This is a genomic window from Phaeodactylibacter sp. (assembly GCF_040219495.1).
Taxonomy (GTDB): Bacteria; Bacteroidota; Bacteroidia; order Chitinophagales; family Saprospiraceae; genus Phaeodactylibacter.
On the sequence record NZ_JAVJSK010000045.1, the window covers coordinates 1 to 46,674 of the forward strand.

The 46,674-nt window shown below is 53.4% G+C and carries 34 protein-coding genes; 15 read left to right on the plus strand and 19 right to left on the minus strand.

Going from position 1 to position 46,674, the window contains the following annotated elements:
* Nucleotides 1-305: 305 nt before the first annotated feature.
* The 5 genes from RIC19_RS06200 to RIC19_RS06220 form a co-directional block, all read right to left on the minus strand.
* A complete protein-coding gene (locus RIC19_RS06200; RefSeq protein WP_350177428.1) occupies nt 306-728 on the minus strand; it encodes a type II toxin-antitoxin system VapC family toxin in 423 nt (140 codons plus the stop codon).
* Nucleotides 725-982 (minus strand): DUF6364 family protein, encoded by a 258-nt coding sequence (locus tag RIC19_RS06205; RefSeq protein ID WP_350177429.1) that lies wholly within the window; start codon nt 980-982, stop codon nt 725-727. The genes RIC19_RS06200 and RIC19_RS06205 overlap by 4 nt, the downstream gene beginning before the upstream one ends.
* A 101-nt stretch (nt 983-1,083) precedes the next feature.
* The gene (locus RIC19_RS06210) at nt 1,084-1,479 is read right to left on the minus strand and encodes a VOC family protein (protein WP_350177430.1); all 396 of its coding nucleotides are present in this window, start codon (nt 1,477-1,479) and stop codon (nt 1,084-1,086) included.
* Between the two features lie 152 nt (nt 1,480-1,631).
* Nucleotides 1,632-3,287, minus strand: coding sequence for a DUF1501 domain-containing protein (locus tag RIC19_RS06215; RefSeq protein ID WP_350177431.1), 1,656 nt, complete (start codon nt 3,285-3,287; stop codon nt 1,632-1,634).
* A gap of 10 nt (nt 3,288-3,297) precedes the next feature.
* Nucleotides 3,298-4,749 (minus strand): DUF1800 domain-containing protein, encoded by a 1,452-nt coding sequence (locus RIC19_RS06220; RefSeq protein ID WP_350177432.1) that lies wholly within the window; start codon nt 4,747-4,749, stop codon nt 3,298-3,300.
* An 86-nt stretch (nt 4,750-4,835) separates the two neighbouring features.
* On the opposite strand from RIC19_RS06220, the gene RIC19_RS06225 reads away from it, so the two are divergent.
* Nucleotides 4,836-8,072 carry a T9SS type A sorting domain-containing protein gene (locus RIC19_RS06225; RefSeq protein ID WP_350177433.1) on the plus strand — a complete coding sequence of 1,079 codons (3,237 nt, stop codon included), beginning with the start codon at nt 4,836-4,838 and terminating at the stop codon, nt 8,070-8,072.
* A 7-nt stretch (nt 8,073-8,079) separates the two neighbouring features.
* Here RIC19_RS06225 and RIC19_RS06230 read toward each other — a convergent pair whose 3' ends face one another.
* The 4 genes from RIC19_RS06230 to rfbB all read right to left on the minus strand — a co-directional run bounded on the left by RIC19_RS06230 (nt 8,080) and on the right by rfbB (nt 14,523).
* Complete coding sequence (locus RIC19_RS06230) at nt 8,080-11,874, minus strand: FG-GAP-like repeat-containing protein (RefSeq protein ID WP_350177434.1); 3,795 nt, start codon at nt 11,872-11,874, stop codon at nt 8,080-8,082.
* A 146-nt stretch (nt 11,875-12,020) separates the two neighbouring features.
* The gene (locus RIC19_RS06235) at nt 12,021-12,719 is read right to left on the minus strand and encodes an RluA family pseudouridine synthase (protein WP_350177435.1); all 699 of its coding nucleotides are present in this window, start codon (nt 12,717-12,719) and stop codon (nt 12,021-12,023) included.
* Between the two features lie 37 nt (nt 12,720-12,756).
* On the minus strand, nt 12,757-13,458 hold the full coding sequence (locus RIC19_RS06240) for a DUF502 domain-containing protein (RefSeq protein WP_350177436.1): 702 nt from the start codon (nt 13,456-13,458) through the stop codon (nt 12,757-12,759).
* 3 nt (nt 13,459-13,461) lie between these two features.
* Nucleotides 13,462-14,523, minus strand: a complete 1,062-nt coding sequence (gene rfbB, locus RIC19_RS06245) for a dTDP-glucose 4,6-dehydratase (protein ID WP_350177437.1) — start codon at nt 14,521-14,523, stop codon at nt 13,462-13,464.
* A gap of 143 nt (nt 14,524-14,666) precedes the next feature.
* On the opposite strand from rfbB, the gene RIC19_RS06250 reads away from it, so the two are divergent.
* From RIC19_RS06250 to RIC19_RS06270, 5 genes are all read left to right on the plus strand, one after another.
* Entirely contained in the window at nt 14,667-15,425 is a 759-nt protein-coding gene (locus tag RIC19_RS06250; RefSeq protein WP_350177438.1) for a hypothetical protein, read from the plus strand.
* Entirely contained in the window at nt 15,425-16,675 is a 1,251-nt protein-coding gene (locus RIC19_RS06255) for a 3-deoxy-D-manno-octulosonic acid transferase (protein ID WP_350177439.1), read from the plus strand. Before RIC19_RS06250 ends, RIC19_RS06255 begins: the two co-directional genes overlap by 1 nt.
* Before the next feature lie 137 nt (nt 16,676-16,812).
* The gene (locus RIC19_RS06260; RefSeq protein WP_350177440.1) at nt 16,813-17,814 is read left to right on the plus strand and encodes a bifunctional heptose 7-phosphate kinase/heptose 1-phosphate adenyltransferase; all 1,002 of its coding nucleotides are present in this window, start codon (nt 16,813-16,815) and stop codon (nt 17,812-17,814) included.
* Between the two features lie 138 nt (nt 17,815-17,952).
* A complete protein-coding gene (locus tag RIC19_RS06265) occupies nt 17,953-20,442 on the plus strand; it encodes a T9SS type A sorting domain-containing protein (RefSeq protein WP_350177441.1) in 2,490 nt (829 codons plus the stop codon).
* 62 nt (nt 20,443-20,504) lie between these two features.
* Nucleotides 20,505-22,355, plus strand: coding sequence for a T9SS type A sorting domain-containing protein (locus tag RIC19_RS06270; protein ID WP_350177442.1), 1,851 nt, complete (start codon nt 20,505-20,507; stop codon nt 22,353-22,355).
* Nucleotides 22,356-22,442: 87 nt separating this feature from the next.
* On the opposite strand, the gene RIC19_RS06275 is transcribed toward RIC19_RS06270, so the two are convergent.
* The gene (locus RIC19_RS06275; RefSeq protein ID WP_350177443.1) at nt 22,443-23,615 is read right to left on the minus strand and encodes a cysteine desulfurase family protein; all 1,173 of its coding nucleotides are present in this window, start codon (nt 23,613-23,615) and stop codon (nt 22,443-22,445) included.
* 458 nt (nt 23,616-24,073) lie between these two features.
* Here RIC19_RS06275 and RIC19_RS06280 point away from each other — a divergent pair, with 458 nt between their 5' ends.
* Genes RIC19_RS06280 through RIC19_RS06290 form a run of 3 tightly spaced genes read left to right on the plus strand, consistent with a single transcriptional unit; the run spans nt 24,074 to nt 26,991 of the window.
* Entirely contained in the window at nt 24,074-24,415 is a 342-nt protein-coding gene (locus tag RIC19_RS06280; RefSeq protein WP_350177444.1) for a carboxymuconolactone decarboxylase family protein, read from the plus strand.
* 39 nt (nt 24,416-24,454) lie between these two features.
* Nucleotides 24,455-26,761, plus strand: coding sequence for an ATP-dependent helicase (locus RIC19_RS06285; RefSeq protein ID WP_350177445.1), 2,307 nt, complete (start codon nt 24,455-24,457; stop codon nt 26,759-26,761).
* Nucleotides 26,761-26,991: a hypothetical protein gene (locus RIC19_RS06290; protein ID WP_350177446.1), complete on the plus strand. Its 231-nt coding sequence runs from the start codon at nt 26,761-26,763 to the stop codon at nt 26,989-26,991. Before RIC19_RS06285 ends, RIC19_RS06290 begins: the two co-directional genes overlap by 1 nt.
* A gap of 19 nt (nt 26,992-27,010) precedes the next feature.
* Here the strand turns inward: RIC19_RS06290 and RIC19_RS06295 are convergent, their stop codons facing one another.
* From RIC19_RS06295 to RIC19_RS06320, 6 genes are all read right to left on the minus strand, one after another.
* Nucleotides 27,011-27,646, minus strand: a complete 636-nt coding sequence (locus RIC19_RS06295) for a TrmH family RNA methyltransferase (RefSeq protein ID WP_350177447.1) — start codon at nt 27,644-27,646, stop codon at nt 27,011-27,013.
* A gap of 1 nt (nt 27,647) precedes the next feature.
* Nucleotides 27,648-29,186, minus strand: coding sequence for an ABC transporter substrate-binding protein (locus tag RIC19_RS06300; protein WP_350177448.1), 1,539 nt, complete (start codon nt 29,184-29,186; stop codon nt 27,648-27,650).
* Nucleotides 29,143-30,696, minus strand: a complete 1,554-nt coding sequence (gene guaA / locus RIC19_RS06305; RefSeq protein ID WP_350177449.1) for a glutamine-hydrolyzing GMP synthase — start codon at nt 30,694-30,696, stop codon at nt 29,143-29,145. Before guaA ends, RIC19_RS06300 begins: the two co-directional genes overlap by 44 nt.
* Nucleotides 30,697-30,786: 90 nt before the next feature.
* Nucleotides 30,787-31,671, minus strand: a complete 885-nt coding sequence (gene nusB, locus RIC19_RS06310; protein WP_350177450.1) for a transcription antitermination factor NusB — start codon at nt 31,669-31,671, stop codon at nt 30,787-30,789.
* Nucleotides 31,672-31,883: 212 nt separating this feature from the next.
* Complete coding sequence (locus tag RIC19_RS06315) at nt 31,884-33,494, minus strand: DoxX family protein (protein ID WP_350177451.1); 1,611 nt, start codon at nt 33,492-33,494, stop codon at nt 31,884-31,886.
* The gene (locus RIC19_RS06320) at nt 33,491-34,042 is read right to left on the minus strand and encodes a DUF1599 domain-containing protein (RefSeq protein WP_350177452.1); all 552 of its coding nucleotides are present in this window, start codon (nt 34,040-34,042) and stop codon (nt 33,491-33,493) included. The genes RIC19_RS06315 and RIC19_RS06320 overlap by 4 nt, the downstream gene beginning before the upstream one ends.
* 141 nt (nt 34,043-34,183) lie before the next feature.
* Between RIC19_RS06320 and RIC19_RS06325 the strand changes: the two genes are divergently transcribed.
* The 5 genes from RIC19_RS06325 (at nt 34,184) to RIC19_RS06345 (ending at nt 43,348) form a co-directional block, all read left to right on the plus strand.
* Entirely contained in the window at nt 34,184-34,846 is a 663-nt protein-coding gene (locus RIC19_RS06325) for an IMPACT family protein (protein WP_350177453.1), read from the plus strand.
* Between the two features lie 103 nt (nt 34,847-34,949).
* Nucleotides 34,950-35,408, plus strand: a complete 459-nt coding sequence (locus tag RIC19_RS06330) for a very short patch repair endonuclease (protein ID WP_350177454.1) — start codon at nt 34,950-34,952, stop codon at nt 35,406-35,408.
* A gap of 118 nt (nt 35,409-35,526) precedes the next feature.
* A complete protein-coding gene (locus tag RIC19_RS06335; protein WP_350177455.1) occupies nt 35,527-38,502 on the plus strand; it encodes a S8 family serine peptidase in 2,976 nt (991 codons plus the stop codon).
* Nucleotides 38,503-38,659: 157 nt separating this feature from the next.
* Nucleotides 38,660-41,635, plus strand: coding sequence for a S8 family serine peptidase (locus tag RIC19_RS06340; protein ID WP_350177456.1), 2,976 nt, complete (start codon nt 38,660-38,662; stop codon nt 41,633-41,635).
* 51 nt (nt 41,636-41,686) lie between these two features.
* The gene (locus tag RIC19_RS06345) at nt 41,687-43,348 is read left to right on the plus strand and encodes a tetratricopeptide repeat protein (RefSeq protein WP_350177457.1); all 1,662 of its coding nucleotides are present in this window, start codon (nt 41,687-41,689) and stop codon (nt 43,346-43,348) included.
* On the opposite strand, the gene RIC19_RS06350 is transcribed toward RIC19_RS06345, so the two are convergent.
* From RIC19_RS06350 to RIC19_RS06360, 3 genes are all read right to left on the minus strand, one after another.
* Nucleotides 43,293-43,829: an NUDIX hydrolase gene (locus RIC19_RS06350; protein WP_350177458.1), complete on the minus strand. Its 537-nt coding sequence runs from the start codon at nt 43,827-43,829 to the stop codon at nt 43,293-43,295. The genes RIC19_RS06345 and RIC19_RS06350 overlap by 56 nt on opposite strands.
* Before the next feature lie 105 nt (nt 43,830-43,934).
* Nucleotides 43,935-44,546 (minus strand): SCO family protein, encoded by a 612-nt coding sequence (locus RIC19_RS06355; RefSeq protein ID WP_350177459.1) that lies wholly within the window; start codon nt 44,544-44,546, stop codon nt 43,935-43,937.
* A gap of 26 nt (nt 44,547-44,572) precedes the next feature.
* On the minus strand, nt 44,573-45,016 hold the full coding sequence (locus tag RIC19_RS06360; RefSeq protein WP_350177460.1) for a hypothetical protein: 444 nt from the start codon (nt 45,014-45,016) through the stop codon (nt 44,573-44,575).
* Between the two features lie 152 nt (nt 45,017-45,168).
* Here RIC19_RS06360 and pcaF point away from each other — a divergent pair, with 152 nt between their 5' ends.
* Nucleotides 45,169-46,383, plus strand: coding sequence for a 3-oxoadipyl-CoA thiolase (gene pcaF, locus RIC19_RS06365; protein ID WP_350177461.1), 1,215 nt, complete (start codon nt 45,169-45,171; stop codon nt 46,381-46,383).
* Nucleotides 46,384-46,674: the final 291 nt, after the last annotated feature.

The following is a 46,674-nucleotide window of genomic DNA, read 5'->3' on the forward strand; positions in this document are numbered from 1 at the left end:
CTTTACGGTGTTTTTTGGAAGTTCTACAGCCTTTTCTGTAACTTGCTCAAGAAGCGTAAATGTCGACATGTCTTTTGGTTTTCGTCGACTTTAAAGATAGTCGCTTTTACGCTTCTTTTCTAAAATGTCTAGTGGTGTGCTATTAACAGATGATCCGTAACCTTGATGTTTTAAATCATCATGACTAGTCTAACTACCGACAGCCTTTAAAAAAACTACTGCACGTTTTTCCCCGCAGTTCAAGCTGAGCTTCAATCCTTTGGAGGGGGTACATACCGCACCTACAGCGCGGGGGAACAGCAGCTTTACTTTGTCTTTTCAAATTCGGTGAGAAACTCTTTTGGTGTTTGAATGGACAAGTTACTTTTAGAATAATCTTTTACATTTCTGGTTATGATTGACTGTATTCCATGCTCTGCCGCACAAAAATTTTGAATGGCATCTTCAAAATCTTTAAATTCAGAATAAGCCGCTTTTTCTACTGTACTCTTGTGGACTGAAAGTGTCTCCACTAATTTCAACATTCCCTTAACTTTTTCCCTTGCTCTTGTTTTATTTTCTGTCCGGCTAATCAAATAGTGAAGGTTACTAAGACATAAGGAGGATATATTCAATTCCAATTGTTTTCGGTTGCCATATTCCATTAGTTTCATGGATTCCATCGCAAAAGGTTCACGTTTGGTTAAAAAATCCATTACCACATCCGTATCAAGGAATACCCTTTTCATTTCAAGTATTTTTTTGCCAATTCTTCCGCCAGTATTTCTTTATAATCCGTTGATTCCGGAATTGGCTTGACCGAACCCCACAGCGATTGGACAAGAGGGCTGATTTCAAAGTCACTATCCTCTGAGTTGTTTTGAACAAGGGACTTCAGGTATTCTTCAATAATGCCAGAAAGGCTCCTTCCATTCGATTTAGCATATTTTTTGGCAGCATCTATGACATCTTTATCTACCGTCAACGTTAATTTAGTATTCATTTTTACGTGTTTTCTTATTTGCAAAAATACGTGTTCTGTATCCGCTTTGCAAGTCTATTCTCTTTTTCGTGCCTGCTGCAAGACCAAGCCCGCCTTACCCTCTACAGTGTCTGTACCAGTTGAATGTAATTGCCGCAAGTATCATCCAGAATAGCAAATTTCACTGGCCCCATTTCCGTGGGCTTGATGCTAAATTCCACACCGAGGCCCTTCAGCCATTCATATTCAGCCTCCACGTCATCGACGTCGAATTGCGTCCAGGGAATCCCGGCATCCTTCAGGGCATTTTGATAGACTTTTGAGGGTTCAAAATGATTAGGCGCAGGTTCCAGCAGCAGCTCCGGGCCGTCCTGCCAATCTTTTGAGACCAACGTCAGCCACCTGTTGCCCCCACCTAAGGGCTCATCCTTCTTTTTGATGAAGCCTAATTTCTGGGTATAAAACTGCAGGGCTTTTTCCTGGTCCCGGACGGGGATGCTGATTAGGGTAACTTTCATGACTTAGGATTTTTAAAATGATGCTCTGCTACTGATTGTTTTCTATTTGAATAATTTTGACCAGACTTTTTGTTTTCTCAATTTTTAAAAATTGAGAAAACTCTAAATGAGTAAAAGCAAAAAATAAAACCAAACCTGGCAAATCCCGACCTTTACCAAGTGATAAGCCTTGTAAATGCCCGCCCACCGGCTTCCAGCCGATAGTAATAGCGGCCCGGGCTGAGGAAGAACTCAGAAGGTACAAAACGCAGCCGGTGACTGCCCGCTTCCTGATAGTGGTTCCAAAGAGTGCGGGCGGTGGTGCCGTTTTCGTAAAGCAGCACAATACGCACCGGACCGGGTTGCCGGACGGCATAGTGGATATCGAAAGCCAGCCCTCCATCCGGGGAAGGCTCGTGGCCCAGCAGCATCCCTACTTCGTTGGCACCGATTGGCGGGTCAGCAGGGGGCAGCAGGCCATCGAGTGGCTGTAGCCCTTCGCTGTCGAGGAGGTGCTCCGTGACTTCCGGGGGCGTGCACAGCCAGTTTTGCATGACGCTGGCGTAAACCGACCGAAAGTCCACCGAAAAGAGTGGATCGCCATACTGATCGGTATTGTCCAGATCAGGGGCTTCGCCCAGGAAATCGCTGCCCAGCCCATCACCAAAGAGCAGCATGGGCGCGCCCGTACCATGGTCTGTCCCGGCTGAGCCATTCTCATAAATGGTGCGGCCAAACTCGGAGAAACTCATGGTCAGGACATTCTCGCTATGCCCGGAAGCGGCCAGATCAGCATAAAAAGCCTCTACACTGCTGCCCACCCAGTCTAGCAAATTGGGGTGGAAATTCGCCTGATTGCTGTGGGTATCAAAGCCATCGATGCTTACCATAAAGACCTTGGTGCCCAGGCTGCCTTTGATCATGCGGGCGACGATCGCCATTTGTTCAGCGAGGTAGTTGTCAGGATAGCCCACCTGATTGCTGCCATCGTTGTACGCCCGCTGAATGGACTCCGAATAACGGAAGGCGCTGTTTGCCACCTGCCGCACGTACCGCAGTTCGCGCTCGAAAGGCTGATTGCCCAAATTGCCCGACTCGTAAAGCGTACCGGTTTGTGCAATCTGATAAAACTCCGCCGGATTGCTGATCGCCAGCGCATAATTAGCCGAATCACTGCGGAAGATCATATTAGGCTGCACCCCAATCTGCAGGGCAGGCGGGATAACCGGCGGTGCGCTTAGAAAAGCAGGCAGGTCCTGCTCCAGCCAGCGCCCCATCCAACCGGTATTGACCACCTCACTGCTATCGGAAGCGGAAGCCCAGATATCGGAGGAGCGGAAGTGGGAATAATTTTGTTGCGGATAGCTGACGTTGTGCACCACCTTCATGCGCCCATCTTCCCAGAAAGGCTGCAGCCCGAGTAGTTCGTTCGGCATGCCATAATCGTCGGACAGCGCCCAAAGTCCATTTTCGGGTACGGCAAGGGTAGGCCGGATGTTGTAATAGGTGTCATTGCCACGGAGGATGACCGTATTCAGCCCATCGTTGCCCCCTTTGAGACGCAGGAGGACCAGCACGCGGTCGCCGCAGTTCGTATTCGACAGTCCCGCCAGCATAGGCCCCGGTGCAAAGGCGCTCACCGGGTAACCACTCAGCGTCAGGGCACCGCCCAGCGCAGCCAGGCCGGTCATTTTCAGGAAATCCCGCCTGCCCCATTCCTGATGCATATTTTCGTGGGCTTCGCCATCCTGCAAACGGGTGCCTTTTTTGCGCTCCAGGTAGCGTTTGGCCTTGGGGTGGTAGGTATCGTGGTGATCGTGCTTTGCCATTATTCAGAGGTTAGTTGAGCTGCCATTCCGGGAGGCGGACCAGGTGAACAAATAGGTTGACAATCTGCCAGGGCACAGCACCGTAGTACAGGCTCCAGGTGCCGTCCTCAAAGTAATTGTCGGGCACATCGCCTTTGAAGTACAGCGTTGCCACTTCCAGCAGGCGGTCTTCGAGCGGGCGGTTCAAAAAGAAAGTCGCCAGCGACTGCGTGATGACCGCCGGATCGGTTTCCTCCAGCCCCACCCGCTCGATAGCCATATCGCGCAGGCGGTCGAGGAACGCCTGTGAACCGGTCATGCTGTACAGCACATTCTCACAACCTGACCACCGCGCGGTAAGCGTATTCTCCGTCAGCCAGCTGTGGTGCTCCGGCCAGCCCGCCACGTCCACCGGGTTGAAGACTTCCTGCCCGAGATTGCCTGCCAGAAAAGTGAGGTACCCAACGAGGTCTTCATTGTAATCTTCTTCCCAAATGCCGCCCGTCCTGCGAATGACGCCAACCAGGGCTTCCAGCGGGCTGCGCACCCGGGCATTGATGAAGCGCTGCTCGTAGAAATGCTCGCTTTGGAAAAGCTGCCGCAGCACGGGCATGATTTCCCAGTTGTTGTCCCGGAAAGTCTGCGCCATACCTTCCACAATGACCGGGTCGGGCTCTTCATAGACATAAAAGCGATAAAGCTTACTGCAGATGTAATTGGCCACCTCCTGCGAACGCAGCGTAAAAATAAGCTCATGCACATCGTCGTACCCCCAGTTGCCCGCATGCCCGAAGATGGTTTTGGAGGTATTGTCGTAAAGGTTAGGATCAAAATTAACGGTAGGGTCACAGGAATACATATTCACCCGCCAGCCGGTCAGGGCGCGGGCTACCTCTACGATATCGTTTTGGGTGTAGCCATTGCCCTCGCCCATCGTGAAGAGCTCCATGAGTTCGCGGGCGTAGTTTTCGTTGGGCTGCTCTGCGATATTTTGATTGCCATTGAGAAAGGTGAGCATGGCTGGGTTAACGCCCATTTCTTCCACGAAAGTGCGGAAATTGCCAAATGCCCGCCGGTGCAGCAAGTCGTAATAATGCCACATAAAGGAGTTGCAGGCATAATCATTCTCGCGGGTCACAAAGTGGTTGTGCCAGAACAATGCCAACTTGGACCGTACGCTCTCGGTAGCCATTTCCCGGATCCAGCGTCGAAAGAAGGCGCTCTTGACTTCAAAATAAGTCTGCATATCGTCATCCGGGTAATCATCGTAAGCCCAGTTGGCCCAGTAGGGGGCGTCGGGAGCAGGCAGGTTGGCGGCCCCATCGAGCAGTTGGTCGGCCAGCGCCTGAGGCGAAAGCGACAGCCCTGCAGTGACCGTGTTATGAGCGGCTCCGAAACCCAGGCGGGCATAAAGGTGCTGCACCCGTTGTTCGTTCCAGGGCTTTTCCGCACTCGGCTGATAGGGCGCTAATGAATCTGGCATAATGGCTGGTATTGAATCGCAATTCCTAAAATTAGCAAAAACCCAACGATTATTTTGTAACTTTCATGGAGCAAAGTATCTGAACCTTGAAGACATACATCTTACCTTTATTCCTATTGCTGCTTTCCACGGTAGCAACCACCGCTCAGGAGCTGCTTTTTGAAGAGGACTTCAATAGCTGCGGCCTGAGTAGCAACTGGACGGTCAACCTCACCGGCAACCCGGATGCGGCCTGGTCCGTTGGACTGCCCGAAAATGAAAACAGCGATGGCAGTACTATCGACGGTAGCTGCATGCTGATCATGGACGATGACGCGACGGGTGAGAATAGCCCCGCCTGGACGCTCCAACTGGAATCCCCGCCGTTCGATGCCACCGGCTGGTCGCGGGTAACCCTCTACGCCGATGTCCACTTCCGGAATTACGATGGGCTCGATGCTTTTGACCTCCTGGCTTTCGATGGTAATGAATGGCAATTGCTCCGCCGCTTTCAGGGCGTGGAAGGGCAGACCGGGACGCAGTTCTCGGAATTCCTACCGGTAGAATTAGACCTCACCTTCTATGCCCACGATGCCCTGCAAATTGCCGTCCGCTACGACGATGGGGGCACCTGGGGCTGGTGGGCCGGCATCGACAATATCCGGGTGGAAGGCACCGGCAGCGGCACCCCTGTCCTTCTGGAAACCTTCAACGAATGCGCCCTCCCCGATGGCTGGCTCAATGAAAACCTAAGTGGCCCGGCGGGATGGTCGTTCGGAATGGTGGACAACGAAAATGCCGGCGCCAACAACAGCATCAACGGCTCCTGCATGGCATTCTTTGATGACGATGGACTGGGCGAAGATGCCCCCTTTTCCAAAGCCCTTCTGCTAAGCCCGATCATTAACGGGCTGGAATTTTCGGAATACCGCCTCGAATTCGATGCCGTCATCCGGCAATACACGGACCTGGAAAGCCTTTCGGTGGGCCTAAGAGATGAAGCGACCGGCGAGACAGCCTGGGCACAAGCCTATCTCGAAGATCAGGGCGGTCCGCTGTTCGACAATTCCGTTCAGCTGGTGGTTGACCTGTCCGAATACCGTAGCCCACAGATGCGCCTCGCCTTCCTCTACGACGATGGCAACGGCTGGGGTTGGTGGGCCGCGCTGGACAATATCAAACTGATCGGCGAAGGCAGCACCAATGACCTTTGCGAGAACGCCATTACATTAGAACTTGACGCCCCCTGTACGCCCGGCAACAATCAGGGCAGCGTCTACACCGGACCCGATGCCTGTACCCCGCCCGGCATAGGCAGCCTTTGGTACCAATACCACGCAGCGGGCAGTCAGTGGGTACACCTGCGCACCTTTGCCGGGTACAACGATGCGGTCACCATCTTCACCGGCGATTGCACCTCCCCGGTACTGCTCACCTGCACCGACTATGATGCACATGGCTTTACCGGAGAAGACTTGTACTTTGAAGCCACAGCAGGCGCCACCTACTTTATCCGGGTACACGGTCAGCGCGCGGAGTTTGGAGTGCCCCGCGGCCCGCACTGCATCCAACTGGCCAACGATGGGCCGCCCCCGCCCCCACCGGCTAATAACGACTGCGCCAATGCCTTACCGCTGGAAGCCGATGGTGATTGTGTGGCCGGCAATAACTACCACGCCACCTTTGAAGGGCCGGTCCCAAGCAGAAACAACAAAGCACAGGCCGACATCTGGTTCCGCTTCACCCCGGAAGATGGAACGCCACTGCGCATCCAATCCCAAGCCGATTTTGCCGATGTGCTCACCGTCTACCGGGGCAGTTGCGTAGCGCTGGAAGAGGTCGCCTGCAATGAACTGGGGCAGGAACTCTTCCTCGAAGCCCCCGAAGCCGGCACGACCTATTACCTGCAGCTCAGCGGTTTCTTTGCCACCCTTGAAGGCACCTGCTGCGTAAAAATCGAAGCTGCCCCTCCCGAACCACCGGCAAATGTGCTCTGCGGCACCGCCCTCGATCTGGAGCTGGGCGATGACTGCACTACTGTAGAACCGGCCGGGGCAGGCTTTTCCGGACCTTTGTCCTCCTGCGCACTCGGGCAGTCCGATGCCGTTTGGTATGCCTTCACCGCACCGGGCACTGGCTCGGTGGCTTTTGACCTGGAAAGCGATTTTGTGGCTACGTTAAGCGTTTTCAGCGGCAGCTGTGGTAACCTCGAAGAAATTTACTGCGCCACGGCCCCCGATGCCTGCACCCATACCAACCGCCTCAGTGGGCTCACCCCTGGTCAGCAGTACTTCCTGCGCCTCGGAGTCAACAGCAGCCTCACAGGCTGGGCGGGAGCAGGTACGGCCTGCCTGCGGGTGGACGAAGCAAGCGGGGCACCTGATGCCGCCCCCCTATCCCTTTTCGCCAATCTGGAATGCTTTGGCAACGGGCGCGCCTTACTGCTACTGGAAGCCACCGGTGGCTCCGGCGGTTATACCTTTACCGGCGCTCCGGATGGCAGCCTGCTTGACGATGGTATCGCTTACTTCGCGGAAGTAACGGATGAGGCAGGGTGCAGCGCGGTGATCTCCGGTACGATCAACTGCCCCGCTACCTGCCCTCTGAATGTGGAAATTGAAATTTTGGAAGAAAACGACTGCCCCAACGACTTCAACGCTGTCCTGCAAGTGGCAGCATTGGGTGGTTCCGACAGCCTGCGTTATACCTGGCAAAACGGATATGACGGCCCTCTGCTCACTCAGGCTATGAACGGCAGCTACCGGGTGACGGTCACCGACCTGACCAACAATTGCACGGCCATAGCCGCTTACGAAATTGGGGAAATTGCACCAATTGCCGTGGGAGTCCTGGAACTCAGCCCGCCGTCCTCCGGAGGTATGGATGGCAGCATTTCGGTAACAGTTATCGGCGGCACCCCGCCTTATCTGTACGAGTGGTCATTGGATGGCGAATTTGTTTCCAATGCCGCCAATCCACAAAATCTAAGTGCCGGCGTTTACCAGTTGCACATTACAGATGCCAATGGCTGTACCTTCAGCTCTGAGGATATTGAGCTGGGCACGCCTTCGACCACCCTTTCGGAGCCTATGCATGCCCGCATCAACGTTTATCCCAACCCGAACCGCGGCCTCTTCTACGTAGATGCGGAGAATTTACCCGCTCCCGTCACTCACCTGGAGGTGTACACTGCTTCCGGGCAGTTGGTCCGGCGCGTGGAAATCGGCGACAACTGGCAACCGCCCTATGCCGTTGACCTTTCGGGCAGCAGCACGGGGCTGTACCTGCTCCGGGTGTTTACCGAAGCAGGCATAGCTCAAAGAAGGGTAATAGTGGGGCGGTAGATTTTGGTTACCGCACAATCGTCACCGGAAGTACCTCGCCAGACTCAGTGCGCATCCAGTACCGGCCTGCGGGTAAGGCATCGACATCCACGGAGGTCACCTTAGCCTCCAATGCTATAGTTTGAAGCCATTGCCCTGTGGCATTGTACAATTGCAAACGCTGTGGCAATAATTGACCGTAGGACCTAATCCAAATACGATCGCGGGCCGGATTGGGGAACAGGGAAATTTTATTGCCCAGGGAAAGGCCTGTTGATCCACTGCTGATCAGCACCACCTCCTCACAATAAGTATGTTCCCCCCAGTCATTAGCTGCCGTGAGGCAAACCGTGTAGGTGCCGGGTGCAGCATAGGTGTGCTCCGGGTGCTGCTCCGTACTGCCTTGCCCATCGCCGAAGTCCCAGGTCCAGCTAGTGGGGGTATTGGTGGAGATATCCGTAAAAACAGCCTGTAGTTCGGCCGTTTCGTAGGCGAAGGCGGTTGCAGGCGTGAAGTCGGGCAGTTCGGATACCATTACATTTTGAACGGTGTTGGTGATGATAGGCGGATTGAAGTCGAAGTAAATGCCAGCGGTATTTTCAACTAGGGTATTTTCGTCCAGCCCGGGCAGGATTTCGATTTCAAACTGCACAAAGCCGTGGCTTTCCGGTTCATTGGTGGTGCTGTCGGGCAGCAGGATGTCCCGGAAGTGAAATTCCAAACGGCCATCTTCGTACAGTATGGCCTCGTAGGGATGGCTGCTGCTGCCTGGCACAAAGGTGGCCCAGTCGAGGTCTTCCGATAGCTGATCGCGCAGAACCACATTGAAGGCGGTATCGGTACCCGTATTCTGAAAACGGATGGTGTACAGCAGGGGCTCCTCAAAAAGGGTATAGTTTTGAGTAAAAGGCGGTTGTTCCGAACGCGCCGGGTGCACCTGCTTGTCATTGGGGTCATACGCACAATTGATGATGGAAGTGAACCCAAAAGTCGCTGCGGGCAGGGGTTCACCTATGGCATTATAGGGCACTACGCCCACCTGAATATCCAGGGGCGAACCGATAAATTCCACTCCGGCAATGACCATGCTCAACGCTACGGAGCGGCTCTCTCCCGGCTGCAGGCCTTCAAAATCCCAGAACAGGGTATCGCCTGACGACTGAGCGGGCACGGGCGTAGCTTCCACCAATTCGGCCAGCTCATTGAGTACCAGGTAGGCCCGTCCATCGAAAGGCCAACAGCCGTCATTGGTGTAATTAAGCCAAAAGGGCACGGTAAAGCCGCAGCGGGTGGGCGCAGAAGCCAGCGTTATGCCTGCTTCGGGCTCCTCGGTATTCGGGCTTACGCCAAATTCCAGGCTGTCAATGGGCGTGCCGTCGAAGGTGATTTCGTAGCTCTCGGGGGTGGTAGTCAGGGTCCAGCATGCTTCGAGCTGGGGGCTGATGTTGTAGGTGCCTTCTGCCCCGTATACGGTAAACCGCCCTTCCTCATCTGTGAAGACCGCCAGTGCTTCAGGCTCTATCGTGATTGGAAAACGGTCGAGGAGGACCTCCTGTGTGTCGCGCTGCCCATTGGCATTGATATCAAAGAAAACCTGCCCGGAAACGCCCACGTCGTTGGCCAGATTATAAGAGACAATGATACGGTCGATACCGCCATTCGGAGGGGTCTCAGCACTACCGACAATATCCAGGTCGCCATCGCCATCCATATCCACTACTTCGAAGCCCCGAACGGCTATAGCTGTATTTGGGATCGGGACCGGAGATAAAAAATTGCCACTACCCTGCCCCTTCAGCCACTGCATTGGAAAATCCTGATAACCCGAAGTGACGATATCCTGAACGCCATCCCCATCGTAATCCGTCAGTGTGAACTTTTCCATAGCCGGGCCCCCAACGTAGATATCCTGCTGCGCCCCCAAATAGCCGCCCCCTGTACCTGGCCACCAGGCAATCCGGTCTTCTCCCCCAAAGCTGTTATCCGCAGAAACGATGATATCCATTAAGCCGTCCTCGTTCAAATCAGCGGCCTGTGCATAGAGCGCCGTTGTTATGTTCGTGGTCAGGGTATGAAGGTTGTAAAAATTCCCTCCTCCCAAATTAATCCGGTAATCGATCACCGGGTAATCGCCTTTGCAAACGACGATATCGGTAAGCCCATCGCCATTTAGGTCCGTAGGGAGGACATCCAGTACCCCTTCCACTTCTTCCCAAAGAAGGATGTAGTCTCCCCAACTACTGCCATTATTCGGCACCCAGCCTACGTAGCCGGTAGGCTGGCCATTGTGGCTCGGAGAGGCCCAGAGCATATCGAGGTCACCATCACCGTCCATGTCTGCCATTTGAAGGTCCCGCTTGAAAAAATAACCGCTCTCGAAAGGGGGTGTTTCGGTAAAGGTGCCATCCGTATTGTTGATGTAAACGCAATAGATGCTTTGGTTAGTCGCATTGTCCTGCACACTGCCTGCGAGGACATCCGGCCAGCCATCGTTGTTGTAATCAAAAACAGCAATACTGGCAGGTTCAAAATTATGCCTTCTGGCAATCAGCCTGGGCTGCGAATACCCCTGGCCCTCATTTCTAACCCAAACCAGGGCATCGCTGCCACCGGAGCCCACGGCAATATCCGGCCGGCCATCCTGGTCAAAATCAGCAACTACAGGGATGCCAACCTTGTATACCCCAAGTTCTACGAGTGCGGGCGGGGCAAACGCTCCATTGCCTTCAGAGGCCAGCCAAAGCAGGGCTTCCTTCGGAGGGGCCGAGCTGTTAATTCCATAAAGGATGTCCGGGAAACCATCTCCATTGAGGTCGGGCAGGTCTAGAAAGCGCTGATAAGCGGCATAATCCTGCAGCTTGATGTCTGGCCCGAAATGACCGGTACCATCGTTTTGGAGCCACCCTACTTCGCCGTAACGGTGGCAGGAAGCAAGGTCAAGATCGCCATCACCATCCATATCCGCAGTCTGCACATAGTAGCTACCGTAGGCGGGCAGCAGGGTATCAGGTGTGGAAAAGGTACCGCCGCCCAGATTGCGGAAAAGGGTCAGCCCGGCACCACCTTCGTCTTCAATGCGGTTGGAACAAACGATGTCTGGCAGGCCATCCCCATCAAAGTCTCCGGTAACGACCGAATTAGGGCCCAAATGAATATCATTGATAACCTGAAAATCAGCAAAAGTGCCATTGCCCAGGTTCTCATGCCAGCAGAGGCGATGGTCGGAATGAGCGGCGACCACAACGTCCTGATCACCATCCCCATCCAGGTCTTCTGCATGCACGCTATTGGCACTATTGTGATCAGCGCTAAGGAGCTGAGCATCGCCGAAGGTGCCGTCACCCTGCCCGGGCAGCCAGGATACACCCTGAGATTCTCCGACAAGGGCATCGGTTTGCCCGTCACCATTGAGGTCGGCAAGGTAAAGGTCTGTCACAAGCCCGGCGTCATAAATGATCGTGGGCGGCCCGAAGGTACCATCGCCATTATTAAAGTGAATGCCGAACCCTGCCTGGTAGGAAGCAAAAAGCAAGTCTTCGTCCCCGTCGTTATCCATATCGAAGCTGGTCAGGGAGCGGTAAAGCCGGTCCGTAAAGTCAATGGGGTTTTGATGGCCGAAGGTGCCATCCTCAAGCTGCGGGAGCCAAAACAGGCGCTTATCGGTAGCACAAATGACGTCGGTTCGGCCGTCCCCGTCTACATCTGAGCCAATACTGAATTGGACATTACCGACTTCATCAAAAAGGTCGATAGCCGGGGCATACTGAGCGTGCAGGCCCAGAGTCAGGAAAAGGCCTGCTACAATTAACTGGAGTTTATTCATCGCCTGTTTGGGTTTAGAGGGTGCTGTTGGGGGTGCGCTACATACTTCGCTTAGTGAGGGCATTTCCCCGGGCTGATACGGAAGGAAAAAAGCTTGAAAAGTGTTTATGCTTTTACGACGTCTGCTCAAAAGACAATCGTGATGGCCTACCGATCCTCCCATTGATTGGCAAACATCCTCCATACCGCATCGGTTTTGATTGGGTTGGCCGTAATCGTTACGGGTTCTTTGCGGACGGGGTGCACAAAAGACATAGACCGGCAGTGCAGGTGGATAGACCCATCGGGGTTGGGATTAGGCGCACCGTACTTCAAATCACCCCGGATCGGGCAGCCGATACGCGACAGTTGTACCCGGATTTGGTGCGGCCGGCCGGTCAGCGGATTGACTTTGATGAGATGATGATTGCCTACTTCGGCGATGAGCTCGTAATCGAGCTCTGATTTTTTAGCATCTTTATTGCGGGGGCGCACGGACGCATGCGCCACGTTGCGGGTACGGTCTTTGTCGATATAATGTACCAGGTGCCCCTCAAGGGGGTCAGGCCGGTCTTCCGTGATTGCCCAGTAAGTTTTCTGAATTTCCCGCTCTTTGAAGAGGGCATTCATTCGGGCCAGTGCTTTGCTGGTCCGGGCATAAATCACCACCCCGCTGACCGGGCGGTCAAGGCGGTGAACGGTGCCCAGAAAAACCGCCCCCGGCTTATTGTAACGGTCTGCGATATATTGCTTCACGAACTCGCTCATGGGCTTATCTTCCGTGATATCGCCCTGCACAAGAATCCCTGCCGGTTTATTGACAGCAATCAGGTGGTTATCCTCAAAAAGTACTTGTAATCCTTGCATATTGCCTTTCTAATTCTGGGACGAAGGTAAGGAACGATTAGTGAATAACTTCATCATTTTCTGTTTCCCCATCTATTGCACTACCAGCTTCAGGAAAATTGAATAGGCTGGAAGACCCTGCGCCCACACTTATGATAGACCGCATAGCATCCTCGGGGCGGGTGTTCACATATTTCACATCTTCCTTTTTCATGTGGAAGACAAAGCCGTTCGTTGGATTGGGGCCGGTGGGGACAAATACGGTCACATAGCCGTTCTCCAGCTCATCATCCGTAACAAAGCCTGTCATCAAAGTGCCACTGCCAAAAGGATCGGCGAGTACGACCTGAGAAAAAGGCACCTTTTTGCGCCCGATGAACTGCCGTACGGTTTCGCGAAGGACGTTGTAGAAGGGCAGGCTCATCAACCAGCGCTGTTCAAAGCTGGTAACCATTTTGCTCCCCGAACTTGTACGCACGACGAGCCCCAGAATAAAGAAAAGGGTCAGAACGATTGCCAGCGCCATGAAATCGAGGAACCACCCCGGCAACTCATCCGAAAAAGGCAATAAAGCCCGGACCGGGGAAGCCATGTTGGTCATGAAATTGACAAGTAACCGGACCAGGAAGAAAAACAGGGTCAGCGGTAGAATCACCACCAACCCCCCAATGAAAGTTGTTGCGAAAAATCGGCGCAGGCGTTTAAAAATCCGCATATAGCGGTGGGACCGCCTGCGTACCTTTTCGGAGGGTTCAATCATGCGTTATGCGTTCGTCTGATATTGTTGTTCATAATAAGCCTGATAGGCTCCGGAAGTCACCCGCTCCATCCAATCGGTATTTTCTAAGTACCATTGTGCGGTTTTGCGCAGGCCTTCTTCGGCCTGAATGCTGGGTGCCCAATTGAGCTCATTCATCAGCTTGGTGGCATCGATTGCGTAGCGGCGGTCGTGGCCCGGCCGGTCTTTCACAAAAGTGATCAAGGCACGGGATTCGCCCTGCTTGCGCCCCAGCAGGTCATCCATCAAATCGCAAAGCTGGTGCACCAGGTCAATGTTTTTCCACTCGTTATTGCCACCGATGTTGTACGTTTCGCCATTTTTGCCTTCATGGTAGATGAGGTCGATGGCGGCAGCATGATCTTCCACCCAAAGCCAGTCCCGGGTGTATTTACCATCACCGTAAACCGGTAGGGGCTTACCGTGGCGGATGTTGTTGATCATCAACGGCAACAACTTTTCCGGAAACTGATAGGGGCCATAATTGTTCGAACAGTTGGAAATCACAATTGGCAGTCCGTAGGTGTGGTAATAGGCCCGCACGAGGTGGTCAGAGCTGGCCTTGGAAGCCGAATAAGGCGAGCGCGGGTCATAAGCGGTCTCTTCGGTAAAGAAGCCGGTCTCGCCCAGCGTGCCATACACCTCATCGGTGGAAATATGATAAAAACGCTTACCTGAGAAATCGCCCCAGTGTTGTTTGGCCGCATTGAGCAGCACCATCGTACCCACGATATTGGTCTCAATAAAGCTCATAGGGTTTGCGATAGAGCGGTCTACGTGCGACTCTGCTGCAAGGTGAATCACGCCGTCAAAGTCATAGGAACCAAAAAGCTCCTGCATAGCGCTGGCATCCGTGATGTCGGCCTTGACAAAAGTATAATTTTCAGCCCCTTCAATATCTTTGAGGTTTTCGAGGTTGCCCGCGTAGGTCAGGCTATCGAGATTGACGATGTGGTAATCCGGATATTTGCTGACCATCAGCCGAACGAGGTGCGACCCAATAAACCCGGCACCACCGGTAATGAGGATTGTGGTTGACTTAGACATGTTCTTTGGTTTTGATTTGCGGTACAGTGGTTCGGTGTGTTTGTGGACGTTGGACGACAAAGTTAACGAATTCTAACGGCTGTTGCCAGTCCTGATGCGAGTGATTTTTCTACCTTTGCATGCAGATCAGAAACCCTCTACTTATGCGTACGTATTTTTGGCTCTTTTTGTTGCTGCCCTTCATGGCTACAGCACAGGAATATGGAGAATTTGACCTCAACCGGGGCAACGGTATCCTCTTCAACCTCAGCTACGCTTACCACTCCCCGGGCGGCGACCTGGGCAAACGCTTCGGCGACCACTTCAGTGTGGGCTCAGGTTTGGAGTTCATCACCGACAAGGGCAACTGGATTTTCGGGCTGGGCATGAATTATCACTTCGGTAATCAGGTAGGGGAAAACCCTTTATTCGGTTTGCAGAACGATCAGGGTGGCATCATCGGCAACAACCGTGGCTACGCGGACATACAACTGAGAATGCGGGGCTACTACATTGGCGGGCATGCGGGTAAGCTGATCCCCCTGGGTTTCGCTAATCCGCGTTCGGGGCTGCGGATAACCGTGAGCGCCGGGCTACTACAGCATAAGATCCGGATACAGGATGACCCCCTGAGTTTTGTGCCGCAGCTCGATGAGCAGTACAAAAAAGGCTACGACCGCCTCACCAACGGGCTGGCTTTCACCGAGTTCATTGGCTACCAGCTGCTGAGTACTAATAAACGGATCAACTTTTTTGCCGGGCTGGAATTCACCCAGGGTTTCACGATGAGCCGCCGGTCATTCGACTTTGCCACCCGTCAGCAAGACACCGCCGAGCGCCTGGACCTGAACTTCGGCTTCCGGGTAGGCTGGATCCTGCCCTTTTACGTGGGCGAACGGGCTTCTGAAGAAATCTACTACTAATGGCGTTGTACACCATTGGGATTTACCTCTATGGCTTTGCTTTACGCCTGGCTGCGCTGTTGCACCCCAAAGCCCAAAAATGGGTACAGGGCCGGCAAAACTGGGCAGACCATCATCGTCAGCTGCGGGCTGCTTTGCCCAAAGACCGGGATCTGTTCTGGTTCCATTGTGCCTCTCTGGGTGAGTTTGAACAGGGCCGGCCACTAATCGAAGCCCTCAAACAACGTACCAACCCGCCGCTCATACTCCTGACGTTCTACTCTCCTTCCGGGTATGAAGTCCGGCGCAATTACCCAGAAGCCGATGCGGTAACTTACCTTCCATTGGACACACCGGCACAAGCCCGGGTATTCCTGGAAATCTGGCAGCCGCAGCTCGCGGTATTTGTGAAGTACGAGTTCTGGTTCAATATGTTGCGGCAGTTGCAGCAAAAAGAAGTCCCTATTCTCCTTATCTCTGGCTTATTCCGGCCGGGGCAGGTGTTCTTCAAACCATTCGGTGGCCCGTTCCGCCGCCTGCTCAAGGGCTTCGGGCACCTCTTCGTCCAAAATGAAGCTTCGGGCCAGCAGTTAGAACAAGCAGGCATCACCCGCTATACCGTTGCCGGCGACACCCGGATCGACCGGGTCCAATCCATTGCTGACGGTGCTCCTGCCATTCCCATTGCGGCAGATTTTTGCCAGTCGGCACCCGTGCTCGTCGCAGGCAGTTCCTGGCCGGAAGATGAAGCCTACCTCCTACCCTACATCAACCAGGAACTACCGGCAGCATGGAAAGTCATTATTGCACCGCACGAAATTGCAGAAGCGCACCTGCAGCGTATCGAACAACAACTCAGCCTTACCGTGGTACGCTACGGCAAGGTAGAAGGGCATCCGGAAAAGCTCCACGCTGCACGGGTGCTGCTCATTGACAACATCGGTATGCTGTCTGCCCTCTACCAATACGGGCGTATTGCCTACGTTGGCGGGGGCTTTAAGACGGGGCTCCACAACACCCTTGAGCCTATCGCCTTTGGCCTGCCGGTGCTATTCGGGCCCCGTTACCACAAATTCGAGGAAGCCCGCTACCTGGTAGCGCAGGGAGGCGGGTTTGTCATTGAAAATGCGGACGCCCTGTCTGAGGCGCTCGAGAAATTACAGCGCCCGGAAGCCTATCAGGAAGCCTCGGCCAAAGCGCTGCAATACATACAGCAAAATCAGGGCGCTACCCAAAAAGTACTGTCCTGGATTGAAAGTGCCGGTTTATAACCTTTCGTTGCCTGTTCTTTTTTGAAATTTGTCAAAGCAGCTTCGGCTATAGGTTTGTCCTCCCTAATTTCTATATTTGCTGTTCACCCAAATGATCGCATCAGCGGCGTAGAAACTGCATCGACCTACTAGAGATTATGACTTCTAACCTTCTGGCTTTTGAAGCCTTCGAACAGCAGAACATCCTGGTCATTGGCGACGTGATGATTGACCGCTACCTGACGGGCAGTGTAGATCGCATTTCGCCGGAAGCACCGGTGCCCGTTGTCCGGCTTACCGGGCAGGATGACCGGCTGGGCGGTGCTGCAAATGTTGCTCTTAACCTCAGAGCCCTGGGGGCCACGCCCTATCTGTGTTCCGTCATCGGAGACGATGACAACGGTGCCCGCCTGCGCAGCCTGCTGCCGGGAGTGCAACTCTCTGACCGTGGGCTGGTACAGTCCGGAGAACGGCGGACAACGGTCAAGTCCCGGGTCATAGCCGGCAATCAGCACCTGCTCAGGGTAGACGCTGAAGATACCCACATCCTTTCTGAACGCGAACAGGAAAACCTGTTGCAGCAAGTGGCAGAGCTACTGGAACAGAAAGAAATCCATGCCATTCTTTTTCAGGATTACAACAAAGGAGTGCTGTCCTATTCGGTCATCCGGGCCGTCATTCTGGAAGCCATCAAGCGGGACATTCCTACCGCGGTGGACCCTAAGTTCGACAACTTCTGGTCTTATAAGCACGTCACGCTATTCAAGCCCAACCTGAAAGAAATCCGCGCACAGATCCCTTTCGACATTCAGCCTACCCTGGAAGACCTGGACCAAGCAGCCAACTACCTGCGTGGTAAACTCGGCAACCCCTACAGCTTGGTGACCCTTTCCGAACGGGGCATCTACCTGAATAACAAAGGGCAGGGCCAGACGATACCCACCTACCCCCGGTCCATCACGGATGTCTGCGGCGCAGGCGATACCGTATTTGCAGTGGCCGGGCTCGGGCTTGCGATAGGCCTGCCGCTCGATGAGATTGCCCGTCTGGCTAATCTGGCAGGCGGACAGGTTTGCGAACGTGTCGGTGTGGTCCCCGTTGACCGGGTACAGCTACGGGCAGAGTATGCTCAGCTTCTTCAAAAGGGGGAGATTTCGTAATCTGGATTGCCAAAGGAAGGATTGCGCTGGTTTTGAGCATAAATTTATTCTACATTGTTTATTGCATTTACGCCCTGACCATCAAAGCCAGCAGAAACATCCTTTGTTATTACGTTACTATAAACCCCTAGATAAGCTATGAAAAAAACGTTTACCCTAATTTGCTTTTCGTGGTTCAGCAACCTGATGCTATTTGGCGCGATCCCCTTCTGGGAAGTCCACTTTGAAACAGGCTTACCCAACGGGTGGTCGGTTGAAGATGCTTCGGGCAACGAAGTTTTTTGGAACCACTGCGATAATTTTTCTGAATGCCTGACCGGACAAGGCCCTATTAATGGTTTTTTCTCCACCTCTGCTGAGGATGGCTTCATGTTGCTCAATTCCGGTGCTGCCGGCCCCCTGCCCGGTGCCGGGCATGTCAGCCGCATGCGGAGCAGCAGCGTTGATTGCTCCGCCCATGAGCGGGTCTTTGTTCAGTTTCAGACCAGCATAGCAACCGACAACGAAGCCGCCTTCCAGAAAGCAATCCTGCGCGTGATCACTCCGCAAGGTGCATCTACGTTCCGCCCCTTCCCCACCCTGAAGCGCAACGAGCAGCAGCTCGCCCCGAATCCCAATATCGCCCCTGGCCGGCCGTATGTGGTCACCTTTGATATTACCAACCTGGCTGCTGGCCAGCCCTCGGTAGAACTGGAATGGGAATGGGCCGCCAATTACGAATTTGCATGGATGATAGATGATGTGATCCTGACCGAAAACCACCCTGCCGAGCCGGATCACGCTGTATTCTTCGAGCCCTTCGAGTTTGGGGATAATGGCTGGACCTCCAATGTCCTCTTTTTTAGTGAAAGCGACTCCACCTGGCAATGGCGGGCTGGTGGCGATGCCAGCCGTGGCCTTGGTGCCGACCGCAGTGCGCTCGGCCCGGATTTCTTCATCCATTCCCAAACAGCAGTAGACGGGGCGATGCTCTTCGATGCGGACTACTACACCACGCTCGGAGAAGAGCCTGCACAACAGTTTCACCTGTGCGAGCTTATCTCGCCGGTCATAGACCTCAGTACGGCGGAGAAACCACTGGCGCTCTCCTTCCATCAGCTGGCGTGGCTGGGCAATACCGCTTTCAGTGCCCCGTCCTCCCCCGAAGGCACCCGGTTTATCACCTCTTTCGCCTACAGCACAAATGGGGGCAGCAGCTGGAGTCTGCCACAGGGGGTCAACCCTTACCTCACACCCGTTACCAGCGCCAATGGTGATCAACTTCCTCCCTATGACAACCGGGAATACTTTCCGCTCCCCGACCTGGAAGGCGTAACGGAATTTCGCATCAAATTCACCTGGGCGGGCGACTTTTACTTCTGGGTATTAGACGATATTGCGCTGGAAGAACGCCCGGACAGCGACCTGCGGACCAACCCGAATTTCTTTGCCCGGTCCCCTAATCTAAAAACGCCGGCAAGTCAGTTACTTGACATACCGCTGCAATCAGACCTGCAGAATATTGGTAGCCAAAACGCCACCGTTGTGACCCGCAGTTTCCACCTGGAAGCAGCGGGCGGAAGTACCCCGCTTTTCTCCGTAACCGAGCCTGTCGCCGAAGTACTCGAAGTCAATGCCCTTTACGAGAACACGCCCTTTGGCAATCTACTGGAAACAACCAGCCTCCCCGGTACCGGCACCTACACTGGCACCTACACCGCCGGGCATGAAGAGCCTGATCAACGTCCGGAAAACGATGCGGTAAGCTGGTCGTTTGAGGTTACAGATTCCACCTTTGCAAAAGAAGCCGGGTTCACGAGAGATATCGCCCCGGTAGAAGAAGTCGACTACACCTACGGCAACTGCTTTTTTGTCCCGAACGGGGATGGACTGTACGCCCGCTATGTAACCTTTGCCGTGAGCAACCCTTTACCTCTGGCTAACTCCAGCCGGGCGGTCAATGTCATCCTCCACGAATGGGCAGGCGATCTCAATGAAAACGACATAGCGGATGCCGAAGAGCTGGAAGAAATCGCAATCAACCTCTACCCTTTCAATGGTACAGAAGGGTTGGGGGAGATCACGCTCCCGGTTTCCTTTGAAGGGGCCGGTGTCCCACTGAAAGATAGCACCTATTACCTGATCAGTGTACGGTATAATGACCCTACGCCGCCCCTGCTGTTTATGCTCGCCAGCGACACTATTGACTACACTGCGACGGTTGCGGCGCACAATTCCACGCCCGGGCTTGTTCCACAGTATGCCAGTGTATTAGACATCGGCAACGATGGGGCGTTCAGCTTGCTGGGCTTTGGGTATGATATTGTCCCCCTGGTACGCCTCCATATTGGAAATTCTCCCATACTAACTTCCGCTCAGGAGGAGTCTCCGGAAACTCCTGCAATGACGGTAAGCCCCAATCCTGCGGATGCATACTTCCAGGTATCAATAGAAGGGGAATGGGCTGCAAAAGACGCCCGGTTATCTTTAATTGATGCCCGAGGGAAGACAGTTCTTATCCGGGAAATTGAGAATTCTGGTAATAAAAACTTTACATTTGCAGCTCATAAGCTCCCTTCTGGGTGGTATTCTCTAAAATTGGAGACTGCTGCAACCACATTTACCAAGCCCCTGGTTGTTCAACATTAATTTCTCTTTTGGAGAAGCTATTTTCTCTGAAAGCTATTTTAACATCAAATCACTTTACATACATGAATTTACGTAGACTAATTACATTCACTTTATTTATGATGAGCATGGGCGTATTCACGACCCTTTCTGCTCAAAATATTTTGCTTTCAGAAGACTTCGCCAACGGTATTCCTGCCGAATGGATGAATGAAGATGCCTCTGGTAACGGGGCCATATGGACCTGGTGTAATGATCCGGCTGCGGGCCAAGGCGATGGCTGCCCGGCGATCTGGAATGATCAGATCAACCAGCAAATGCCTTTTGCATCAGCTACGGCCACTAATGGTTTCATTACTGTAGACTCTGATGCGGCAGGTAACATCACACACACCAGTGAGTTAACCATTCCGTCACAGGACTTCTCAGCAGAGGATGCCGTATGGATTGAATTCCAAACGCACATTGGCGTCTTCACCTTTGCAGCAGAAGGCAATGCGATCCTCCGGGTCAGCAATGATGCCGGTGCCAACTGGGCTTCCTATGAAATATTTCCGGGCTTGACAACCGGCGAGCGCTGGTCGAGCAACCCGGAAGAAGTTACCATCAATATCTCAGATGTAGCTGCGGGCGAATCAGATGTCCTGATACAGTGGCAATGGACTGGTAGCTTTGAATACAACTGGAATATCGATGATATCGACATCTTTGACGCTGACCCTCGTCCAGCTAACGATATGCGCGTCAATAACTTCCATGCAGTTGCACCAAACTTTGCAACGCCTGCATCTCAGGTAACACCATTTGGATTCGTCGCTGATATTGAGAACCTCGGTGCTCAGGCGCAGCAGGATGCAACCCTGTCCGTTTCTATCAGCGGTGCCAGCGGTGATGTTTTCTCTGATGAACTGGTATACTCCATGGTGGGTGCGGACTCCGTGGCGGAGAACGTATTCTTCGAAAATGAATTCACCCCTGAGATGATGCCTGGTGCATACACTGGTCAGTATGAGCTGACTTTAGGTGAAGCTGATGCCAACCCCGAAGATAATGTTCAGAATTTCTCCTTCATCGTTACGGATACGCTATTTCAGCGTGACAGTGGCGAGGGCCTCGGTGGTACCCGTCCGGCTGATGATAACGACTTCAGCTACGGTAACGTATATTATGTAGCTAACGGCGAAAATCTCTTTGCCCGCTATGTGACCTTCGGCATAAGCAACTTCGACGAGGTAGCAGGTTTTGCTGTGTCTACATTGCTTTATGAGTGGTCTGGCGACCTTAATGGTGATGGACAGGCTGCCGGTGATGAACTGGAGGGGCCTATCGCATTCAACAGCTACGTTTTCACGGGTGAAGAGACAGGTCCTCTGGTAACTATCCCGATTGATCTTGACGCAAATTTCCCTGCGCTGAATGATGATACTTACTACATCATCGTAGTACAGTTTGCCCCGGAAGATGAAGATTCTGACCTATTCCTGAGCACAACTTCTGACATTGACTATTCTGCTTCCAATTTTTACCAGGACTCTGTAGGTAACAAAGCTGTCCCATACGTAGCACTGGATGTGAGCAACGTTGGCGAATTCTCACTGGTCGGCTTCGGTCTGGACAATATTCCGGTTGTTCGCCTTTCAGTCGGTTCAGCAACAAACAATACCGTTGCTCAACTGCCGGAAAACAGCCTTGCAATCATGCCTTCTCCTGCCAATACACAGTTCCAGGCTATCGTAAACCTGGAAACACCGGCACAGGAGGTAACGGCTACACTGTTCAGCGCGAACGGACAAGTGGTGGAAACCCGCAACCTGAGCAATATTCAGCAGACGACGCTGGACTACAACGTCAGCAACCTGCCCGCTGGTAACTACTACCTGCGCTTGCAGACCGAGCAAGGTATCCGTACCCTGCCCGTTGCTGTACAGCACTAATTGAGATCATCAAAACTCAATAAGGAATGCCCCGGTGGACACTTGTTCCGCCGGGGCATTTTGTTTGGTTACGAATGGCTGAACCGGTTACGGCTGTTGCGCTTCCCACACCGGGCTGCCTGCCCGCACTGCTGCAACGGCATTCCTAACCAAATCCACGGCCCGCTCAATATCTTCCGCCCGGGTAAAGCGCCCCAGACTAAACCGCAGGGAGCTGTGGGCTTCTTCTGCCGTGAGTCCCATCGCCCGGAGCACATGGGAAGGTTCTACTGATGCCGAGGTGCAGGCAGAGCCGGAAGACAGCGCCAGTTCCTGCCCAAAGCGCATCATGACGGTATCGGATTCGGTGAAGGGGAAAGCGATATTCGAAACATGTGGCAAACGATGCTCCGGATGCCCGTTGAGAAAAGCCCGGGGTACTTCCCTGAGCAGTTGTTGTTCCAGTTGGTCGCGCAGAGGTCGCAGGCGCTGAGCCTCTGCTTCCATTTGCGCCTTTGCCAAGGCAGCCGCTTTTCCAAACCCGACAATGCCCGGCACATTCAGCGTACCCGACCGAAGGCCCTGCTCGTGCCCGCCACCGTGCACCTGAGCAGCCACGCTCACCTTGGGCTGCCGGCGGCTTACATAGAGCCCCCCCACCCCTTTCGGGCCGTACATCTTGTGGGCAGAAAAAGCCATTAGGTGAACTCCGGCTTCCCGCGGATGGCAGGGTAGCTTGCCCACCACCTGTGTGGCATCGCTCATCAGCAGAGTGCCATGCTTGTCGCAAAGCGCTCCAATCTCCTGCATGGGCTGCAGCACGCCGGTCTCGTTATTGCCCCACATAACGGACACCAGCACCGTATCCGGTCGAATGGCGGCTTCCAGCTCAGACAGGTCGACCAGACCATCGCGCTGCACCTCCAGGTAGGTGACCTCAGCCCCCAGTTGTTCGGCCCGGGTGCAGGCATCAAGCACGGCTTTGTGCTCTGTTTTCAGGGTAATGAGGTGGTTGCCTTTGCGGCGGTATTGCTCCAGTGTGCCCAGGATAGCCAGATTATCTGACTCGGTAGCGCCGGAGGTGAAGATGACCTCTTTAACTTCTGCGCCGATCAGGTTGGCGACCTGCTTGCGTGCCGACTTAACGGCATCTTCCGCCAGCCAGCCCAGAGCATGATTCCGGCTGGCTGCATTGCCCGGTTGTTCGTAAAAGTAGGGCAGCATGGCTTCCACGACCTTGGGGTCGCAGGGGGTGGTGGCGTTATTATCCAAATATATCATTCTTCTTCCTCTTCTTCAGTGGGATATTTGACACTAACGATTTATCAAATCAACACTCATTAAGGAAATTTTTCAAGCTCTTTTTTTCCTTCTTTCCATCTACCATGAGCTTAACTTCCTCGTAAGCAGAGGATAAACTCTGATAAAACTCCATTTCTTCTTCGTTCAAACTCAAGAGCACGCCCGGCGAAAGGAGTGCGCCGGGCGAGACTGGCACACCTAGTCTTTTTCAAGAGCACGCCCGGCGAAAGGAGTGCGCCGGGCGAGACTGGCACACCTAGTCTTTTTGCTAAAGCAAGAATTAGTGCTAAGTGATCTTTTTTCTCGATACTCAATAGTAAGCGAGTCATATCTTTTCTTTTTCTGCTTAACGAAAGATAAGAAATTTTAGTTGCGCCTCCAATTCGCTCGCCGGGGCAGAATCCCTACTTTTGCCTTTCGGCAAAATACCATCCAATATGTCACAAGTACAAGAATTCAACGACTACCGGGCCAAGATGAATGAGAAAATTTTGGCGGAGGATAATAAAGTTTTGAAGCGCTTTTTCAATCTCGATACAAATGCGTATCAAGAGGGTGCACTTTCTTCCAAAACTAAAGAATTGCTGGGGCTTATAGCGTCTATGGTACTGCGGTGCGATGACTGCATCCGCTACCACTTGGGCAAATGCCACGAGCAGGGCGTGACCAAAGCGGAGGTCTTTGAGGTCTTCGCCATTGCCAATCTTGTGGGGGGCTCCATCTGCATCCCGCATACGCGCCGGGCGGTGGAGTACTGGGAAGCTTTGGAGGAAGCATAGGGATTTTTGGAATACGGTCTTAAGAAACGGAAAACAAGCATGAGTTATTTAGACGAATTGAACGACGTACAGCGGCAGGCGGTGACGAATACTGATGGCCCTGTGCTGGTAGTCGCCGGGCCGGGCTCCGGTAAGACCCGGGTACTGACCTACCGCATTGCTCATCTGATTGAGAAAGGGACGGCGCCCTGGGAAATCCTCGCCCTGACCTTTACCAACAAAGCGGCACGCGAAATGAAGGAGCGGATCGGAAAGGTGGTCGGTCCGAGAGCCAACCGCGTGTGGGCAGGCACCTTCCACTCGATCTTCGCGCGCATCCTCCGGGTGGAAGCCGAAAAGATTGGCTACCCTTCCAATTTCACCATTTATGATTCGGACGACTCCAAAAGCGTCATCCGGTCGATTATTCAGGAGATGAACCTGAACAAGGACCACTACAACCCCAACGCCATCCTCTCGCGTATTTCCTCCGCCAAGAGCAGCCTCATTACGCCAAAGCTCTATGAAAAAGACGAAGAGCTGCGCGAACAGGACCGCATGGCCAAACGCCCGCACCTGCACGCCATCTACAAAAAGTATACCGCCCGCTGCAAACGCTCCGGCGCAATGGACTTTGACGACCTGCTCTACCGACTGTACGAGCTCTTCCAAAAAAACCCGGATAACGTACTCGACAAGTACCGGGAGAAATTCAAATACGTCCTCGTGGATGAGTTTCAGGATACCAACCACCTGCAGTATTCCATCATCCGAAAGTTCATTCAGTACGATAAGAGCCACCGCAACATCTGCGTGGTTGGTGATGATGCGCAGAGTATCTATGCGTTCCGGGGAGCGACAATTCAGAACATCCTCGACTTCGAGAAAGACTTTGAGAACCACGGCATTCAGGTATTCAAGCTAGAGCAAAACTACCGATCCACGGAGCACATCGTACAAACAGCAAACGAGATCATTGGCTACAACCGCCGGCAAATCAAAAAAACCATCTGGTCGGACAAAGGCGATGGGCACAAGATCAAACTCATCAAAGCGATGACCGATGGAGAAGAAGGGCAGCGGGTTGCGGATACGATCCTGGAGCAAAAGAGCCGCAACCACCTGCGCAATAGCGAGATTGCCATTCTGTACCGTACTAATGCCCAATCCCGTGTTTTTGAGGAATACCTGCGCCGGTACAACATCACCTACAAGATTTTCGGGGGGCTTTCCTTTTACCAGCGTAAGGAGGTAAAGGATACCGTTGCTTACCTGCGCCTGGCTGTCAATAGTATGGACGAGGAAGCCCTGCGGCGGGTCATCAACTATCCCAAGCGCGGTATTGGTAAAACAACGCTGGACAAAATCAGCACCGTCGCTGCGCAGCTGGACAAGCCTCTTTGGGAATGCCTGGGCCGGGTACAACTCAGCAAACGGGCCAGCGGGGCTATTGCTGATTTCGTAGCCATGATTAAGTCCTTCCAAAATAAAGCAGCACAGGAGAATGCCTACGAAGCGGCCAGCTATATCGCCAAGCAGTCCGGGATACTAAAAGAACTTAAAGCCGACAATTCGGTGGAAGGCATCAACCGGCTGGAAAACGTCAATGCGTTACTGGATGGCGTCAAAGCTTTTGTGGAGGACGATACGGTCATCGATACCGAGACCATTGCTGATAAATCTCTGGCCAGCTACCTGCAAAACATTGCCTTGCTGACGGACCTGGATACCAAGGAAGAAGAAGGCGTTGAATACGTAACCCTCATGTCCGTGCATGCAGCTAAAGGGCTGGAGTTCAAATCGGTATTTGTAGTAGGAATGGAGGAGAAGCTCTTCCCGTCTTTCATGTCTTTGGAGTCCCAGGACGGCATTGATGAGGAGCGCCGCCTGTTTTACGTGGCTATCACGCGGGCCGAGCAATTCCTCACGCTCTCCTACGCCAATAGCCGCTACCGGTACGGCCAGATGCGCTACAATGAGCCGAGCCGGTTCCTGCAAGAAGTACCTTTGGAACGCCTGGAAGAAATCAGTGGCGCCCGGTCTTCATTTGGCAGCCGGCAAGGCTTTACGGACACCTCCACGGCTTCCCAAAGCAATGGTGCCGGCGGTGCTAAAGTCTCCGGCAACTTCAAAAAGCCCGCCCGTTCGGTCAATATTGGTATTGACCCCAAGGACTTCAAGCCTAATGCCCCCTCTGAGATACAGGCTGGCATGAAAGTGCTTCACCTCAAATTTGGTGAAGGCAAAGTCCTGAATGTCGACGGTGGCAATGCCAACCGGATCGCCACCATTTTCTTCAAAAATGCCAGCGACCCGCAGCAGCGCAAGATCATGCTGAAGTTCGCTAAGCTGCAAATCATTGGTTGATGGAAATGGACCGTCCCACTTTGCTGAACGAGGCCGAACAACTGCGCCGACGGTGGTTCCGGCAGTTGCAGGCGATTGAAGGGGAACCCAACTGGCGCCGGGGCTGGGAACGGCTGGAAAACCTCCGAAGCCTGATCAAACAGGCCAGTCAGCACACTGGAGAAGACTGGGCAGAACAGCCCGCTGCGCAGCAGCTCCGGCATCTGCTGCAGGAAGCTAAGGATTTGTAAAGGGTGGTTTGGCCCGTTGTCAGGCCTTTTTGTGTATAAATTTATTATAATTCTTCTGATCGTGACGGTCGAGGTAGGCTTCCTGAAGCGTGGTGCGCTCCGTTTCTTCCATAGGGTTATTCGCACCATACATATCGGCGCCGCGCCGCTGGCGAAGGGCTTCGTAGAGGCTGACTGCGCAGGCGACAGAAATATTGAGGCTCTGCACCATGCCCATCTGAGGGATGAGGAAGTTGCCGGTAGCGTACTGCAGGGAAGCTTCGGAAACCCCGGCGTGCTCATTCCCAAAAAGGAGGGCGACCGACTGCGTGAAATCGATCTCGTACAAATCAACCGCTTGCTCACCCAGGTGCGTTGCCCAGATGTGTTCGTAACGCTGCTGCACATGCGCAAAACAAGCTGCGACGTCATGGTACAAGTGAATATCGATCCACTTTCGTGCACCGGAGCTGGCGTTCTTACCGATTTCGATGCGTTCCTGATCGAGGCGGGGCTCCGTGTACAGCACAAAGATTTCCCGGATGCCTACAGAATCACAGGAGCGGAGTACCGCCCCGATATTGTGAGGGTCATGCACATTCTCCAGGATAACCGTAAGATTAGGTTGGCGGCGTGCAGCCACCGAGGTTAACCTTTCCTTTCTTGCTGCTTTCAAACTATCTCAAGTTGGCTGACTGAAACTGGTAATCCTTAAACTGCAGGATATTGACGTGTTTATTCTCAAACTTCTGTATCGGTGGGTTTTCCATACCGGTAGTTGTGGGCCGGACCACGCGCTCAAAGTCAAAGCGGGTGTGCAGCATTTGCTCCGGTGCTTTCTCCAGTTGATACTGAAACTTGGTGCCGTAATCATTGAGCATACGCCCAAAGTAGCGGGTCACATCATAAGCCAGGAATGCCTCCTCCCCCGGTGTAATACCGAAACGGTTGTAAAATTTGCGCTTAAAAAACCGCACATCGTCAGCGTAAGTATCCAGATAGGTGTCACTACTGATGTGCACATTGAGGCTTTCGTACAGGTCGAAATCTATGCGTTCGTACTCCTGCCACTGCGGCATACCATATACCACCACGTGCATAGGCTCTTTTTGCATGCCTCCCTGCTGACGGTTCGTATTCATTGGATTCTTAGCGACTTTGACCTGACTGAGGAATGAATACACAAAAGTCTCATTAGACCAGGAAGGCAGAATGAATACTGTGGTATCCCCAGGTGTCAGGTAGGCCGATAAATCGATATTACCGAAGCGCTCCTCGTCATTATCATCCACCGCTATGACATACTCCCGCAAACGAAGGGAGTCTTCAATGCGACCTTCCAAAAGGAAGATTTCTTCCTGGAAGTAGTTGAAGCGGGCGCGCTCTACTTCTTTATCCCGGGCAACCAGGACAATCTTCTTGCGCCCATAATTTTCGTAAGCATGCTTGGTGATGGCCTGACAGTGCGACTGCAGCGTGGGGCTCACCTGAATAAAATTGGGGTTAGCGTTCGTCACGTTGGCTGAGGCACTGTGAGGAGAAACGTAGGTTTTGTTGTTGCGTCGGGCAAACTCTGCCACCAATTCCACATTCTCGCTCCGGTAAGGACCAACAATCAGGTGGGAATTGTACAGCTCCGAGCGGGTGCTGAGCAGCCGGCCGACCGCTGCCTCCTGCGCCTTGCTGTCCATGACCCGCACGTTTAGCTTGATGCCCTGATCGTCGAGCTCATCCAGCGCCATTTGCATGCCACCGTAGTAATTCAGTGCCCAGGTGGAATTGCGGAAGATTTCGTTACTTTCCGGATTGAAGCGGTCAGAAAGGAACGGCAACAGTACGGTAAGGTTGTAAGAAGTGTAGAACTCCGTCCCGAAATCACCCCGGCGGATCAGTTCAGAAGGGGTCCCCATCATTTCTTCCTGCGCAATACCATCACCCGATTGGATAGGCGGGATACTGTCGGTGGAAATGATTTTCCACTTGATGGTATCCATAACTTCAACTGGTGCTCCATCTACGATAACCAGCTGACCGGTTTCGGGGTCATAGACTTTCTTACCAGGCAGAGGGTCGAGTTCTTCACCAATCTCTTCTGGCTTTTCATCGGTTTCGGCTTTGCGGAACAGAGCGCAGGAAGAGACCGTGAGGCCCAAAAACAGGGCGACCAATAGTCTATTCCCATTCAATCGTGGAAGGCGGCTTAGTGCTGATATCATAAACGACGCGATTAATTCCTTTTACATTATTGATGATTTCGCTGGACACCGTGGCCAGGAAGTCGTGCGGCAGGCGGCTCCACTCGGCAGTCATCCCGTCACGGGAGTTAACTGCCCGCAGGGCAACGGTTTTTTCGTACGTCCGTTCATCCCCCATTACCCCTACGGATTGTACGGGGAGGAGGATGGTACCTGCTTGCCAAACTTCATCGTACAAGCCGAATTTACGAAGATTGTTGATATAAATAGCATCGGCCTCCTGTAGCATGCGAACCTTCTCCGGCGTGATATCACCTAAAATGCGGATTCCCAGCCCCGGACCAGGGAACGGGTGGCGGCTGACAATCTCCTGAGGCACTTTAAGTTCTGTACCGACAAGCCGTACTTCATCCTTAAATAACATGCGCAGCGGCTCCACGATTTTCAGGTTGAGCATTTCGGGCAAGCCACCAACATTATGGTGCGACTTAATCGTCACCGAAGGCCCATGAACCGATACGGACTCAATCACGTCCGGGTAGATCGTACCCTGACCCAGCCATTTAATAGCCCGGTCTTCTTCTTCAAGTTTGAGGGCTTCCTGTTCGAAGACCTCAATGAATACGCGGCCGATCACCTTGCGCTTTCCTTCCGGGTCAGACACACCCTCCAGTTCCTTATAAAAGGCTGCTTTGGCATCTACTCCAACGACGCGGAGCCCCATATCCTTGTACGAATGCAGTACTTCCTCAAATTCGCCTTTGCGTAACAACCCATTGTCTACAAAAATACAGACCAGGTTGTCTCCAATAGCTTCGTGCAGCAACGAGGCCGCAACAGTAGAATCTACGCCACCGGAGAGCCCCATTATGACGTGGTCGCCACCGAGTTGGTCACGCAAAGCCTGCACCGTTTCTTCCACAAAAGCGGCAGGCGTCCATTCTGCATGGCAACCGGAAATATCTTTGACGAAATTTTTGAGTACCGTCATACCGTCCAGGCTGTGCGATACTTCGGGGTGGAACTGAATACAGTAAACGGGTGCGGCAAAAGCTCCTTCCTTTGATTTGTAGGCAGCTACATCAACGTGTGCCGTGCCTGCCAGGAGTTCGAACTGCTCCGGGATTTCCATAATGGTATCTCCGTGCGACATCCAAACCTGTGAACCTTCAGGCACATCAGCCAGGAAAGGATCAGACTGATACATGCGGCTAAGCTCGGCTTTTCCATACTCCCTTTTTAGGGAACGCTCCACTTTGCCGCCCATCTGCTTGGCAATATACTGTGCACCATAGCAGATACCCAGTACCGGCCGCTGCCCGATGAGCTGATCCAGATCGGTGTGCAGCGCATTTTCGTCAGCCACAGAAAACGGGCTGCCCGACAAAATAATGCCTTTGATGGTATCGTCCAGCTCCGGCACCTTATTAAAAGGCACAATCTCGCTGTAGACGTTAAGCTCACGGATACGCCGCGCAATAAGCTGCGTGTACTGCGAGCCGAAATCGAGGATGAGGATTTTTTCTGTCATGGCGCGAAGATAGAATTTTCTTGAATCATTCTGCCCTCCTCAGGGTACCGGAATGACCCGCTCTGCGCACATTCCCAACCGTCAGACGGGTTACTCCTGTAAACCGCGCCCCTGTTTTCGGATTTTGCCTTCCTTGTTGAGCTGCTTCATCAGGCGGTCCAGAATACCATTGATGAAGTCCTTGCTTTTGTCGGTACTGTACTGCTTGGAAATTTCCACAAACTCGTTCAGCGTGACCTTGGTGGGAATAGACGGGAAGGCGATCAGTTCGCTCAGTGCCATTTTCAGGAGGATCATATCAATAACGGCCACCCGGTCGGCGTCCCAGTTGCGCAGCGTGGGCTCAATGACTGCCAGCAATTCGTCCCCTTCTTCAATGACCTGCCGGAGCAGTTTCTCCCCGAAGTCTTCCACTGCTTCTCCCTGCGGGCGGTGTTCTTCGAAGAAAGCGTCTTGGGTCGGCAGCACCTTGAGGGTCTTCTTGATAGCTCCCACTACAAGCGACTCGTCATCTACCCAATTGGGATAGTAGTCTTCCAGAAAATCGTTAAAGGGCTCATTATTGACCAGGTGCTTGAAGAGGGTCAGCAGTATCTCCATATGCTCTTCCCGGGTATGGGAAGCCTGACGGCTGTAAGTGAGGTACTCTGGTGTTTTGGCAAAGTCCTGATAGAACATCCGGATGTTGTCCAGATCAATCCGGTTTTTGAGCTTACGTCGGCGCAGCACTTCCTGAAAGGCATCATTGCGCACCATAGACTGAATGAGCTCATTTTCGGCCAATACCGCTGTGAATTGCTTATCCGAGTCGGATGGCAACAGCTTTTCCAACTTCTTGGCTTTGTCCTGAATGGCATATTCCGCCGTACGGATCAGCGCCCAAAGCGTGAAAAGGTACAAATCAAAAGAGCGGTCAACGTTCACTTTATACCGCCGCACGGTATCGTCCAGCGCCAGTGATCGGTCTTGGCTCATGGAATAAAGCATCTGCATTACTTTAATGCGGATATTCCTTCTACTCAGCATATTTCAAAATTCCCGGTTAAAGTCCCCGCAAATATACACTCTGATCGTTGGTTTGCGACATTGAAGCGTATCAATTTGCCTTTTCTTATGAAAAAGCCCGGGCCACGCCTTGTGAAATCGCGGACCGGGCTTTCTGTGCTCTCCCTTTCTAAGGATAGTTGCTACTTCATAAAGTTCGCTTTCAGGTCCTGGTAGGGCGGTAGTTTTTTGTAGTGCCACTTGCTGATGACCTTGCCATTCTTCAGGAGCACCACGCCCGGATTGGACCGGACGATGGTCTTCAGCAAAATGTCATCACCGGTGTAAAAGGGATAATCGCTACTGCTCGCAGCCTGGAATTGGGCCAGCTTTTCCGGAGAGGCATAGCTTGTCGCCGCGAATACCTTGTAGCCCTCCTGCTGTGCTTCAGCCAGTACCGGGTTTACAATATCTGTCCAGGGATCGAGGAAACCCTTTTCGAAGTGGTAGGTGGTCCGCTCAACCTGACGCTTGTCCACCCGGTCGATGCTGCGCACCAACTTGATGGTGTCCTCTACCGCTACCGTATCCACTCTGTAGACCGTGTCGCGAAGCATTTCGGTGGTTACTTCTTCCTTCTCGGTGTAGAGCTTGTAAGCCACTATCATAAAGCTGTAGTCCGGATTATTGAGAATATCGTAGGTCACATCGGTACCTTCCGGCCCACCCGACAATTCAAAGTCACTGATTTTACTGCGCTCGACTACCCGCGCTGTCGTGTCGCCTTCCAGGTCCCACTGCTGCGCCAGATAGCTCGCCAATTCCGTCTCATAGGACTCGCCCTCCGCACTCGGAATGCCATAGCCATCGGCCGTTTTCACCACCTGTACTATTGGATCCGCTTTGATCTGCTCCAGGTTCCACTCCTCTTTCGGGTATTCTTTGTATTTCTTCAGGTATTCCTCGGTAGGGAACTGTGCTGTTTCCCCCGTTGCTTTATTCGTTACTTTATAAGCAATCACTTCGGCATTATTTTCGGCCAGGTCTTCCAGTTCTTTCTCCAGCCGGATGTTAGCCTCGTCGTGGAATGGGCGGAAATCAGCATGCGGAATGTCCCACATGTAGTTGCTAAAGCAGTACAGGATGAGTGCACCGGTGCCCAGGATGACCACCGCCGTGCGCGCGCCTGCGCCCATGAGCTGATGCATCTTGCTGTGGAAGAACAAAAACAGGATGGAGGGCACCAACAGGAATACATCCTTCATAAAGGAAGTGAAAGGCGCCAGCTTGATAAAGTCGCCAAAGCAACCGCAATCGGTCACTTTCATATTGGTTTCCACGTAAGGGCCCCACTGCCCGAACTGGAAGAAGTTCACTCCGGCAGGCACATAGCCTGTCAGGTAGGTGAAGCCCGTCAATACCGTAAAGAAAGCCACCAGAAGGAAAAAAGCCCAGGCCGTAAATTTGCGGGCAGAGCCAATCATCAACATGACGCCCAGCACGATTTCGAATACGACCATGAAAACAGAGAACCCGATGGCCCATTCAGCCAGCTGCGGGAACACCGGTGACAGGAAGGAGAACCAGGTGCCGGAAAATGTGGATTCAAACTCGGCAAAGTATTGCTCCATTTTGTAAGCGGTGCCCAGCGGGTCTACCGCTTTGACCCAGCCTGAGAAAATGAACAGCACCCCGCAGAAGTTCTGCAGGAAGCTGATCAGCCAGTTTTCGATACGCTTGGTCGTAAACCCAATCAGGAGGGTCAACAGCAGCGCAACGGCTGCAACGGAAAGTACCAGAGTGCTTATAGTCATGATGAAGCGTTTTGTTCGTTCAGTTTGATGAGTGCAAAAATAGCATAATTGATAATGTCGAGATAATTTGCGTCCAGGCCTTCTGAAACCAGGGTTTGCCCGGCGTTATCTTCGATTTGCCGGACCCGCAGCAGCTTCTGCAAAATCATATCCGTGATGGAAGCGATGCGCATGTCGCGCCAGGCCTCCCCGTAGTCGTGATTTTTGGCTTCCAGCAGCGTTCTCGTGAGGACCACTTTGGCATCGTAGCTGGCAACAGCTTCCTTGGGGGGGAGCTCCAGGGGCGCCTCTTCAGGTAGTTCCAGCTGTATCAGCGCTATGATGCTGTAGTTGATCAGGCCGAGGTAATCGTCTTCCACCTTGTCTTCCACTTTTTGCTGCTGCTTTTCTTCAATGCTCCGGATGCGCTTGGCTTTGATGTAGAGCTGGTCCGTCAGGGAAGCGGGCCGCAAAATACGCCAGGAGGTGCCGTAGTCCACCGTTTTCTTGCGGAACAGCTCCCGGCACTGCGCCATGATCTCGTCAAAGGATTCCAATGTGGTTTTCAAGGTGCATGGTTTTGCGCAAATATACTGACTCCCTTTCCTAATTAGGAATCTCGGACGGTAAAGATGGCAATAATACCGCTACCTGCTGTTAATAGATCGGCAAGGTTTGTTAACAGTCTGTAAAACATTAATTTCGTGCTGATGTCAACAACCAAAGATACGTATCAAACCATCAGCGGCTTGTCCACGGGAGAGTTTCGGGACCGAGGCAGTAAGTTTCTGGCTTACGCCTACCCGGCCTGTAATGAAGACGAGTGGAAAGCCGCACTGGAGGAAGTCCGCAAGCTCCACCCTAAAGCCCGCCACTACTGCTACGCCTTCCGGCTGGGGCTGGACCAAAATAACTTCCGCGCCAACGATGACGGGGAGCCCAGCGGTACAGCGGGCCGGCCCATACTTGGGCAGATTGACAGTTTCGGGCTGACTTATGTGATGGTAATTGTTGTCCGGTACTTTGGTGGCACCTTGTTAGGCACCTCCGGGCTCATCAATGCTTACAAAGAGAGTACCGCTGCCGCCCTGCAGGCTGCCGATATCACGGCCCGTACCGTTGAGGAGGTCTACCGCCTGTCCTTCGGCTACGGCCTGATGGGCAACGTCATGAGCAGCATCGAGCACTTGCAACTCAATATGATCGACCAAAACTTTGACACCTCTGCTACTGTTGACCTGGCGATCCGCCGCAGCGAGGTAGCCTCTACCCTGCTGCGCCTCAAAGCGGCAGTCGGCAATCTTTACCTGGAAGAAGTGGATGAGGAAACCGTGGTGGAAGGGCTGGGCATCGAGTGGGTGGAAACGAGATAGACGGCCTGTAAAACAGTCAAAACCTTTGCATAAAACTGCCTGACGCCGGGGATTTTGAACCTTAGGGTGCCAAAAAGACTTATAAGCCAAATATTATTACACCTTGAGCCAGAGGAAAGTACCCCGATTTGAGGAAGCACGCACGCACTACATCTCCGAGCAACGGTCCCGGACGATGAGCCGTATACGCTCAAAGGATACCAAAACAGAGGTGAAACTGCGAAAAGCGCTTTGGGCCAAAGGGTACCGGTACCGCAAAAACGTGAAAAGCCTGCCCGGCAGCCCGGATATTGCCATCAAAAAGTACAAAGTGGCAGTGTTCATCGACGGCGAATTCTGGCACGGCTACAATTGGGAACAAAAGCGGCAGACCATAAAGCGCAACCGCGCCTATTGGATTCCTAAAATAGAACGAAATATGGAGCGGGACCGGGAAAACACCCGGCAATTACAGGAAAAGGGCTGGCTCGTGCTGCGCTTTTGGGAGCAACGGCTCAAAAAAGAATTCCAGACCTGCCTGTGCCTTATTACAGAAGCCATTGAGTCGCGCCGCTATAAGTAATGTACAATAGCTTGCAGTTTACCTGACATTCTCATTACCTCGGAATTCCGATCATTCCTTAGCTTTGTCCATTCCTCCCGACACACGACCGTTTCGTACACAAGTAAACTATCGAATAATGGATTTAGTATGGAAAACCCGTGCCTTCCTTCTGGCACTGCTTTGCACAACGAGCCTGCTGTCTGCACAACAGTGGGACAAGATCACCCTTGACTTCCAGGAAGTACTCAACCAACAAAGTCAGCCCACCTATAAAGCCTATGCCCTCCTGCACGACCGGGTGGATATCCGTGCCCTGGAAGCCGACTTCCGGGCGCGGCAGCTCCCCGTTGACGAGCGGGCAAGAATAGTGGTGCAATCACTGACTGCAAAAGCAGCAGCCACCCAGCCGGCACTGCTACAAAGCCTTCGGGGCATTGAAGGCATCACCTCCGGCAGCTTACAGCCTTTCTGGATCACTAATATGGTCTTTTTTGAAGGCTCCCGCGCCGCCATATTCGCGGTAAGCCAACTACCGGCAGTAGCCTCAGTAGGCTATGACGCCCCGGTGGAATGGATCGAAGCCGAACATGCACCTGTGCCGGTCCCGCCCTCTCCCAACGGCACCGAAACCGGCCTGGAAGCCATTGGCGCACCAGAGCTATGGGCGATGGGCTACACCGGCTACGGCACCCGGGCACTTATTGTGGACACGGGCACAGAGCCGGACCACCCTGCTTTAGCCAATCAGTTCCTCTACCACCTTCAGAGCCAAAGTTCCAGCTTTGTGGGCGAAGATGTCATCGACTGTAATGGGCACGGCACGCATGTAGCCGGGACCATCCTGGGGCTCGACCGTCTTACCCACGACACCATCGGCGTTGCGTTTGAAGCCAAATGGATGAGCGGCATCGCTGTGAGTGGCGATTGCGGCGGCAACACCAGCACCGCAGGCATTACCGGCATGTACCAGTGGGCCCTCAATCCGGATGGCGACCCCAGCACCACCACCGATATTCCTCATGTGATCAATAACTCCTGGCGCAGCGGTTCGACCTTCTGCGATGCCGACGGGGTTTTTGAAACCTATGATGCGCTCTATGCCGCAGGCATTGCTGTGGTTTTCTCCGCTGGCAACAGCGGCCCCGAACCACAAACCATCACGCCGCCTAAGTTCAACAACTGGGACCTGGTCCGCCTGTTTTCAGTAGGCAACCTCAATGCCAACAATTCCAACCTCCCCATTTCCAGCGGGTCAAGCCGCGGACCATCGATTTGCGGCGGTATCGGCTCCTTGCTTATCAAGCCGGAGGTCTCTGCGCCGGGCAGCTCGGTCCGATCAGCTTATGTGGGTGGCGGTTACGCTTCCCTGTCTGGAACCTCCATGGCAGCCCCCCACGTATCGGGCGCTATTTTGTTGCTCAAAGAAGCCTTCCCTTACCTAACCGGAGAGGACCTTATGCTGGCCCTTTACCACTCCGCTACTGACCTGGGCACGCCCGGGGAAGACAATGACTACGGTATGGGCATTATCAACCTCCCCGCTGCTTACCAATATCTAGTCGATGAAGGGAATGTACCGGAAGCACCGCGCTCCTTTGAAGGCAACGCCCGCGTCCTGCAAGTTAGCGCACCGGAATACAACTGCGGCAACACCGTTCAGCTCAGCGCCACCGTGTACTACGAAGGCCCGGATACCTTACAGGAACTCGTAATGACGTACCGCATAGGGGATGCCCCCGAACAGACCTACGAGTGGACCGGACAGGCTTTACCTGGCCAGCCTCACATCATTGAACTGCCGGCGGCCGTCATGCCAGAGGGTACCTACGAAGCCGAACTGACCCTTTTATCTGCGAACGGACTAGCCGATGAACGTCCGGAAGACAACACCCTGAAAACAACCGTCTCTGTACTGGATGAAACGAATGCTCCGGCCGTTTTGGCTGGTGACAGCATCTGTGCGGGCCATAATGCGTTAGTGCACGTCTTAACCAATGGAACAGCGGAAGTCAAATGGTACAATAATGCAACCGGAGGCACCTCCATCGGTAGCGGGTCACCTTTTTTACTGGAAGGGTTGACCGAGTCCCGCGTCATCTATGCAGAAACTGCTCCTGTCCGGAAAGTGGGCAAACCGGACAACAGTGGCTCCAATACGCAATACTCCAATCAGGTGCGCGGGCTGCGGTTCAATGCCTTACACCCGTTCACGCTTAGATCTGTAAAGGTGTATGCGGAGGAACAGGGTGGGCGACTGCTCCAACTGGTAAAACCCGATGGGGGCATCACGACCAAGATTATCAACGTAGCAGCCGGCGAACAACGAGTTGAGCTCAACATAGATATCAGCCCGGGAGAGGGCTACATCCTGCGCCTCAATGCCGGTAAGCCCCTACAGCTCAATGCCGGTGCCTTTCAGGGCTACCCGATGACGGTTCCGGGCGTGGTTTCCATCACCTCATCGACCCTCGGCTCGTCTGCCTATTTCTACTTTTACGATTGGGAGGTGTCCTACAAGGAGCGCTGCGGCCGAAGTGCACTGGAGATCCCAGTGAGCGCAACTGCCGGTGCGGCTGAAGATTTGGTGATCAGCAGTAGCACCGATACGGTTGATCTGGCCGTTTCCGGAACGGTGACTTTCTCAACGCTAACCGAAGGCTACACCAGCTGGAACTGGCAGTTTGGAAACGGGCAGCAAGTCAGCGGGGCCTCGGTAGCGTATACTTTTGACCGTACCGGAATCTACACGGTAGGGCTCAGTGCCCAAACAGTGGAAGGCTGCACCAATGCCAGCGTAAAGGAAATAGTGGTCGTTGATAACACGCCTCCCGTTTCCACTCAAACGCTGGATCAGGAGCCCGCCCTGCTTATTTTCCCCAACCCCGCAAAGGATCAGGTGAACCTGCTGCTGGAAACGGGGCTGCTCCGCGAAGCGCGCATCACCCTTACGGATATGCTGGGCCGGCCGTTATCACAGCAGGTGCAGGACTTAGGCGCGGGGCAAACCGCTACCTTGTCCCTGGCGGTCTTTCCAACGGGCACCTACATCATTATTGTAGAAACCGAAGGCAAACGTTCGGTTCACCGGATTGTCAAAGCCAAATCATTTTAGTAAATTGGGTGCGGTAAGAAACCTGCGCCGAAAAGCAGGTATGACTTTTTTCTTAGAACTGGTCTGAAACGACTTACGATACCCAGGGATTTTTTTTGGGACCTGGTTCCCAACCGTCTCGCAGTAAGTTTCAGACCCGTTCTTAAATCCCGATTCAATGCGCCAAACATTACTGCTGTTATGCAGCCTGTTGCTCCACGTCGGCCTGACTGCTCAGGACCTCCACTCCGGGAAGGTTGCGCCTGCTTTGCAACAAGCATTGGAAAGCCGCCCGGATCAATACCAAACCGTACAGATATTACTGGACGACCAGGTTGACATTCAGGCCCTGGAAGCCCGCTTCAAAGCTAAAGCTACGCCCCTCAAGGACCGGGGGCAATTGATGATTGATGCATTGCAAGCCCGCGCCTCAGCTGTGCAGCCCGATTTTTTAGCCCGCCTTTCCAATCTGCCCGGCATTCGCCTCAATGACGCCCGTCAGTTCTGGATTGTTAACCTCGTAGCCTGCGATTTGAACCTCGAAGGTGCAGCAGCCGTGAGCCAGCTACCGGGTGTTGCCTGGATGGATATCAACTGGGAAATGGCCTTTCCGGATGCCTGTGATAGTGCGCCTGCTCCGCCTTCACCCAACGGCATTGAACCGGGGCTGGAGATCATCGGTGCTCCATACATGTGGAAACTAGGCTATACCGGCTATGGCAGAAAAGTACTGGTAGTCGACACCGGCCACGACACCGACCACCCGGCAATCCGGGCCAACTTCGCTTATCAGCAATTGCCAATGGCTCAGGCCTGGGCCAATGGTGAGCGCCCTTATTTCTGTGGCGATCACGGCACCCACGTTGGCGGCACCATCACCGGCATCGACCGGGTAGCAAGAGATACCATAGGCGTAGCATTTGGTGCGCTCTGGCAGGGCAGTTCCACTTCAGACTGTGCGTCTTCAGCGGGAACTGCTCTTGATGCGCTTGAAATTTCCCAATGGGCAATAGACCCTGATGGCAACCCGGCTACAATTACCGACCGGCCAGACGTCATCAACAACTCCTGGAGCCGGGATTACCCGGTACAAAGCGATTGCGGTGAGCCAATCCTCCGGCAGATGAGTGATGCCCTCTATGCCGTGGGTATTGCCGTTGTATTTTCTGCAAGCAACGAAGGGCCTGACGCTCTAACGATTGGCGACCCACCCATGGAAAACTGGGACACGGTACGTATGTTCTCCGTAGGTGCGGTCGATGGCAACACGCCCAATCTGCCCATTGCCAGCTTTTCCAGCCGCGGCCCTACGGTCTGTGGCGGAGAAGGCAGCCTGCTGATCAAACCTGAAGTTTCCGCACCGGGCGTCAACGTCCGCTCGGCCTTGTCGGGTGGAGATTATGGCACCCTCAGTGGCACCTCCATGTCGGCACCTCACGTCAGTGGTGCTTTACTACTGCTCAAAGAAGCCTTCCCCTACCTGCCAGGCGAAGCCTTAATGCTGGCTTTGTACTATTCCGCCACCGATCTGGGGCTGCCGGGTGAAGACAACAATTACGGGATGGGCCTCATCAGCCTGCCTGCGGCCTACGAATACCTGATTCAGAAAGGCCACACGCCTGTGCCACCGGTACAGTCACCCAACGATGTAGCCCTCCTGCAGATAGAGCATGCAACGTACTACTGCAGCAATACCATCAGCACCCGCATACTGGTGGAAAACAACGGCACGGACACCCTTAACCACCTGGAAATGGCTTACACCATTGGCGAACAAAGCAACCTCTTCAACTGGGAAGGGCTGCTCCTGCCCAAGGGGCGCAACTGGATCAACCTCCCCGTTATCAATATTGCCGCCGGAGAATATGTCCTTGATGTGGAAATCCTCCTCGCTAATCAGCAAAATGACTTACGCAGCCTTGACAACCGGCAGAAGCAAGCCGTAACCGTAATCGACAATACGCCCATTCCGGTCAGCCTGCAAGGGAATGCACCGACCTGTATGGGGGGCAGCGCCCTGCTCAGAGCACAGTTTAACGAAGGAACAGCTGCATTCCGTTGGTTCGATCAGGCGGAAGGTGGTGAACTCCTGGGAGAAGGCCCCGTTTTGCAGCTCCCTAACCTGCAAAGCAATCAGGACGTGTACCTGGAAGCGGATATCACGGTACAACTGGAAACGCCTGAGGCCTCTGCAAGCCCTATGCAGGAAAGCGATGCACAGGAAGGGCTCTTCTTTGATGCCTCACACCCATTTACGCTGAAGGCGGTCACGGTGCGCGCTACGGAAGTCGGCGGCAGAATGCTCCGCCTCACCGGCCCCAATGAGACCTACCAAACGAAAATAATACAGATCGAAGAACCGGGTATCCACAGGATTGAGCTCAACTTCGAAATCCCCCGGGGCGAAGGGTACAAACTGATGCTGTTCGCCGGCAGACCGTTACAATATACCAGCAGTGGAGCTGAATTCCCTGTAGTGGCTGAGCAGGTGATGCAAATTACCGGGGCAACAGACAGCACCGGGCTCTATTACTATTTTTACGACTGGGAGATCAACTACGATTATTTCTGCGAGCGCAGCGCCGTATCGGTCCCGGTCAGTACCACCGCCTCTGCCGGCAGCGTCGATATCATGGCTTCAGACCTGGAAGTAGACCTCGCTACCGAAAGCGGGCAGGTAGGCTTTGAAACGCCTGCCAACGGCCTGGACCTCGTCGCCTGGCGATGGAACTTCGGCAATGGTGTGGTCAGTGAACTATCAACGCCAAGCTATACTTACACCAAAGTAGGCCGCTACCCGGTTAGTGTGGTTGTGGAAACAGCAGCCGGCTGTACCGAATCCGCAATGCTCTGGGTGGAAGTCACGGACAGTACGCCTCCCGCAAGCACTACTGAGGATGTTACCAACTTCAACCTTACCGCTTTCCCCAATCCCGTGAGCGAGAACCTGTTGCTGCTATTCAAGCTGCCCAACAGCCAGGATGCTCGGATACAGTTGATAGACCTGCTGGGCCGCCCGCTACTACAGACGGAACGCCGAGTTACCGATGGCGTCCCCATTGAATTACAGATGGCTACGCTACCCAATGGCACCTATTTTGTAGTCGTCGAACTGGAAATGGGCCGTATGGTACGCCGGGTCATCAAACAATAATTTTTTACGCTCCAAAACAATAATCCAATTCTCCAGAAGGTTGGAAAGCCTATGCAAATCAAACGATCTACCGTCACTTTAAATCCTTTTGCCCGGATCGCGGGCTTCGTTACAGCCTGTTTTTTAGTGGTGTCTACCGCAAGTGCACAGCCACAGCAATGGCTGGATCAGGCGGATAGCCTGGCAAAGGTGCAGCAATACAAAGCCGCAAACGAAAAGCTGTCTGAATTCACACAGACCTATCCTCAGCGGAAGTACGATTTAGGTGAAGCCTATTTCAAGATGGCCCGTAATGCTTTCAGACTGAACGACCTGAGCCTGGCCACACAGTACAATCAGCAATCGGCGGACCTGCGCATGAAAATGAACCCGGAAGCGCTGGGATGGAACGAACAGCTTTCAGCTCGCATCCAACTTGTAAACAGGCAACCCGAACCTGCTCTGAAGCATCTGGAAAAAGCGATGGCTTTTCCGTTCTTTGACGACCCGCTGGTACCTGCCGAAATTGCACTATTGAAATCGGAAATTCTGGAGCAGATGGGGGCCTACACCGAAGCAGCGCAAGCAGCGGAAGAAGCGGTTGCGATCGTTGAAGTGGTTGAAGGGGCAGATGCACCGATAATGGCAGCCCTACACCTGCAAAGCGCCCGGATGTACAGCAGTCAGGAGGAATGGGAAAAAGCAGCCCACGCCAGCCGGTTGTCGATGAGCGTAAAAGACAGCCCTGAAGCCCAATTGCAGTTGGGCAAAGCCCTGCTGGCGATGGGCAATACCACTGCGGAAACCCAAAAAACCTTGAATATTGCCCAAAAGCAGGGACTGCCCCCGGTTCAGATAGAAGCCAGCCTGGCACTCGCACAGTTAGAGTTGGCAAACGGGCATTACTCTGGTGTGATGGCACAACTCGATAGTGCGGAGCCTTTCATTAACGAACAGCTCGGTGGCAAAGGGGGCGAGAGCGAGCTGCAAACCGGCCGTGATTACACAACAGCTGCTGCCCGTGCTGCTTATCTGCGCTCTTGCGCCTGGCTCCTTGATTCCGATGACCATTCAGCCATACAGGCTTTCCGCTCTGCCCAAAACGGGCTGCAAATACTTGGTGATACAGATAATCAGCTACAGCAGCAATTGCTCGAGCAAGGCTTTCTGTCGCTCCTTCAATATCAGGAAGAGCCATTGCCCAAAGATACCCTCTACGCCAGCCTCTCCAGCTGGACCCAACAGTACTTAAATCAGCAAATACTAATTGGGCGGCAGGATGGCGAGCGCGCTCACCTACTGGATTTGGAAACCTTAAAAGCATCACTGCCATCCAAAACGGTTGCCGTATATTTCCTGAAAGGGCTGCAATCTGACTTTGCCGTTTATGTATTTGGAGAGGCCCTAAACCTTCAACAGCTGAAGCCCTCGCAGGTAAGACAAGCATTTAACCTCTCCGATGAACCCTCAGCAGACCCTGCTTTCTCTGTATTGTTCAGCCCACTTGAGCCCTACCAAAACAAAATTAAAAGCCTCCACATTCTGGCACCGGCAGCCTGGCCCAAAAACAGCATCCTGCAAACGCCCGTACCCTCATCGATGGCCACCGGCATCTGGCCCTTTCGCCGAAAGGCGCAATCGTTGAATGAAAGGTACGAAGTACTGGAATACGCTGGCTTTATACCAACAGCCAGCCTAAAAAGTCAAGGGAAAGATAGCCCGCGTCTACATTAGCAAAAGTCGTATCCGCCGGATTATTGAGCAGTTTTCGGAAAGAAGAAAGGGGCAGTCGGAACACCTCGATGAATTCATCCTCATCGAGTTGCTGCTGTCCGACTTTGCGGCAACCAGTGGCGATCATACAAAGGTGGCGCTCCGTGGAGTAAGCCGACCGGATTTCCTTGAGCAGGCGGATTTCATCGGCCTCATAGCCGGTTTCCTCAAGCAACTCACGGCGGGCAGCCTCTTCCGGAGATTCCGTAGGGTCCACATAGCCCTGAGGAAAACTAGTCAGGGTAGTCTCTGGCCCCGGGCGAAATTGCCGAACGAGAATCGCTTCCTTATCCTGCGTAAAGGCAGCAATGGTAACGTAAGTATTATTGCCGATCACATCAAAGTCAGCGTGCCGGCCATCCGGCATCTCAAACGTGCGCCGGATCATATTCCGCCACCCCCGAAAGGTGAATTCCTCACTTATTTTTTTCCAGTCTTCCATAGGTACCAAAGATAATTTCTATCCCGTCAAAGTCAAACAAGACTGTCAGATATTGTAAGATGTACACCATCTTTTTTTGAGCAGGCTGCCAGTGCTGTCTCCGTGCTATTCGTTGGCCAGGAGCCACTCAATGTCTTTCAGCAACCGGTCCACTTTTTCCGGGTCTGTACCATCAGCAAAAGAGCGGATGTGGCCAGACTTGTCGATCAGGAGGACCCAGCCGCTGTGGTCGAAACCACCGGGAGCGTTGGGGTCCTCTTTGGCAATGCTCATGTAATCGTCTGCAATGGCGTAGATCTCATCCTGTTCACCGGTTACGAAGCGCCACTGCCCGTTATCTACGCCCAGGTTTTGTGCGTAGCTTTTCAGGCGGCCCAAGGTGTCCCGTTTGGGATCTATCGTATGCGAAAGGAGCATCAGCTCATCGTTGCCTTTGTACTGATCAAAAATCCGCAGCATTTGCTTTTTGACTTTAGGGCAGATCGTTGGGCAGGAAATGAAAAAGAAGTCGGCCAGGTAAGCTTTACCCTCAAAAGTAGCATTAGAGACCCGGTTGCTGTCCTGATCGATAAAGGCAAAATCCGGAATCGTGTGGTAGAGGGTGTCCTGACCGTCGATCTCGTGTTGCCCCAGGTAAGGTAGGGGCTGCATTTTTTCTTCCTGTTGACAGGAAAGGACAAAAAGCCCCAGTGCGAGAAGTATCCAGAAGCGCATCATTGATGGTATTTAGATTGAGGTAAACGTTATTCTGCAGTGGCTTCGGCCTGTAGGGCTTCCAACAGGGCCTGCCCTTGTTCCAGGCTGCCGAGCATGTCTTGTTTGACTTGAGCAATCTTCTGCGTTTCTGCTTTCAGATAAGCCATAATTTCCTCGTGCGACTTTTCCTCCCGGAGTTTTTTGGGCTGTTGGAGCGTTCCCATCCAAGCCATCATGCCTTCGCTTGCCGCCTCAAGGTCTTTCAGCGCTTTGTTGACCTGCTCGAGTTTCGCCTTCTCTTTCATGTCTTTAGAAAGGGCTTTCAGTTCACGGCCCACGCGGTTCATTTCAGCCATTTTGGGCATGACTTCATCGTGTACCTCCATCATTTTCTCCCAGGCCTGATCTTCCAATTCAGTAGGAGCATTCCCGCCGCAGCTTGTCCAGAAAGCAGTGCCCGTCAGTGCCAGCAATAAAATAAGATTACGCATTACTTGTAGTTTTTTAGTGGAAACAAATTATTCGCTCCAGCGTTGCCAGAATTGGGCGAATATAAGTGGATTTTTCATCCACTTCTGTGATCTTTGTGCATAAGCACGTAAACGCAAAAGCCTGACACGTCCAACTCACTGAATACCTAACCATGAAAGAGACTTATATTATAGATGCTGTACGCACCCCAATTGGTAAGTTTACCGGAGCGTTGTCCCCCATCCGGGTGGATGACCTTGCCGCCCATGTACTGAAAGCCCTTGTGGAGCGCCATCCGGATGTCCCGCAGGATGCCTATGCCGATGTGATCATGGGCTGTGCCAATCAAGCCGGTGAAGACAACCGCAATGTGGCACGCATGGCATCGCTACTAGCTGGCCTGCCCTATTCCGTTCCCGGCGAAACGGTTAACCGGCTGTGCGCTTCGGGCATGTCGGCCGTCATCCATGCCAACCGGGCCATAAAAACCGGCGACGGCGATCTGTTCATTGCCGGTGGTGTGGAGCATATGACCCGCGGTCCCTGGGTGATTTCCAAAGTTTCCAAACCCTACGGCAGAGACGCTCAAATGCACGACTCCAGCTTTGGCTGGCGCTTTGTCAACCCCAAAATGGAAGCAGCCTACGGGACCGACGGTATGGGGCAGACCGCGGAGAACCTGGTAGAAAAGTACGGGATAAGCCGGGAGGACCAGGACAAATTCGCGGCCTGGTCGCAGGAGAAAGCTGCGGCGGCACAGGCTTCAGGAAGATTAGGTCAGGAGATCGTTCCCGTGCCCATCCCGAGGCGCAAGGCCGACCCGGTATTATTTGAAAAAGACGAATTCATTCGCCCCGGCACTACCCTGGAAGTGCTGTCGAAGCTCCGCACCGCCTTTAAGCCCGCAGATCAGGGGGGCACCGTTACGGCTGGTAATGCGAGTGGGCTCAACGATGGTGCAGCAGCCATGCTCGTCGCTTCAGAAGATGGGGTCAAGCAGCACCGCTTAACGCCTTTGGCACGTATTGTCAGCTCTGCCGTGGTGGGCGTGGAGCCTCGCATCATGGGCATAGGCCCGGTCCGGGCATCCAATCAGGCATTGGCGAAAGCCGGCCTTACGATGGACGATATGGATATCATTGAGCTCAACGAAGCCTTTGCGGCCCAGGCCCTGGCCTGCACCCGGCAGTGGGGCATTGCTGATGATGACCCGCGCATCAACCCAAACGGCGGTGCCATTGCCATCGGCCACCCGCTGGGCATGACCGGTACCCGCCTGCTGCAAACCGCAGCCCTTCAGCTTCAGCAAACGCAGCAGCGCTATGCTTTGGTGACCATGTGCATTGGGGTGGGACAAGGTTATGCCACCATCATCGAGCGCGTGTAAACAATAAAGCCCCGCTCCGTTGGCGAGGCTTTATCATTCGTTTTCAGTGGGCAGTAGCTGATCAGACTTGATGGTCAGCTACTGCCTCATAGCTTAGAGCGTGTTGGGATTTTGCTTTTGGAGCGAACGCAGCCAAATTTTGTTCCGATCAAGGCGTGATACATTCAAGAATGGGATTAAAGGGGCCCATTCTTGAATCACATAGCCTTAGCTACGTGACCGAAGAACAACGAAGAGCAGGACAAAATTTGGCAAGAGCAGCCCGAAGTGTAAAATCCCAACACGCTCTTA

What these genes read in the sequence shown, in the direction of transcription:
- RIC19_RS06210 (WP_350177430.1), bottom strand. Translation starts at nt 1,479, where the DNA reads ATGAAAGTTACCCTAATCAGCATCCCCGTCCGGGACCAGGAAAAAGCC.
- RIC19_RS06215 (WP_350177431.1), bottom strand. Translation starts at nt 3,287, where the DNA reads ATGGCAAAGCACGATCACCACGATACCTACCACCCCAAGGCCAAACGC.
- RIC19_RS06250 (WP_350177438.1), top strand. Translation starts at nt 14,667, where the DNA reads ATGCGTACGTATTTTTGGCTCTTTTTGTTGCTGCCCTTCATGGCTACA.
- RIC19_RS06300 (WP_350177448.1), bottom strand. Translation starts at nt 29,186, where the DNA reads ATGATATCAGCACTAAGCCGCCTTCCACGATTGAATGGGAATAGACTA.
- RIC19_RS06285 (WP_350177445.1), top strand. Translation starts at nt 24,455, where the DNA reads ATGAGTTATTTAGACGAATTGAACGACGTACAGCGGCAGGCGGTGACG.
- RIC19_RS06340 (WP_350177456.1), top strand. Translation starts at nt 38,660, where the DNA reads ATGCGCCAAACATTACTGCTGTTATGCAGCCTGTTGCTCCACGTCGGC.
- guaA (WP_350177449.1), bottom strand. Translation starts at nt 30,696, where the DNA reads ATGACAGAAAAAATCCTCATCCTCGATTTCGGCTCGCAGTACACGCAG.
- rfbB (WP_350177437.1), bottom strand. Translation starts at nt 14,523, where the DNA reads ATGTCTAAGTCAACCACAATCCTCATTACCGGTGGTGCCGGGTTTATT.
- RIC19_RS06220 (WP_350177432.1), bottom strand. Translation starts at nt 4,749, where the DNA reads ATGCCAGATTCATTAGCGCCCTATCAGCCGAGTGCGGAAAAGCCCTGG.
- RIC19_RS06270 (WP_350177442.1), top strand. Translation starts at nt 20,505, where the DNA reads ATGAATTTACGTAGACTAATTACATTCACTTTATTTATGATGAGCATG.
- RIC19_RS06290 (WP_350177446.1), top strand. Translation starts at nt 26,761, where the DNA reads ATGGAAATGGACCGTCCCACTTTGCTGAACGAGGCCGAACAACTGCGC.
- RIC19_RS06230 (WP_350177434.1), bottom strand. Translation starts at nt 11,874, where the DNA reads ATGAATAAACTCCAGTTAATTGTAGCAGGCCTTTTCCTGACTCTGGGC.
- RIC19_RS06280 (WP_350177444.1), top strand. Translation starts at nt 24,074, where the DNA reads ATGTCACAAGTACAAGAATTCAACGACTACCGGGCCAAGATGAATGAG.
- RIC19_RS06205 (WP_350177429.1), bottom strand. Translation starts at nt 982, where the DNA reads ATGAATACTAAATTAACGTTGACGGTAGATAAAGATGTCATAGATGCT.
- RIC19_RS06355 (WP_350177459.1), bottom strand. Translation starts at nt 44,546, where the DNA reads ATGATGCGCTTCTGGATACTTCTCGCACTGGGGCTTTTTGTCCTTTCC.
- RIC19_RS06235 (WP_350177435.1), bottom strand. Translation starts at nt 12,719, where the DNA reads ATGCAAGGATTACAAGTACTTTTTGAGGATAACCACCTGATTGCTGTC.
- RIC19_RS06345 (WP_350177457.1), top strand. Translation starts at nt 41,687, where the DNA reads ATGCAAATCAAACGATCTACCGTCACTTTAAATCCTTTTGCCCGGATC.
- RIC19_RS06315 (WP_350177451.1), bottom strand. Translation starts at nt 33,494, where the DNA reads ATGACTATAAGCACTCTGGTACTTTCCGTTGCAGCCGTTGCGCTGCTG.
- RIC19_RS06240 (WP_350177436.1), bottom strand. Translation starts at nt 13,458, where the DNA reads ATGATTGAACCCTCCGAAAAGGTACGCAGGCGGTCCCACCGCTATATG.
- RIC19_RS06265 (WP_350177441.1), top strand. Translation starts at nt 17,953, where the DNA reads ATGAAAAAAACGTTTACCCTAATTTGCTTTTCGTGGTTCAGCAACCTG.
- RIC19_RS06260 (WP_350177440.1), top strand. Translation starts at nt 16,813, where the DNA reads ATGACTTCTAACCTTCTGGCTTTTGAAGCCTTCGAACAGCAGAACATC.
- RIC19_RS06325 (WP_350177453.1), top strand. Translation starts at nt 34,184, where the DNA reads ATGTCAACAACCAAAGATACGTATCAAACCATCAGCGGCTTGTCCACG.
- pcaF (WP_350177461.1), top strand. Translation starts at nt 45,169, where the DNA reads ATGAAAGAGACTTATATTATAGATGCTGTACGCACCCCAATTGGTAAG.
- RIC19_RS06275 (WP_350177443.1), bottom strand. Translation starts at nt 23,615, where the DNA reads ATGATATATTTGGATAATAACGCCACCACCCCCTGCGACCCCAAGGTC.
- RIC19_RS06335 (WP_350177455.1), top strand. Translation starts at nt 35,527, where the DNA reads ATGGATTTAGTATGGAAAACCCGTGCCTTCCTTCTGGCACTGCTTTGC.
- RIC19_RS06360 (WP_350177460.1), bottom strand. Translation starts at nt 45,016, where the DNA reads ATGCGTAATCTTATTTTATTGCTGGCACTGACGGGCACTGCTTTCTGG.
- RIC19_RS06200 (WP_350177428.1), bottom strand. Translation starts at nt 728, where the DNA reads ATGAAAAGGGTATTCCTTGATACGGATGTGGTAATGGATTTTTTAACC.
- RIC19_RS06255 (WP_350177439.1), top strand. Translation starts at nt 15,425, where the DNA reads ATGGCGTTGTACACCATTGGGATTTACCTCTATGGCTTTGCTTTACGC.
- nusB (WP_350177450.1), bottom strand. Translation starts at nt 31,671, where the DNA reads ATGAGCCAAGACCGATCACTGGCGCTGGACGATACCGTGCGGCGGTAT.
- RIC19_RS06350 (WP_350177458.1), bottom strand. Translation starts at nt 43,829, where the DNA reads ATGGAAGACTGGAAAAAAATAAGTGAGGAATTCACCTTTCGGGGGTGG.